The sequence below is a fragment of the Pseudomonas citrullilanati genome (assembly GCF_030580855.1).
Taxonomy (GTDB): Bacteria; Pseudomonadota; Gammaproteobacteria; order Pseudomonadales; family Pseudomonadaceae; genus Aquipseudomonas; species Aquipseudomonas citrulli.
In genome coordinates this window covers 1-41015 of record NZ_JAUQOP010000044.1, presented here as the reverse complement: position 1 = coordinate 41015, position 41015 = coordinate 1, and the positions used below count along the sequence as shown (strand labels likewise).

The window sequence follows — 41015 nt, the reverse complement described above, 5'->3', positions numbered from 1 at the left end:
AAGACTAGAACTCCATACGACGAAAGCGTCTATCTACAAGCCTTGACCTGCCACGACTCGCCTTTGACGAGGGCATCGCAAGCAACAAAGGTATGTTGACGGAAGAGCTCAGGGCGTGAAGCAGCCCTAAAACCAGACAACTCGGTGGACCAGATAGATTGAGTTGACTGTTTGGGGGCTGCTACTCAGCCCAGCGGGGATAAATCCCCTCGCCACAAGGGCTAGTGTTCAGCCTTACAGTTCGATCTTCACCGCCTGCGAAGCCCGGGTCGCCTTGGCGCGGGCGGCTTCGATGGATTCGTCGCGGGCCAGGGCCACGCCCAGGCGGCGCTGGCCGTTGACTTCCGGCTTGCCGAACAGGCGCAGGGCGGTGTCCGGTTCGCTCAGCGCGGCGCCCAGGTTGGCGAAAGCGGTCTGGGTCGACTGGCCTTCCACCAGGATCACCGCCGACGCCGACGGGCCGAACTGGCGGATCAGCGGGATCGGCAGGCCGAGGATGGCCCGGGCGTGCAGGGCGAACTGCGACAGGTCCTGGGAAATCAGCGTCACCAGGCCCGTGTCGTGCGGCCGTGGCGACACTTCGCTGAACCACACCTGGTCACCCTTGATGAACAGCTCGACGCCGAACATCCCGCGGCCACCCAGGGCCTCGGTCACCGCCTTGGCAACGCGCTCGGATTCGGCCAGGGCCGCGGGGCTCATGGCTTGCGGCTGCCAGGATTCCTGGTAGTCGCCTTTCTCCTGGCGATGGCCGACCGGCGCGCAGAAGGTGGTGCCGCCGGCGTGGCGCACGGTCAGCAAGGTGATTTCGTAGTCGAAGTCGATGAAGCCTTCGATGATCACCCGGCCCTTGCCGGCGCGGCCGCCTTCCTGGGCGTAATCCCAGGCCTTCTGCACGTCATCGTTGCCGCGCAGCAGGCTCTGGCCCTTGCCCGAGGAACTCATCACCGGCTTGACCACGCAAGGGAAACCCAGGGTCTCGACGGCCTTGCGGTAGTCTTCCACGGTGTCGGCGAAGAAGTAGGGCGAGGTCGGCAGGCCCAGCTCCTCGGCAGCCAGGCGGCGGATGCCTTCGCGGTTCATGGTCAGTTGCGCGGCGCGGGCGGTGGGGATCACGGTGAAGCCTTCGGCTTCCAGTTCCACCAGGGTGGCGGTGGCGATGGCTTCGATTTCCGGCACGATGTAGTGCGGCTTCTCGGCTTCGATCACCGCCCGCAGGGCAGCGCCGTCGAGCATGTTGATCACGTGGCTGCGGTGGGCCACTTGCATGGCCGGCGCGTTGGCGTAGCGATCCACGGCAATCACCTCGACGCCCAGGCGCTGCAGCTCGATTACCACTTCCTTGCCCAGCTCACCGCTGCCACACAACAAAACGCGGGTCGCGGTGGGCGACAATGGAGTTCCGATACGGGTCATCTGAAAGTCCTCAAACAGGAGCGGATCATCGCGGGTTGCGCGCCGGGCGAGCTTCCCATGGGGAGAAAGCGCGGCATTTTACATGAACCGGGGCATTTGGCTTCAGCCGGCGACGGCCTGTTTGCGCAGGCGCCAGGCCATGATCAGCCAGACCGCCGTGACCCCGGCGAATTTCGAGAGCAGGGCGGTGGTCACCACGGCGGGCGTCAGGGCATCGATCAGGCCGAAGAAGATGAACGTGTCCAGGGGAATGCTCAGGGCCGAACTGATCCACAACCGGTCATGAAGCGGGCGTTTGGTGAGGGTGAATACCAGCCAGTCGATGCACTCGGACACCGCGAACGCCGTGGCGCTGGCCAGGGCGATGGTCGGGTCCGAAGTGACATAGGACAGCACCAGCGCCGCCAGCATCGCCACGAGGGCGCCGTGGCCGAAGCGGGTCTGCACCATGTCCCGCAGGATGAACACCAGCCCACCCCAGGCCGACCAGATGATGTCCAGGTGCGGCGCGGCGGAGAACGCGTAGTTGATCAGCACGACGCTGCTGATGTAGGCGAGCAGGTAAAGCATGGGGTGGGGTACCTGGTGGAGTTGGCGAATATTAAAGAACACCGCTTACCCTGTGGCGAGGGGATTTATCCCCGTTCGGCTGCGCAGCAGTCGCATTCCAAATATGTAAGGGGGCTGGGGGGAGTTTGGGGGGCTGCTGTGCAGCCCGACGGGGATGAATCCCCTCGCCACAGATAAATCCCCTCGCTACAAATCCCCTCGTCACGGATAGTCCGTCGCGACGGATAGGCCGTCGCCGCGGATAGTCCGTCGGCACAGGTTGTGTTGTATCGGTTTCGCTTCACTCTTCCTCGCCGGCATCCACCTTCCAATACCCCACCGCCTTGACGAAGTCCTGGTCCAACCCCTTCTCCTCCAGCAGCACCTTGCGAATCTGCCGCGCCACCTTGGCCTCGGTGGCGACCCACGCGTACAGCTTGCCACCGGGCACTTGCAGTTGCCTTACGGTGGTCAGCAGGCTGTCGTGGCGGCCTTCGCGCAGTACCCAGATCACGTGCACCTGCGCCGGGCTCTGGAGCACTTGCTGTTCGGCGCCGTTTTCCACCTCCACCACCACCAGGGCCCGGCGGTTCGGCGCCAGGCCTTCGAGGCGGCGGGCGATGGCGGGCAGGGCGGTTTCGTCGCCCACCAGCAGGTAGCTGTCGAAGATGTCCGGGACGATCATCGAGCCCCGCGGCCCGGCGATGTCGAGGTATTGCCCTGGCGCGGCCTGGGCCGCCCAGGTCGAGGCCGGGCCGTCGCCGTGAAGGACGAAATCGATGTCCAGCTCCAGGGTGTCCAGGTCATAGCGGCGCGGGGTGTAGTCACGCATCTCGGGCATCGGGCCCTTGTCCGCGCCGGGGCTGAAGTTTTCCAGGGCGGCTTGTTCCTCGGCGTTCTGCGGGAACAGCAATTTCACATGGTCGTCCGTGCCGAGGCTGACGAACCCCGCCAGTTCCGGCCCGCCGACGGTGATGCGGCGCATCCGCGGGGTCAGGTCCACCACCCGCAGCACTTGCAGGCGACGACGCTTGATCTCGTGATTGACGCGATGAATGGTGTTTGGATCGACTTCAGTCATTGCTTGACTCCGAAACAGGTGGACGGGCGGGGCCGTCGATGATGGCGTTGGCAGTCTCGTTGAGCAGGTCGCGTATGCGCAGGATTTCTTCCGGGTTCCAGCGTGCCTGGTGCATTTGCAGCGCGCGACGCAGGTTGACCACCGCCTCGTGGATTTCAGCCGGCCGCCCTTGCTCGCGCAGGACGCGCTTGCTGGCCTCGATGCGTACTCGCATGCTCTCCAGCGCTTCGGCCTGGTCTCGAAGGTATAGACGTCCGGCGTCGCTGGCGCTGTAACGTTTTTTTCCACCTTCGGCATCGCGGATGACCATCTTACCCATTTCCAGCTGGGTCAGGGTCGGGTAGATCACGCCCGGGCTGGGGGTGTAGGCCCCGTCGAACATCGCCTCGATCTGGCGGATCAGCTCGTAGCCATGGCAAGGCTTTTCGGCGATCAAGGCCAGCAACAGCAATTTCAGCTCGCCGGCGGCGAACACCCGTGGCCCGCGTCCGCCGCGTTCACGGCCGGGCGGGCGCGATTCGAAGCCATCGCGCTGACCTTGTTCGCGAGTGAAAGGGAAGTAAGGAACTGTCATCTGTCTGCTCTCTGTTCGCATAAATAGAACCGAGATATATCTTTGATGCTAGATATATCTTCGCCTATAGATATATCTTGTGTCGGCCGATATATCTTAGTTGCGTCCTACATCAAGTGAAATACGACCTTACCTGAATCCCCTAAGTTTGCGAGACGAATCAAAAATGGTTGTGGGGTTTTTCCCCAGTAACTCAAGGGATTGTGGGAAGTCTCTTACATTAAAAGTTACGATTTATTGAAAAGCGCGTCTTTTTCGCTCTTTCGTGTGCGCGCTTTACTACAAGCCCTGGCGAACTTTCCTGCTTATTTTTAATTAAAGAGCGACGATCATGCAGCGGCGTTGAGGGGGCACGCCAAGTTGTATTTGGCCTGCCACTTCAACCCTTCTCTCTTTATTGCTATGAACAGGTGTTAACCCATGCTGATGAAAATCCTTACCGCTGCGTCCCTGACCGCCGCTGCCCTGAGCTCCCCACTGGCAATGGCTGCCGATGATGCACGCTCGTCCATCCACATCACCGCGAACATCCCGACCCAACAGTTCCACGTGCAGCCACGTGACCCGAACTTCGGTAAGGATGAAATCATGTCCTACAACACCGTCAGCGGCACCCTGACTTCGCTGCGCCAGACCTTCGACGTGAAGAACACCGAAGGTTCGGTCAACGCCTACATCGAAGGTGGCCCGGCTTCGCTGTACAACGGTTCCGATGCCATCGCCCTGACGACTGCCTTCAACGGCGTCACCCTGACCGCAACCCCTCAGGAAGTGGTGGACGACGCAACGTCGACCCCGGGTACCCAGGCTGACATGACCATTGTCCCGGCCAAGCCCCTCGCTACCCAGAACGGCCTGTACACCGCCGACCTGACCGTGATCTTCGACGCCGTTCCACGCCCATAAGGCTATTGGATGCCCGTCGAGTCTCACCTCTCTCGAATGGGCATCCACGCGGGCCGACGGGTACTCCCCGACCGGTCGGCCCGCACTGGGAACGCCCTGACAGTTCGCTGAATATGAGAATCCGTTGATGTTTTCGATGACACCCATCGCGGGTGCGCTCGCGCTATTGCTGTGCGCCAGTGCATTGGCCGCGCCGACGGCCCCCGGTACCACACCGACCAGCCTGTTGTCCCAGGCCAAGGGCCTGCCGGCGGAGTTCGAGGCGCATTTCTTCGACGTGCCTCTCGCGGTTCGTATTGAGCTCAATCAACAATACCTGGGGGAAGGCATGGTGGTCTTGACCCGGGACGATCGTATTACCCTGTTGGAGTTGACCGATACCCACGACAGCACGATGAAAGCCATCGACCGCCAGCAGTGGGAACAACTGCTCAAGCAAGGACAGGCGCTGGGTGCCTGCGAAGCTCGCTGCCCCGCCGGGTTGCTGGCGGTGCACTACAGCCTGGAAAACTCATTGGTCTCGATCCTGACCAGGGACGTGGAGCGCGGCACTGAAACCAAGCGCTACCACGACCAGCCGGAAGGCGGCAGCCTCGGCCTGATCTTCAACAACCAACTGAACCTCAACGGTGGCCAGGAACAGGACACCGGCGGGCGCTATGGCCTCAACGCCAGTTCCAGCGTCGGCAACTGGAGCCAGTCGCTGGACCTCCAGCTGTCGCGCCTGGGCGGGCCGGACGACAAGCTCTATCACGCCGTCCATGAGCTCTACACCCAACGGGAACTGGAGGGCAATTTCTTTCGCCTGGGGTACTTCACGCCCAGCTCCGATGGCCTGAACCGGCAGATCCGTGCGTTCGGCGCCAACCCGGACACCGCCCTGGGGGTGATGTACGGCAGTTCCGACAGCCTGGCGATCGACAATCCCAAGCCCAGCGTCTATCCCATCTATGTCACCGCCAGCCGCCAGGCGTCGGTGGAGATCTATCGCAATGGCCTGTTGATCAATACCCAGGCGGTCGCCGCCGGCTTGCAGAGCCTGGACACCCGGCCCCTGCCCGGCGGCATCTACGAAGTGGAAGTACGCCTGATCGAAGACGGGCAGACCACCGCCACCAGCCAGGAACTGGTCTACAAGCCCAACAACTGGAACAGTACCGAGGAGCGCTGGCGCTACAACCTGTTCGCCGGGCGCGAGACCCGCTTGTGGAGCAACTGGGAAGACCAGCCCTCGGGATTCACCACGGCGGGGATCGGCGTCAACTACCTGCTGCATCCGCGGGTGATCCTGGGCGGATCCACCCGCCAGGTGCAGGACAAGCTGCAGGTCGGTACCTCGATCGACTGGACCCTGGCCAGCAACACCAGCCTGTACGCCAACGTCTACCACACCGAACAGTACGGCAACGGCATGGACTTGCAAGGCTTGTACAGCTACGGCCGTGGCAGCGTGGTCGCCAGCCACAACCGCAGTTGGCTGGACACCCGCAACACCTACGAGACCCTGCCCGACGGCACGCGCATTCGCCAACGCAACGTTTTCGTCGGCCATACCAGCAACTCGTCGCTGTCGGTCAACCATCGCTTGAGCAACAAGGCTTCCGTCAACGGACGCCTGTCCTACAGTGAGGGCAACATCCAGGGCGCCGGCCTGGACCTGGGCTGGAGCCAGCGCGCCACGCTGCGTGGCAGCGACGCCAACTGGCGGTTGTCGGTATTCGACCGGCCCGGCACCTCCAGCACCGGCGACCGGCGCAATCGCGGCCTCGACCTGAGCCTCAGCGTTGCCTTGGGCGGCCCGGGCGAATACTGGTCGGGCAGCCTCGGCACCCGCACCTCGCGGGACGGCGCCCGGGACAACAACGCCTCGCTGACCTATCGCCGCGACTTGCAAGACCACGTGCTGCAAAGCGTCTCCGCCACGGCGCTGGTCGACACGTATGGCGTGGGCCTGTCCGGCATCGGCAGTTTCATGACCGATTCGCTGTACGGCGACGGTTTCATCCAGCGTTCGTCCTATAACGACAACCTCACCGGCGGCCTGAACCTGAGCAGCACGGTGGCCGTGGGCGGCCAGAAAGCCGTGTTCACCGGCCTGCCCCAGGGGCGCGGCGCGGGAATGATCGTCGATGTCGACAGCGACCTGGACGATATCGTCCTGCGCGCCGATGACCTGACCGGCGGCAGCACCACCCTGCATCCCGGCCGCAACTTCGTACCGATCACCGCCTACCGCAACAGCATGGTGACCTTCGACTTCGAAGGCGTGCACCCACCGGCGGCGAACATCGAACCGGCTCGCGCCCGCTACCACTTGAACAAGGGCGGCGTGGAATACCGCAAGGTCAGCGTGATGAAAACCGTGACCGTACTCGGCCGCCTGCTGGACGGGGAGGGCGAACCACTGCGCGGCCACCACGTGATCAACCACGCCAGCCGCGGCATCAGCGAGGTGGACGGGTTCTTTTCCATGGAAATGAACGCCGCCTCCCCGACCCTGGAAGTGCGCTACGGCAACGAGCTGTTCTGCCGCTTCCGCCTCGACCCGCAGAACGCCGTCGACGAAGGCGATGTGCTGATGATCGGTGATTTGCGCTGCACGCCGGACACCCTGGCCGATGCGGCCCAGGTCGACGCGGTGAAACGGCGTTCGTGAGGCTCGTGTGCCGGGGAAAGGCTTCCCCGGCTCTTTCAATGCAGTGATTTCGCAGGCTGCCGGAGGTAAGGAATGAAGCAGGTATCAGGAGCGATGGGCGTTGTGGTTTCGGTGATGGCGTTGGCCTGTACGCCGCCGGCCAACGCTGTGAGCCAGGATGTCACCGCCATATTCAGGCCCGACCCGTCGAAGCCCGATGAGAATACTTTTCTCAATACCACGTACGTCACGGGGTATTGCCAACTGTTTCCGGCGGTCTGCAACAGGGAAAAAATCTTCAGCATTCAACTGCCCATCGTCTCCGAGTCTATCAGTCCGATCCAGGCGAATCATGGGAGTGCCCGGCAAGGTGCGATGTTCGACGTGCCTACTCAATGGCGTCTGGCGCAGGTAGTTCATGCCGGTACGGGTGAAACTGAAATCGTCCAGGTGCGCATTGCCGGTATCGGTACGCGCTACCAAATTCCTGGGGGCGTCGTGGACCTGGTCGGTGGCGGTGTGGGGGCCGAGGCTGCACATGGCATGTTATGGGGCGGTTCCAGCTTTCTTTATGCCCCCGCGCCCTGTCGAACCACCGGTTTGGCGAGCTATAGCAACCTGACCTTCAACTTTTTCTGGAAGACGCCGACCGAGGGTGTATGCGCCAAAAGGTCCAGCTACCTCATCCCCAGCATGTCTTATCGACACCTGGACTTCGCTTATGAGCTACGCACCCCTAACCCTTTGAGAATGTCGAGCGGCCTGTACACCGGTTCGTTGACCTATGGTGTCGGCCCAGGGCAGGACTTCGACTTGGGCGATGTCATGGTGCCGAATGAGTCGGTGATCACCCTCAACTTCAAGTTGACGGTCGAGCACACCCTCAAGGTCGAAGTACCCCCCGGCGGGAACCGCGTGGAGCTGGTGCCTCAGGAAGGCTGGCAGTCCTGGCTCAACAACGGGCGCAAACCGACGCGGTTGTTCCGTGACCAAAGGTTCCATATCTCGGCGTCTTCGCGCTTCAAGATGAGGCTCGAATGCCAATACGTCAGCGGCAATACCTGCGCCGTCAGCGAAACCGCCACCGGCCATGCCGTGCCGGTGGACATCGGCGTGACCCTGCCCGAGGGCCTGACGGATGCCGGCGGCCAGCCGATCAACCGTCGCCCGCTGCTGCTCGATGGCAGCGGCACCGAGCTGTTCCAACCAGGCTTCTACGTTGATCGCAGGTCGGGAACCCTGCACTTCGAAGTGGCGCGCGCCAGCGTCGAGCAAATGCTCGACAGCGGCGCCAAGGCCTACAGCGGCAGCGTCACGGTGATTTGGGATTCGGAAGTTTAGACAGGCTGGCTCGGCCTGTTCCGAGCCGATTTGATGTGAGAGAGAAATGAAACGTTTACCCATGTTGGCGCGCACCCTGGTTTCGTTGTTGGCCCTGGCTTGCGTGCCGGCGGCCAATGCCTTGAACCAGGAGATCAGCGCGCTGTTCAGGCCCGATGCCTCCAAGCCCCAGGAGAATACGTTTCTCAACACCACACCGGTCAGTGGCTATTGCGCGCAATACCCGGCGCAATGCGGCACAGCCAAGATGTTCAGCATTCGGATGCCCCTGACCGCCAATGCGACCGGCCCTATCCAGGCGGGCCATGGAGACGCCCGGCAGGGCGCGATGTTTAAAGTCCCCGCCAATTGGCGTACCGCGCAGGTGACTCATGCCACGACAGGCGAAACTGAAACCGTTGAAGTGCGCTGGTCCGGTATCGGTTCGCGATACCAGTTCCCTGGCAGTGTCGTCGACCTGGTCGGTGGCGGCATGGATGTCCTGGCCGCCCACAAGGCGTTATGGAACGGCTCCAGTTGGGTGAATGCCCCCTCGCCATGCCAATACAGTGGCGTTGGGGCTTATAGCAGTAACTGGTACATGTTTTTCTGGAAGACGCCGGTAGAAAGCGCCTGCGCCAAAAGAGCCAATTACCTGGTTCCAAGCATGAGTTACACCTACCTGGACTTTGCCTACGAACTGCGCACCCCCAACCCTTTGAAAATGTCGAGCGGCCGATATACAGGTTCTCTGACATACAGCGTGGGCCCGGGCCAGGACGTGGACCTGGGGGACCTCATGATCCCCAACGACTCGGCCATCACCCTCAACTTCAACCTCGACGTCGAACACACCCTCAAGGTTGAAGTCCCCCCCGGCGGCAACCGCGTCGAACTGGTGCCCCAGGAAGGCTGGCAGTCCTGGCTCAACAGCGGCCGCAAGCCGACGCGGTTGTTCCGCGACCAACGCTTCCATATCTCGGCGTCTTCGCGTTTCAAGATGGCGCTCGAATGCCAGTACAACAGCGGCAACACCTGCGCGATCGCCGAAACCGCCACCGGCCATGCCGTACCGGTGGATGTCAGCGTGAGCCTGCCGGACGGTCTGACCGACGCGTCCGGCCAACCGGTCAACCGCCGTCGACTGCTGCGCGACGGCAGCGGTACCGAGTTGTTCCAGCCAGGCGTGTACGTCAACCGCAGGCCGGGGACCCTGCATTTCGAAGTGGCCCGGGCCAATGTCGAGCAGATGCTCGACAGCGGCGCTACGGCCTACAGCGGCAGCGTCACGGTGATCTGGGATTCGGACCTTTGAGCGGCCGCCGCGCCACCATTCATGTTCAGCAAGTTGCGTTCAATGCACGAGGTAAAGAAACGATGAAGCGTCTATTGGCCGGGATTGGATTTTCTCTGCTTTGCGCCGTGGTCCAGGCCGGGCCGCAGATCGGCGTAGGGGTGGTCTACGACTACCTGGATGGCAATAAAAGCACCTACATGAAACGGATATTCAACGGTGGGACGTCGACGGCCTTCGTCAAGGTCAACATCCTGGAGATTATCTACAACGAAGACGGCACGTATCAGGAAGTACCGCTGAAGAACCAGGCCAGCGCCCAGGCCAAGGATGGCCTGATGGCCAGTCCCGCGCGGCTGATCGTACCGGCCAACGGGATGCAGGGCACGCGCCTGCTATTCATGGGCAATCGCGACAAGGAACGCTACTTCCGCGTGCGCTTCGTGCCGGTGGTGCCGGAAGCCGAAGACGAATTCGCCGTCAGCAAGGAAGAACGCGAGCAGTACAAGAAGGACCGCGTGGCGGCCGGGGTCAAGGTCCTGGCGGGCTACGGCACGGTGTTTTTCGTGCGGCCCAAGGACAGCCGTTTCGAAACGGTGATCGACGACAGCGCCAATCGCTACCAACTGCACAACAAGGGCAACACCGTCGTGATCATCGATGAGTTCAAGGATTGCGCGGCGAAGAAAGACAACGATTGTCGTCCCACCAGCAAGCACCACGTCATGGCCGGTCGCACGTTTTCCCTCGACAAGGAGCCGGGGCGTGAATACCGCTTCACGCTGATCGAAGGCAGCCAGTCCAAAAACGTCGAGATCAAGGGCTGACGGTTGCCGTCGCCCACTGACGCCACAGGTAATCAATATGTTCAAGACACCGGTACGCCTCCTGGCCTCGGCCGCCCTGCTCGTACCCTGGGTTTCGGCCTGGGGGGCCGTGGAGCGGGAGACCTTCGAACTCTACGTGACCATCCCGACCGCAGAGTTCTACGTGCTGCCCCTCGACCCGCAATTGGTCCAGCGCGAACAGCGCTTGCCGTTCAGCACCATCACCACGGAGTTGAGCCCGCTGCGGGCCACCTATGAGGTGAAAAACAGCACCGGCGGCATCGGTGCGCGCCTGGCCGAGGAGGCCTACCTGTCCAATGGCCGCGAGCGCATCGACCTGCGGGTGACCTTCAACAATGTCCCGTTGACCCTGGATTCGACCCAGGTGGTCTCGGCCATCGACGCCCGGCCCGGGCGACAGGTGCCGTTGGTCATCGCCGCCGTCCGCCCGGACGACGACTACAAGCCCGGCGACTACTACGGCACGGTGCACATGGTGTTCGACGCCATCGCGCCCTAGGGCGACGCAAGAACAGGGAGTAACAAGGCCGAAGGAGCGGGCATCTGCACAACGCTTTTGTGGCGAGGGGATTTATCCCCGCTGGGCTGCGCAGCGGCCCCTGATCGGGCGACTCGGTGTGCCAGGGACATTGAATCCGGGGCTTTTGGGGCCGCTGCGCAGCCCAACGGGGATAAATCCCCTCGCCACAGGTGTATCGGTGCACATGGTGTTCGACGCCATCGCGCCCTAGGGCGACGCGAGAACAGGAGTAACAAGGCCGAAGGAGCGGGCATCTGCACAACGCTTTTGTGGCGAGGGGATTTATCCCCGCTGGGCTGCGCAGCAGCCCCTGATCGGGCGACTCGGTGTGCCAGGGACATTGAATCCGGGGCTTTTAGGGCCGCTGCGCAGCCCAACGGGGATAAATCCCCTCGCCACTGGTGTATCAACTATAAAAAGGAGTCAAACATGCTTAGAAAGTTAGTGTCCGTTGCAGCCTTGGGTTTTGTTGCGCTGAGTTCTCCACAGGTATTGGCCGCCGATGATGCACGCACATCGATCCACATCAGCGCGAACATTCCGACCCAGCAGTTCCATGTGCAGCCGCGGGATCCGGAGTTCGGCAGGGACGAGTACATGTATTACGACCCGGTGAAAAATAATCTGAGTACCTTGCGTCAGACCTATGACGTGAAGAATACCGAGGGTTCGATCCATGCCTACCTGCCGGAGGATCAGCCCGACTTGAGCAACGGTGCGCAAGCGTTTCCCTTGCGTGTCAGGTTCAACAATGTGCGCCTGAGCGCGGTGCCCGTGGAAGTCGTGGACGATGCCTCGTCCACGCCAGGTACTCAGGCGGAACTGGTCATCAGCGCCGATGCCGTACCGACTAACCTGCAGGGAGGCTTGTACACTGCCAACTTCACCATCATTTTCGACGCGGTGCCTCGGGTCAGCCCCTGAGTTTTGACTTGACCCACAGGTCGCTGTCGCTCACTGCTGCGCCACCAAGGGCTTGCACTGGGTGTGGCTGCCTGGCTGCAAGTACGGCGAGAGAAACGGCGCCATGCCCTTGAGTACCTGCACCGGCAAGGCCGAGGTGAACTTGAAGTTCTGTGCCGAGGCCCCCGGGACGAAGGCGGTGAGGGTGCCGAAATGGCTGTCGCCGATGTAGAAGACGAAGGTGGCGGTGCGATTGATCGCCTTGGAACTGATCACCCGCCCACCGGCACCGACGGCTTCGATGCGGTTGTCGCCGGTGCCGGTCTTGCCGCCCATGGCCAGCGGCGTACCGTCGGCCAGCTTGAAACTGCCGGCCACCCGTTTCGCGGTGCCGGCATCCACCACCTGGGACAGCGCTCCGCGCAGGGCCCGGGCCACCTCCACCGGCATCACCCGCTTGCCGTTGTCCGGATCACTGACCAGCCGCGTTTCGTACGGTGTGCCCACGGCAAAATCCAGGCTGTCGACGCGCAGCGCCGGTTGGCGGATGCCATCGTTGAGGATGGTCCCCACCAGTTCGGCCAGCGCGGCAGGGCGGTCGCCGGAGCTGCCGATGGCGGTCGCCAGTGACGGCACCAGGTGGTCGAACGGATAGCCGACTTTCTGCCAGCGCTGGTGGATGTCCAGGAACGCTTCGATCTCCAGCATGGTACGAATGCGACTGTCCCGGGCGCTCTTGTGCCGGCTCTTGAACAACCAGCTGTAGACCTCCTGGCGCTCGAATTGGCTGGCCTTGACGATCTGGCTGAACTGGGCGTCGGGGTGGTTGAGCAGGTAGCCCATCAACCACAGGTCCAGCGGGTGGACCTTGGCGATGAAGCCTTGGTCCGGCAGGTCGTAGGCGCCGGGGCCGTAACTCTGGTAGAGCCGTTCCAGGCGTTCGTCGGTGAGCTTTTCGCTGCTCTTGACCGACTTGAGGTGCGAGCGCACGAACAGGTTGAAACTTTCCTGGCTGTCGCCGGGGAAGAAATAGCGGTGCACGGCGGCCAGGCGGATCGCCGTGGGGTGCATGCTGTCGAGGAAGGTTTCGAGGCGCTGGCCGGTGTCCTTCTTCTGGTACTTCTTCCAGAACCTGAGTAGGAACGAGGTGCCTTCGCGGTCGGCGAACTGGGCCAGGTATTCCTGGCGACGCGGGTCGCTGTCGTCCTTGAGCAGCTCGGCGCTGTTGCTGGGCCCGGCGTAGGTGGCGTAGCGCACCAGGTCGCGCATCAGGCGAATGAACGGCAAGTTGATGGACTCGCGCAGGGCATCGCGCAGGGTAGGGTTGCGGCCGTTGTCCTCGTTGCGAAAGTTGTGGAAGGTGTGCAGGCCCCCGCCGGTGAAGAACGCCTCGCCGGGGCTGGCGGAATAAGTGCGATCCAGGGCCGCTTCGAGCATCTTCGGCAGGCTGCGGTCGCTGTTCTGGATCAGGTAGTCGACGGCCCAGCGCGACAGGCGGTCCTGCTCGGCGACCTCGGTCTTCTTCAACTGCGCCGGGGTTTGTTGGGCATAGCGGTCATGCAGCTCGGCGATGATCTGCAAATAGGTGGTGAGCACCCGCAGCTTCGCCGTGGAGCCCAGCTCCAGCTTGCTGCCTTCGTTGATGTCGAAGGGCTGGTCGGTGCTGTCGGTTTGCACCCGCACCCGGGAGCCGTCGGGGGTGAGTTCCAGCAGCGTGAAGCTGTAGCGCACCTGGGTGGTGCTGGTGGGGGTCAGCAGGCGTTCGCCCATCAGGCCGATCTCGGCGGCGAAGGCCGGGTCGGCCAAGCGCTTGAGGTACTCAGTGGCTTGGGCCTGCAAGTCGCTTTGCAAGGTGCTGGTGGCGGACAGGTCGAGGCGATCGAGGTCGTACAGCGGACGGTTGAGCAGGTTGGCGAGACGGCTGCGGGCGGCGCTAATGCCCTTGTTGGTTTCGTTGGGCTGGATCGTCGGTTCCTGCACCCAGTCGCGGTAGCTGACCTTGCTGGCCAAGGCGGCAGCGGACAAGGCCGCGTCGATCACGCCGTTCTGCGCCAGCAGGCGAATGTGGCTGTCGGTCAGGCGCGCCAGTTCATCGTGGCCTTTGGTCAGGTAATGGGAAGGGCGGCGCTGGGCGATCATCAGCGACAGCATTTCCCGCAGCGCCAGGCCTTTTTCCGCTATCGCCTGGGGATCGGTGGCGTTGCTGAACAGGCGTTCATTGGCCTTGTTGAAATCGACGCCGTACCAGACGCGCAAGCCTTCGGCCATGCCGTGGACCTCGCCATGGCCAGGCACGGCAGAAAGCGGCACGCTGTTGAGGTAGTCACGGATCACCCGCTGCCGCGCTTCGAGGGTCTGCGGGCCCCCCTGGTAGGCGCGCACGCTGGCGGAAATCATCTGGCGGATTTTCTCCGCGCCCGACACGGTGAGGCCTTCGGGGGAGTGGCGGTATTTCTCCAGTTGCGTCGCCAGGGTACTGCCCCCGGCGGATTGCCCCGGCAGGCTCAACAGCTTGGCCACCTGCGACCACGCCGCCATGGCGAAGCGCGGCCAGTCCACCGCCGGGTTGGCCAAGGGCTGCTGCGGGTCGAGCAGGAAGCGGTTCTCGATGAACAACAGGCTCTGCACCACCACCGGCGGAATCGCCTCGAAGCTGCCGTACAACTGCTGCGGGTACTTGAACTGATAGACCGGCGCGGCGCGGCAATCGGTGATGGTCAACCCGGCCTGGATCTTTTCCGTGTAGGGCACGAACAGGCCTTTTTCGACATAGTTCATCAAGGCCGGCGAAAAACGTGCCTGGGCCTGGATCACGTAGTCGCGCTTGAGCAGGCGCGGCAGGAACTCCCCCAGCGAGCTGTAGCCCAGGCGCCGATCGAATGGGCCGGCACCCGGGTAGACGATGGCATCGCTGGGCCCGGGTTGGACCGAATAAGCGAGGGACGCGGCGTACTGGCTGATTTCCCGGGCCTGGAACCGCGACGTGCGCATCTCCTTGGCCACCGCCAGGCCGGCCACCACCACGATGATCAGCAACAACAACCAGAACGCCCGCCAGCCATGCCGCACACGAGGTTTTTTCCGGGGTGAAGGCGCTTCTTCCATACGTTCAGTCGGGACCACAGGTTTGTTCGAATCGGTTTGCCACAAAGCGCCCATAGTCGACTGATCCAATTAAGCAGATTGATCGGACTTGCTTGAAGCTTAGACGGTGGTTGGCGTGGGGGGAGGGGAAATTACGGGTAGGCCACGACGCCTGCGATGAAGTGTGGCGAGGGGATGGCTTCAAAGCCATGTGGCATCCCAAAGCGGGTAATCGCCGATGCGTTCCACCAGCCCGGCGCGAAGAGGGTTGGCAATGATGTAGCGAGCAAACGGCAAGAGGTCTTCATTATCGCGGATGGCTCGGTCGTGGAAGCCACTTTGCCAGAGTGGGCCAAACGCTCCGGTCTTACGGTTTATGTTCTGCGCGCACCGAGCTTTGGCGGCACCGATGACTCGGCCCAGTGGGGCGTCGTTGAGTTGCAGCAACCAATGGAAATGATCCGGCATTACCACCCAAGCCAAGGAGTTCACCTGGTTCGAATCATGGGCGTGCTTGAATTCGGCGACCAAGAGTCGTCCAACTGTCCAGTCAGCGAAAATTGGACGACGTCGATGGATAACTGCGGTCACCAGATAGGCTCGTCCCTGCTCCGAATAGCGGCCGAGACGTAAGCGATGAGAGTTGGGACAGTGATGCATTTTATGCTTCCAATGAAGGGCTTCAATGGAGCGTAGTCACGCGGCGCTTGCCCCGATGCTGCAAAGGTCGAGCGAAATTTCCGGGGCCTGTGTAGTCCGGTGGCGAGGGGATTTATCCCCGTCGGGCTGCACAGCAGCCCCCCTCAGAACATCCCCACACTCCAGCCTTGCGCAGACCTGGATTACGACTGCTGCGCAGCCGAACGGGGATAAATCCCCTCGCCACGGGTTTCGTGGTGTTCGGGCGTCTCGGTCAAAGCCCATGACCGTCGTAGAGCCCATCGATTCACACCCCAACCTCCTGAACTCCCCATTCCCTGTGGCGAGGGGATTTATCCCCGTCGGGCTGCACAGCAGCCCCCCTCAGAGCATCCCCACACTCCAGCCTTGCGCAGACCTGGATTACGACTGCTGCGCAGCCGAACGGGGATAAATCCCCTCGCCACGGTTTCGTGGTGTTTGGGCGTCTCGGGTCAAAACCCATGACCGTCGTGGGGGCCCATCGATCCACACCCAACCCTCCTGAACTCCCCATTCCCTGTGGCGAGGGGATTTATCCCCGTCGGGCTGCACAGCAGCCCCCCTAGAGCATCCCCACACTCCAGCCTTGCGCAGACCTGGATTACGACTGCTGCGCAGCCGAACGGGGATAAATCCCCTCGCCACGGTTTCGTGGTGTTTGGGCGTCTCGGGTCAAAGCCCATGACCGTCGTGGGGCCCATCGATCCACACTCCAACCTCCTGAACTCCCCATTCCCTGTGGCGAGGGGATTCATCCCCGTCGGGCTGCACAGCAGCCCCCCTCAGAACATCCGCACACTCCAGACTCGCTTACGACTGCTGCGCAGCCGAACGGGGATAAATCCCCTCGCCACAGGTTTCGTGGTGTTTGGGCGTCTCGGGTCAAAGCCCATGACCGTCGTGGGGCCCATCGATCCACACCCCAACCTCCTGAGCTCCCCATTCCCTGTGGCGAGGGGATTCATCCCCGTCGGGCTGCACAGCAGCCCCCTAGAGCATCCCCACACTCCAGCCTTGCGCAGACTTGGATTACGACTGCTGCGCAGCCGGACGGGGATAAATCCCCTCGCCACGGGTTTCGTGGTGTTTGGGCGTCTCGGGTCAAAGCCCAGGACCGTCGTGGAGCCCATCGATCCACACCCAACCTCCTGAACTCCCCATTCCCTGTGGCGAGGGGATTCATCCCCGTCGGGCTGCACAGCAGCCCCCCTAGAGCATCCCCACACTTCAGCCTTGCGCAGACCTGGATTACGACTGCTGCGCAGCCGAACGGGGATAAATCCCCTCGCCACGGGTTTCGTGGTGTGTGGGCGTCTCGGGTCAAAGCCCAGAACCGTCGTGGGGCCCATCGATCCACACCCCAACCTCCTGAACTCCCCATTCCCTGTGGCGAGGGGATTCATCCCCGTCGGGGCTGCGCAGCAGCCCCCCTAGAGCATCCCCACCACTCCAACCTTGCGCAAACCTGGATTACGACTGCTGCGCAGCCGGACAGGGATAAATCCCCTCGCCACAGGGCAAGTGTGCCCACAAGGGTTGTGCCAGAGCCCTGGAACGGTCAACGTCCACCATGACGCAGTCCCTGCGTCGTGCAATACTCCGCCACGCTTCCCCCGCTGAAATTCCTGAAATCCCAGTCAATGCGTCTCCAAAAGAGGGGCCTTTGTTGCGGCTTTCCCCTGAATTCATCGGGTTTTACAGTGAATCTCTCTATCCCTGGCTTTTTATACTGCATGGCCCGCTGATCCTGAGGTTGTGGTTCCACAGGACGGCCTGCCCATAAGGCAGGCCCGGTTTCGGCAAGGCGACAGGCTTATCGGCCTGCGCCCTGGAGACTCGGTGGTCAATCCAATAACAAGACGAGGTTGTATCCCTATGCCAGTCGGCAATCCTCTGCCCCATGGCGAGACCGCTTCGGGTGGTCCGCTCAAACGTGAACTCGGCGAGCGGCATATCCGCCTGATGGCGCTTGGCGCCTGTATCGGTGTCGGGTTGTTTCTCGGTTCGGCCAAGGCCATTGAAATGGCCGGCCCGGCGATCATGCTGTCGTACATCATCGGTGGCCTGGCGATCCTGGTGATCATGCGCGCCCTCGGTGAGATGGCCGTGCATAACCCGGTGGCCGGTTCGTTCAGCCGCTACGCCCAGGACTACCTCGGCCCGCTGGCGGGTTTTCTCACCGGCTGGAACTACTGGTTCCTGTGGCTGGTGACCTGCGTGGCGGAGATCACCGCCGTGGCGGTGTACATGGGCATCTGGTTCCCCGACGTGCCCCGCTGGATCTGGGCCCTGGCCGCGCTGGTCAGCATGGGTTCGATCAACTTGATCGCGGTCAAGGCTTTCGGTGAGTTCGAGTTCTGGTTCGCCCTGATCAAGATCGTCACCATCATCGCCATGGTCATCGGCGGCGTCGGCATCATCGCCTTCGGTTTCGGCAACGACGGCGTGGCCCTGGGCATTTCCAACCTCTGGACCCACGGCGGGTTCATGCCCAACGGCATGCAGGGCGTGTTGATGTCCCTGCAAATGGTCATGTTCGCCTACCTGGGCGTGGAAATGATCGGCCTGACCGCCGGTGAGGCGAAGAACCCGCAGAAGACCATCCCCAACGCCATCGGCTCGGTGTTCTGGCGGATCCTGTTGTTCTACGTCGGCGCCTTGTTCGTGATCCTGTCGATCTATCCGTGGAACGAGATCGGCACCCAGGGCAGCCCCTTCGTGATGACCTTCGAGCGCCTGGGCATCAAGACCGCCGCCGGCATCATCAACTTCGTGGTGATCACCGCCGCGCTGTCGTCCTGCAACGGTGGCATCTTCAGCACCGGGCGCATGCTCTACAGCCTCGCGCAGAACGGCCAGGCCCCGGCCGGCTTCGCCAAGACCTCGACCAACGGCGTACCCCGCCGCGCACTGCTGCTGTCCATCGCCGCGCTGTTGCTGGGCGTGCTGCTCAACTACCTGGTGCCGGAAAAAGTCTTCGTCTGGGTGACCTCCATCGCCACCTTCGGCGCGATCTGGACCTGGGTGATGATCCTGCTGGCCCAGCTCAGGTTCCGCAAAGGCCTGAACGCGTCGGAGCGTGCCGCCTTGAAGTACCGCATGTGGCTGTACCCGGTCAGTTCGTACCTGGCGCTGGCGTTCCTGGTGTTGGTGGTGGGGTTGATGGCGTACTTCCCGGATACGCGCGTGGCGCTGTACGTAGGCCCGGCGTTCTTGGTGTTGCTGACGGTGTTGTTCTTTACCTTCAAGTTGCAGCCGACCGCTGATGGACAGGAGGCGGTGCGTTCAGCGCCATAAGTAACGGCGATGTTCAATAAAGCCCCGGTCTGATGATCGGGGCTTTCTTTTGGGGGTAGGGCTGACCGTCCGTCGAAATCAGTGCTTGACCTGTAAGTTCTGACAGTAGATCGGCTCGGTGCCATGGCATAGCTTTAAAAGCCCGCCACTCGGAATAGCAAGGCACCACGATGAAGGATTTGAATGGCGTAATGGGCGCCTTTAGTTATGTTATCGGCTGGATCGGCGATGCCCGGAACGCTCCTGGATGGACGACCCTGGCTTCATATTCATTGCTGAGTAGGGCGAACGGGTACGGCTTTTTCCGATTTAAATGGCTTCGTGGCCATCATCGTATATGAGCACCTCTCGACAAGCCTTGCAGCCCACCGTTGAAAGCCGTGAGTCTTTGATTCCCTTCGTTGTCGATCTGGACGGAACGCTCCTCAAATCCGATGTGCTTTTTGAATGCGTGATGGCTTTCGTGCGCAGCCAACCATGGAGATGCTTCAGCCTTCTGGGTTGGCTCGCTCGAGGCAAGGCCTACCTGAAGAAACAACTGGCTCAGTCAACGTATATCGATGTCAGCCTGCTGCCTTACAACCCCGATGTGTTGGCCATGATTGAGGAACAGCGCGGCCTGGGGCGCAAGATCGTGCTGGCCACAGCCAGTTATCACTCATTGGCGCGACGCATCGGCGAGCATTTGCAAATGTTCGACGACATACTCGCGACTCGGCTGGAGTGCAATCTATCAGGTCATCACAAGCGTGATTTGTTGATCGAATTGTTCGGCGAGCGAGGATTCGATTACGTCGGCAACTCACTGGATGATCTGAAAATCTGGCGTTCCGCCAGATATGCCTATGTTGTCAATGCCTCAGCTTCTGTTCTGCTCGGGATCAAAAGTCTGGACAACATTGTGCAACCGACCCGTTGCGGTGTGACGGAGTTCGGCGCTTGGCTCAGGGCGCTGCGCATTCATCAATGGATAAAGAATGCGCTGATTTTCGTGCCGTTGCTGGCTGCGCATCAGATCGCTAATCCACTGTTGCTATGGCATGGCCTGCTGGCATTTCTATGCTTCGGGTTATGTGCCTCCGGCGTCTATGTACTTAACGACTTGCTGGATCTGGAAGACGATCGCGGGCATCCAACCAAAGGCAACAGGCCCTTTGCCAGCGGACAGCTTTCAATCAAATCCGGCCTGATGGTTTGTCCTCTGCTGTTGATCGTATCCCTGGGGGGCGCCTGGTGGTGGCTACCTCCGCAATTTGTCGTGGTGTTGGCGTTCTACTATGTTTTGACCTTGGCCTATTCGCTTAAGTTAAAACGGGTCATGACGCTGGATGTGGTCACGTTGGCGTTGCTCTACACGCTGCGGATCATTGCTGGTGGCGCGGTATTCCAATTGGAACTGACGGCTTGGATGCTCGCGTTTTCCATGTTTATTTTCCTGAGCCTCGCACTGGTCAAACGCTACACCGAATTGCTTGTTGTCTCACGCAGCAGCCGTACCGAGAAAACCAGCGGTCGGGATTACTACCCTGCCGATATGGCCATGCTGTCATCGTTGGGCGCGGCCTCGGGTTATCTCGCGGTGATGGTGCTGGCGCTGTACATCCGTGACAGCGCGACTGTCGTGCTATATGACCATCCCCAGATCATCTGGCTGGCCTGCCCCTTGTTGCTGTTCTGGATCACCCGGGTCTGGCTCCTCACTCATCGTGGATTGATGAGAGACGATCCGGTGGTGTTTGCGCTCAAGGATCCCTTGAGCCTGGTTGTCGGGGCACTGTTTTTCTTGGTTTTCTGGAGTGCCACATGAGCAACTTCCGTGACGCCGGAACTTGCTTCATCAAAATGTCGGCGTGGTGGTAACGATGAGCATTCCCCTGACCTCATGGGGAAACTATCCCGCTGAGCTGCAGGCGGCCCATCCTTGTGCCTGGCGCAATGATCTCGATGATCAAATGCTGCGCGTGACCGATGAACATGGCTCGACATTACCGTTTGGCAATGGTCGCAGCTATGGTGACAGTTGCCTGGCTGAAAGCGACCACGTGTTGCACCTGCGTCCCTTGAATCGTTTCATCGAGGTCAATTGGCAAACGGGAGAAATTTGTGCCGAGGCTGGCGTAACGCTGGGGGAGGTGCTCGAGCTGTCGGTTCCTCGCGGATGGTTCCTGCAAGTCACTCCTGGAACCCGTCATGTGACACTGGGCGGGGCGGTAGCCAATGATGTCCATGGCAAGAATCACCACTGCCGTGGCACGTTTGCCCATTCGGTTCTGCGCTTTGGCCTACATCGGTCAGGGCAATCTCCAATGGTGTGTTCGCCGACGGAAAATCCCCAATGGTTTGCCGCCACCCTCGGCGGATTGGGCCTGACGGGTGTTATCAGTTGGGTCAGCATTCGCCTGCGCAGGATTCAATCCAGCCGGATCGATACGAACCGGGTGCGATTTGGTCGATTGAGCGAGTTCTTTGCCCTATCGACGGAACTCGATGCTTCTCATGAATACAGTGTGGCCTGGATCGATTGTCTGGCTGTGGGGGCTTCATTGGGGCGCGGTGTCATTACCGTTGGTGATCACAGCGAACACGGACTGCTCGAAACCCCGCTCGGCCGCGTCATGAATATACCTGTCCGGCCCCCGGTATCCCTGGTCAGCCGATTCATGGTGGGCAACTTCAACCGCTGTTATTGGCATCTGCAACCGGCGGGCCGCAAAAAACAGACGGTGGCCTACAGTCCGTTCTTTTATCCGTTGGACAGCATCGAACATTGGAACCGAATCTACGGCCGCAAGGGATTCCAACAGTTTCAGTGCGTAATACCGCAATCGGTAGCCGAGGATGCGCTGGCGCAGTTGCTCAACGTCATTGCCCGCAGCGCAATGGGCTCTTTTCTGGCGGTGCTCAAGCGTTGTGGCGATATCGCTTCTCCGGGTTTGCTGTCCTTTCCGATGCCTGGAACGTCGCTGGCGTTGGATTTTCCTCAGAACCGCGCCTTGAGTGACACATTGTTGCCGCGGCTGGACGCCATCGTTCATGAGGCCGGTGGTCGGTTATACCCAGCCAAGGATGCGCACATGAGCGCCAGGGATTTTCAGTGCGCCTACCCCGCCTGGGAGCAATTGGAGGCGATGCGTGACCCGGTGCTGATGTCTCATTTCTGGCAGCGAGTCACGCGATGAAAAAAATACTGATCGTCGGCGCTACTTCAATCATTGCCAATGCTTGCGCCCGCCTCTGGGCAAGTGATAGGAGCGAATTTTTCCTTGTCGCCAGAGGTGAGCAAAAACTGCAACAAACCTGTGCGGATCTGCGCGCACGGGGCGCCCGTGTTGCAGTGCCCTACATCATGGACGCCAGCGACACCGCCCTGTACCCAGACATGTTGAAGCAATGCCTGGAAACGCTGCACACCGTGGATATTTGCCTGATGGCCTATGGAACGTTGCCGGATCAATCCGCGTGCGAGCAGGATGTCGAGCTGACAATGGCCGAGTTCGCCAATAACGGCAGCACGGTTATCGCATTATTGACGTTGGTGGCAAACCAGATGGCTGCTCAGCGCAGCGGCACCCTGGCCGTCATCTCCTCGGTCGCGGGTGATCGAGGACGTCCCTCCAACTATGTGTACGGCTCGGCCAAGGCGGCGGTTTCCAGTTTTTGCGAAGGCTTGCGCGCGCGGTTGTTCAAGTTGGGCGTGCATGTGGTCACCATCAAGCCCGGCTTTGTCGACACGCCGATGACCCAAGGGTTGGCACTGCCGGCATTTCTGGTTGCGCAACCGGAGGCCGTCGCCCGGCGAATAGTCGCGGGCATCGAACGCAAGGTGGCGGTGCTTTATGTGCCCAGGTTCTGGTCCTGGATCATGTTTCTCATCCGTGCACTGCCCCAACCTCTGTTCAAGCGATTGAACCTATGAACCAGGCCCTGCTGTTGTCCGGTTGGCGCTATCGGCTGCTGATCGGCTCGGTGGTCTGTTCGACCTTGGCTTATCTGGGGGCCTCCCTGTGGAGCGGCTGGTCGGCTGTGGGGGATGCGATCAGTCGGGTGGGGTGGTTCGGTGTCATGCAGGTGGTCGGGTTGGTCCTGCTGGGTTACGGCTTGCGCTTCTTGCGCTGGCAGGTGTACCTGCACGCATTGCAGCATCGGCTGCCCTGGTGGCCGAGCCTGAAAATGTATCTGGCGGGATTTGCCCTGACCACTACGCCGGGCAAGGCCGGCGAAGCGCTACGCGGTGTGCTGCTCAAGCGTTGGGGGGTTCCTTACGCTGACAGTTTCGCCGCTTTGTTCAGTGAACGGCTTTCGGATCTGGTCGCCATGGTGATGCTGGCCTTGATTGGATTGAGTGGGCATCGCGAGTGGCTGGCACCTATTGTCATCTGCTTGTTGGTGCTGATCGGCAGTGTGGTGTTGATGGTTCATGAGCCATTCGTTGTCGCCATTGCGCAGCGCATCGACGCGCGGCAAGGATGGTTTTTCCGGGTGCTTCGCAGTGCTGTCGATGTGTTGCGTCAAGCTCGACGCTGCCATGCGCCGTATCGCTTGCTCGGTGCGTCGGCCTTGGGCATCGCCGCGTGGAGTCTCGAAGCGTTGGCGTTCTACTGGATCGTGCAGGTCATGGGACTTGATGTCGCGCTGGCATCCGCGGCGTTCATCTACGCCGTTTCAATGCTGGCCGGCGCCGTGAGCTTCATGCCGGGTGGGCTGGGCAGCGCGGAAGCGGTGATGGTGGCGTTTCTGGTTTCCAGCGGTGCGGCGCTGGGGAGCGCAGTTGCCGCGACGGTTTTGCTGCGTTTGGTGACGTTGTGGTTTGCAGTGGGGTTGGGAACGGTCACGCTGACTTCTATCCGGCAAAGGGAAGAACTCAATGAGCATTGATCCAGGCCGGGGACGTACTACCATTTTTTTATCGTTGATGGCAGCGATGCTCTTGGGTGCTTACTTGAGATTGCGAAATATAGCCGAGGATTCGTTGTGGCTCGATGAACTGTTCAGTGTGGCGGTGAGTCAGCCGGAAAACAGCTTTTTTAACGTCTTTGAACAGACGATGAATGATGTGCATCCACCTTTTTTCCAATGGGTGTTGTGGGTTTTTTATAAGGTTTTCGGTTTTGGGGAGATGATCGGAAGGTACCTTTCTGCCGCGTTCGGAATTATGCTGATCCCGGTGATGTACCTATTCGGGCGACAAATGTTCGATGTTCGTGTCGGTCTGTATGCAGCCTGGCTTGCGGCGATTAATTTTTACCTGATTACCTATTCTCAGGAGACACGCTCTTATGAATTGCTCGTCTTGTTGACAGTCGTTTCGTTTGTGACGTTCATCCGGGCGATGCAAACGCTGGAGGGTGTTCATGTTCTTGTTTATTCTGTGATGGCGGCAATGCTCGTCAGCACTCACTATTTTGGGTTTTTGGTTGTTTTCGCTCAAGCGCTACTGGTGTTGATTGGTATGCTTGAGTTGCCTTCGGGAAAAAGACGACTGTATCGCTTCGGTCTTGCCGGTTTCTTTATATTGCTTTGCGTGGTGCCGCAAGCTTCATATATGCGCGAAAGTGTGGGGCGAGGGGATTTTTGGGTTCCAGCACCCAATGATCGTTTTTTTGTCGATCTATTTATTTTGTATTTTGGAAGTTTACCTCTGTCCGCTTTGGTGGCGGTGTTGTTGATGGTGGCATTTGCCAGATGTTCAGGGGTGGTAAAAGATTTTCGTTGCTGTATTTTTTTGGTCTGGACTGTTGTCTGTATTGCTGTTCCTTACGTGTATTCTTTGTATGTTCGGCCTGTCCTGACTATGCGGAATTTGATCATTGTTCTTCCCGCCATACTGGTGTTTCTCGCATTTGCCTTGGGTCTTTTAAAGGAACGGTGGGTGCGAACAGGGTTGGGTGCCTTGATCTTATGTTTTTCGATGACGCCGATATTTACCAGCTTTAAACCTGTGCATACTTTCGAGAACCAATTGAAGCCGGTCAGTCAGATGCGTGATGTGGTCGTGGGGCTGATACAAAAACCCGTGCGGTGGCCGATGTACGCCAAGCAATACGTGGAGTTTGGTATGTATTTTAAGCTGTTGGGCTCGACATCGAATGTCAGGGAATATACTCAATTAATGCATGACTTGTTGTCGGGTGAACTGCCGGAGCATTTTTATTATCTCGCCACCCAAGGTATCGCTTTGCCAGATGAGAAGTTCATGAAGCGATATGGTGCTGTGCTGGTCGGAATGAAAAAAACTGGGAACACGGTGGTCCTCGAATACCGATCCCTCAACTCGTCCAGCCCTTCATCGTCGTCAACGGTGTTGGCACCGAATACCTGCTCAGCGAAACCCTGGCTCCGTCAAATGCCATGGTCAGCCAGCTGGCCTTCGAACTGGAGGCTCGGTTTTCTGCTTTACCAACTGATGGCGCTCCCCGAGCGGGCGACATGAAAGGCTTTCGCCCCTGTCCGGGCAAACCTTCAAACTGGCTTGTTGACCGCTTGGCCTTGATAGCCCTGGTGTTTCTTGCGCTGGTCGTACGTTTTCACGGAATCACTGTACCCGCTATCTGGTATGACGAGGCTTTCAGTGTGCTGCTTGCCCAGTATGATCTGGGACAGATCTGTTCCATTACGGCGCGAGATCTACATCCTCCTTTTTATTACGTCGTACTCCATTACTGGATAATTTTATTTGGCGACAGCGCCTTGGCCGTGAGGTCGCTCAGTGTGATGGCGGACGTTGGCGCGGTCTTGCTGGGTATAAAGCTGATGAGCCTGGTCGCCACGCGAAGAGCAACTTGGATAGCTGCGTTGCTACTGGCGCTGTTACCGATTTCGGTCCGCTACAGCCAGGAAGCGCGCATGTATACCCTGCTCGGATTCTGGCTGATGGGTGCAACCGTGGCATTAGTGTGCTGGGTTAAAGAACCGAGAAAGAAACGGTTCCCAGTCATTTATGTGCTGTTGATGAGCGCCGCCTTCTATACCCACTATTTCGCGTCGTTGGGTGTACTCGTTCATTGGTTTTATTGGTGGTGGGGACGTTCGGGGAACTATCAGGCCCTACTCCCTGCACGTCGCTGGATATTGGCCAACGGTGCGATCATGATGTTGTTCGTGCCGTGGCTCCCCCACTTTGTCGACCATGTGTCACAAGGACCGGTTTGGAAACCACCTGTTACAGCCCAAGGAGCGGTAAGTCTTGTTTGGCAGTTTGTTGTCATGAACGCATGGGGCGCACAATCTTTGTTGTTGCGTGCGATCCCGCTGGTGTTGGTGGTTGCATGCGCAGTGGCCTTGCTCCGGAAGGACAACGGTCCCTATCGCTTCAACGGTTTATTGATTGGTTATTTTTTTGTTCCAGCGGTCGTGCTGGCGAGTGCTGCGCTAATCGTTCCTGCCTTTGCGCCTCGCTATTTGATATTCGCGGCAGCCGGATTGCCTCTTATCGTCGCGGCTGCTCTTGATAGATTGCTGCTACGAATGGATGCGTTGGTGCTAGCCTTGGCGGTTGCATTAACGGCGGAAGTTCAGGGCCTGCAATCGGTCTATCAACAAACGGATGGCATCAATGGAACCGATGCACGTAATGACTACCGGGTTGACAGGCTGGTGGCTAAGATCAAGCAGGCGAGACGGCCAAATGAGGAAATCGTGCTTGAGTCATTGATCTGGTATTTGCCATTCATCTATTACAACGAGTCTCGCGATCGAATCAGGCTTTATGTGCGTACGCCCCTTGATGATTTCTGGAGTGGCGCTGACCGTGGCGGTTATGGCCTGATTCCTGAGAGCGATAAATGGATCTTTTTTCACGATATGCAAGAGCTTAAAAGGAAGGGAAGCGATGTCTGGTGGGTAATGCCCACCTCCGTCACTGATCTCAGGCCGCTTTTTGAAAAGGATTGGGAGCGTTCCATGACGCTCGCTGACGCAGAAATGGTTGCTTCCCGCTATACCCTCAAAGCGATAGCTGCCTCAACCGAGGCAGGCGATCAAACCACTCTTACGCCGCCGCTATTTCCTGCGCCTCAAAACTATCCGCCCGCGCCATCTGCCACATCCGCGAATAGAACTGGCCGTTGACCTCACCCGTCAGCAATTCCCCCGGCTTCAAGAACACATGCAGTTGCGAGAACAACTTGACCTCGGTGGCCGACATCCGCCGTACCAGGTGCTTGGGTTGCAGTTGCGAGGGATGGTCGAGGCCGGCGGCGGCGAGCATTTCGGCCAGGGCCTTGAGGGTGTTGCGGTGGAAGTTGTAGACCCGCTGGGCCTTGTCCGGCACGACCAGGGCGCGCTGGCGCAGGGCGTCCTGGGTGGCGACGCCGGTGGGGCATTTGTTGGTGTGGCAGCTTTGCGACTGGATGCAGCCGATGGCGAACATGAAGCCCCGGGCGGCGTTGGCCCAGTCGGCGCCGATGGCCAGCACGCTGGCGATGTCGAAGGCGCTGACGATCTTGCCGCTGGCGCCGAGTTTGATCTTGTCTCGCAGGTTCAGGCCCACCAGGGTGTTGTGCACGAACAGCAGGCCTTCGCGCAGCGGTACGCCGATGTGGTCGGTGAACTCCACTGGCGCCGCACCCGTGCCGCCTTCCTTGCCGTCCACCACGATGAAGTCGGGCAGGATGCCGGTTTCCAGCATGGCCTTGGCGATGCCCATGAACTCCCACGGGTGGCCCAGGCAGAACTTGAAGCCCACCGGTTTGCCGCCGGACAGTTCGCGCAGCCGCTGGACGAACTGCATCAACTCGATCGGCGTGGAGAACGCGCTGTGCCGTGACGGCGACACGCAGTCCTGGTCCATGAGGATGCCGCGGGTCTCGGCGATTTCCCGGGTGACCTTGTGCTTGGGCAGGATGCCGCCGTGGCCGGGCTTGGCGCCCTGGCTCATCTTGATTTCGATCATCCGCACCTGTGGGTCCTGTGCCTGGACGGCGAAGCGCTCCGGGTCGAAGCGGCCGTCGGAAGTGCGACAGCCGAAATAGCCGCTGCCCAGTTCCCAGGTCAGGTCGCCGCCGTGTTCGCGGTGGTAGGGGCTGATGCTGCCTTCGCCGGTGTCGTGGGCGAAGTTGCCGAGCTTGGCTCCCTGGTTCAGTGCCCGGATGGCGTTGGCGCTCAGGGAACCGAAGCTCATCGCCGAGATGTTGAACACCGATGCCGAATAGGGCTGGGTGCATTGCGGGCCGCCGACCGTCACGCGAAAACCGCTGGGGTCGCTCAGCGGCGCCGGGCGCATGGAGTGGCCGATGAATTCGAAGCCGGTCTGGTAGACGTCGATCAAGGTGCCGAACGGTTTGTCGGCGCTTTCGTTCTTGGCGCGCGAATACACCAGCGAGCGCTGGGCCCTCGAGAAGGGCAGGGCGTCGCTGTCGGATTCGAGCAGGTATTGGCGGATCTCCGGACGGATGCCTTCGACCAGGTAGCGGATATTGCCCAGGATCGGATAGTTGCGCCGCACCGCGTGGCGGCTTTGCAGCAGGTCGAACACCCCGAGCAGGCTCAACAGCCCCGTCAGCAGCGCGATCGGCCAGAGCCAGTCGTGGTGCAGGAAGGGCAGGCTGGCAAGGGTGAAGATCACGCAGCCGGCAAAGAAGGCGTAACGGCTCAGCAGGGACAGGCTCATGGGGGTTCCTTGGGGGTGAGCGTTGAATCAGGGCGCAGGCATTCTGCGGTGCCAGTTAAGCTGCGAGCAACCTGTGGCGAGGGGGCATCCCCGCTCGGGGGCGCAGCAGCCGCTTCCAGGGCCGCTGCGCGACCCAGCGGGGATAAATCCCCTCGCCACAAAAGCTTGTTCGGTGTCGTTGGGCGGTGCGGACCTTCACCCCGCCTGTTTCATTTGCCGCACTGGCAATTCCACGCGGAAGGTGGTGCCGACGCCCACTTCGCTGCGTACGGTGATCTCTCCGTTGTGTTTTTTCACGATGCCGTAGGACAACGACAGGCCGAGCCCGGTGCCTTGGCCGATGGGCTTGGTGGTGAAGAACGGGTCGAAGATTTTTTGCAGGGTCTGTGGCGCGATCCCCGAGCCATTGTCGGCGACTTCGATCCAGACGGTATCGCCGTCGACGCCGTTGCGCAGGGTGATGGTGCCGCGTTCCGGGCCGATGGCCTGGGCGGCGTTGACGATCAGGTTCATGATCACCTGGTTGATCTGCGACGGCAGGCACTCGACTTCCGGCAGCGGCGTGTACTCCTTGACCACGTCGGCCTTGTACTTGATTTCATTGGCGACGATGTTCAGCGTCGAATCCATGCCCTGCTGCAAATTCGCCATCTGCCATTCCTGGTTGGAGTCGACGCGGGAGAAATCCTTCAGGTCCTTGACGATCTGCCCGACGCGGCTGATGCCGTCCTTGGATTCCTTGATCAGCAGCGGGATGTCCTCCACCAGGAAGTCCAGCTCGACCTGCTCGCGCAATGTCCTCAGGTGCACCAATTGTTCCGGCGAGGCGATGGCGGCCTCGGCGTTGCCATAGGCCGAGAGCATTTCCTGGAGCTTGCTGAAATACCCGTCCAGGGCCCCCAGGTTGGAAGAAATGAAGCCGATGGGGTTGTTGATTTCATGGGCCACCCCGGCCGCCAACTGGCCCAGGGACGCGAGCTTTTCCGATTGCACCAGCTGGGTTTCGAGCAGCTTGCGCTCGTCGATTTCCATCTGCAGCAACTCGCTGGCCTGCTTGAACGCCTGGGTCCGCTGCTCCACCAGGTCTTCGAGCTTGCTCATTTTCAACTCGGCGCGGGCGGTCATCGCCCATTTGGTGGTCAGGGTGTTGGCCATCTGTTGGACTTCGATGTTGTCGAAGGGCTTCTTCAGGATCAGCAGCCGGTCGTGGCCGTTGAGGCGCTCCAGCAGTTCGTCCCAGGAGTAATCCGAATAGGCGGTGCAGACCACCACCTGCAACAGCGGGTCGCGCTTCCAGAGTTCTTCGATGGTCTTGGCGCCGTCCCAGCCCTCGGGCATGCGCATGTCGACGAAGGCCAGGGCGTAGGGGCGTTCCCGGGCCTGGGCATCGAGCAGTTTGTTCAAGCCTTCCTGGCCGCCGTAGGCCGAGTCGAGTTCGAAGACGGGGGCGACCGGTTTCGGTGCCTCGCCGAACAGGGCGCTTTCCATGTCCAGCAGGTCGGCGTTAGTGTCGTCCTCGGGGGTGAGGATCTTGCGGAAATCCTCATGGATGGCCGGCGTGTCGTCGATCAACAGGATACGGCGATTGCTCAGGGTGTTCATGGCTCACCCTCCGCGAGTTTCAACGGTACCTGCAATTGGAACGTGGCCCCTTTGCCTGGGCCATCGCTGTGGGCGGTCAGGCGGCCGTTCATTTCGATGGCCGCCAGTGCGCAACTGTGCAGGCCAAAGCCGTGGCCTTCCTTACGCGTGGTGAAGCCGTGGGCGAAGATGCGTGTCATGTTTTCCTCCGGGATGCCTTCGCCTTCATCCTTGACGCTGATTTGCAGGGTCTCGCCGTCCACCACCGCGGCCTTGAGCGTCATGTTTCGCGCATGGTTGGAAACCCCCGCCATGGCGTACTTGGCGTTGCTGATGAGATTGATCAGGATCAGCAGCAAGCGGTGCTTGTCGCCCATGATCCGCGGTACGTCGCCGTACTCCTTGATGACCGTGACGTGGTGGCGGGTCAGGGCGCCGGAGTTCATGCGCAGGGCGTCTTCGAGCAGTTCGCTGATCACCAGGGGTTCCAGCAGGCTGTTGGCCCCGGCGTAGGATTGCTGGGTCGAGACGATGTCCTTGATGTGGTCCACGCTCTTGCTCAACTGCGCCAGCTCGTCGGTCAGGCCCTGTTGCTCGGTCGCGATGGCCTCGACCAACTGGTTCAGATAGCCAGGCAGCAGCTTGCCTTTCTCGTCCTCGGTGAGGAAATGCCCGAGGTCGTGGGGGTGTTCGTTGATCAGCTGCATCGCCTTGCCCAACCCCAATGCCTTGCTGTTGCGCAGTTTGCGGCTGACCAGGTCGGCGGAGATGTTCACGCTGTTGAGGACGTTGCCAACGTTGTGCAACACGTTGGTGGCGATTTCCGCCATGCCGGCCTGGCGGGCGGTGTCCATCAGTTCGCTCTGGGTGTCCTTGAGCTGGCGGGTGCGTTCCTCCACCCGTTGCTCCAGTTCGTCGTTGGCGGTTTGCAGGGCGTTGTTGACCCGTTTGATCTCGGCGAAGCTGCGCACCAGCCGGATCGCCAGCCAGATCAGGATCAACACCAGGAACATCGCGAACACCATCAGGTAGATATGGTTGCGCTGATGGAGGGCGGCGGCGGTTTCCTGGTCCTTGTCCAGCAGGCTGGTGATGGTGTCCAGCCGGTCGGACACCGGCACGGCTTCGATGCCCTCCAGCAATTCGTTGACCTGGGGTTGTTCGCGCAGGACCAGCGCGATGTGCCGGCTCATGGTGGTCACGGCCTTCTGGAAGCCCTCGGGCAGGCGCTCCTTGTTGACGTCCAGGCGATTCAGGCCGAGCAGCACCTCGGCGGCGGTGTCCGGGGTGGTGAGCTGGGCGAACTCCATGCTGCTGAGCAGCAGGTCGTAGGTGTCGATGGCCACGTTTTGCAACTGCAATCTTTGCTCATCGCTCAGCCGGGCGAACTGGCCCTGGATATCGTCCTCGGCCATCGGCAGGAAAGCCAGGGAGTTGCGCAGGATCGCGTGGTGCGACTTGAATTTTTCCACCAGGCGGGTCTTTTCCTTCACCGCCTTGAGGTACTCGTCGCGCTGGGTTTCCCACAGCGTCGGGGCGTGGCGGCCCGAGGCCGACTCAATGGCATCCAGGCGCTGCCAGAGCCGCGTGATTTCGTGCAGCGGCGAGACCAGGGGGTCGTAGTTGTGGGTCAGGGCGATCCGGGTCTTGAGCACTTCGTTGTCCCAGATGGCGTCCTGCTGTTTCAACTGCCGCACCAGGTCCCGGGACTCGATGTACGAAGCGGCCTGTTGCGCACCCGACTGGATATACATGAACAACAGCACCGAAACGAGCAGCAGGCCGATGAAGGCCAGCCCCAGTCGACGGAGGGCTTTCATAGGGGCTTGCCCTCCCATTCGCCGGTCAGGGTCTTGAGGAACTCGACGATCAACTCGGTATCCTTGCCGGTGGGCTCACGGCCCAGCTGGTACTTGAACATCACTTCCACCGCCTGCTCCAGCGTCTGTGCCGAGCCCTTGTGGAAATACGGTGCGGTGATGGCGACGTTGCGCAGGCTGGGCACCTTGAACACCTGGCGGTCACCTTCATCGCCGGTGACGTTGAAGCGTCCTTCATCGGCCTGGGTGATGTTGCCTCGATCCGCGATGTAGTCACCCATGACGCCGAATTTCTGGAACATGTTGCCGCCGATGTTCACGCCCTGGTGGCAGGCGATGCAGCCATATTCCTTGAACCGCTCGTAGCCGAATTTTTCCCGGGGCGTGAGGATGTCGGTGTTGCCCAGCAGGTACTGGTCGAAGCGTGAGTTGGGGGGCAGCAGGGTGCGTTCGAAATCGGCCAGGGCCCCCTGGATATTCGGCTTGGTCACGCCGTCGGGGTAGGCCGCGGCGAAATCCCTGGCGTAGCCCGGGTCGTCGGCGATGCGCTTGACCACGGTTTCCCAGGTGCTGCCCATTTCCGTGGGGCTGGTCACCACGATGTGCACCTGTTCTTCCAGGGTGTCGGCGCGGCCGTCCCAGAACTGGTGGAAATTCAGGCTGGCGTTGAACACCGTGGGCGTGTTGACTTCCACCGGCTTGCCGTCGAAGCCCAGGGACAGCGCCTTGTCGTCGGCGCCGCCCTTGTCCAGGCGATGGCAACTGGCACAGGACAAGGCGTTGTTCACCGACAGCCGTGGGTCGTGGAACAGCCGCTGGCCCAGTTGGACCCGCTTGGGGTCCAGCGTGGGCACGGGGGGCAGTGGCTTGAGGGGTTCGTCCAGGGGTTCGGCGTGGGCGGCCACGCTGAGCCCCATGAACAGGCCGAGAGCCAACAAGAGTCCGGGTGACGCCATCGAAGACTTCCTTGAACGTGGGTTGATGGAGCAGGCTGTTTCAGGAAAACGGGTTAGGGCGCTGTTCCCATTCGGCCATCCATTGGACGAAGGCTTGCGGTTCCACGGGCTTGCTGAAGAAGTAACCCTGGGCTTCTTCGCACTGGTGGGCCCTGAGGAAATCCAGCTGCTCCAGGGTTTCCACGCCTTCGGCAATGATGTGCAGGTTCAGGCCCTTGCCCAGGCTGATGATGGTGCTCACCAGCTTGGCGTCATTGCTGTCGATGCTCAGGTCGCCCACGAACGACTGGTCGATCTTCAACACGTCCACTGGAAACTTCTGCAGGTAGCTCAGGCTCGAGTACCCGGTGCCGAAATCATCGATGGCCAGCCGGACGCCCAGTTGCTTGATGCTCCTGAGGGTCGCGACGGTGGTGTCGATGTTCTGCATCAGCACGCTTTCGGTGATCTCCAGTTCCAACTGTGTCGGGTCCAGGCCGGTTTCCTTGAGGGTGCGGGCGATGCCGTCGACGAAACCGCGTTGGCGAAAGTCGATGGCCGAGACGTTCACCGACAGGTACAGCGGCCGCATGCCCTGGTCTTGCCAGGTGCGCGCCTGCTGGCAGGCCTCCTGGAGCACCCATTGGCTCAGGGGCACGATCAGGCCGCTGTCCTCGGCCACCGGGATGAAGTCCGAGGGGTAGACGAGGCCATGGTCCGGGCGATTCCAGCGCACCAGCGCCTCGACGCCGACCACCTTGCCGCTCGTCAGATCGAGCTTGGGCTGGTAGTGCAGCACGAATTCCTTGCGTTGCAGGGCCAGCCGCAGGCCGGACTCGATGGTCTGCTGCTGGCGGGCCCGGCGATTCATGTCCTCGGTGAAGAACCGGTAGTCGTTGGGGCCGGCTTCCTTGACGTTGCGCATCGCCGTCTCGGCTTTCTTGATCAGCGCCACCGCGTCGAAACCGTCGGTCGGGTACACGCTCACGCCCAGGCTCGCGGTGACGGTCAAGTCATGGCCGTCGATCGGCTGGGGGGTGCTGACCGCCGCCAGCAGTTTTTCCGCCACACCCTTGGTCTGCTGCGAGTCGCTGATGTCCCCCAGCACGACCACGAATTCATCGGAGCCGTAGCGAAACACCGAGTCGGACTCGCGCACCACGGTGGACAGCGCCCGGGCCACGCGCTTGAGCATTTCATCGCCCACCGGATGCCCCAGGGCGTTGTTGACGCGCTTGAACCGGTCCAGGCCGAGGAACATCACCGCCAGTTGCCGGTCATGCCGGCGGCACTGGGCCATGGCCTGGGTCAGGCGGTCGCCGAGCAACATGCTGTTGGGCAGTTCGGTGAGCACGTCGTATTGCAGCAGGTGGGAGACCTTGAGCAACTCCTGGACCCGTTCCTCGATCGTGCGTTCCAGGCTGCGCATCTTGCGCGCCGCATCCTGGGCCAGTTGCCATTTCCAGGTCATGGCGCTGGCCATCTGGCGAATTTCCAGGGTGTCGAAGGGTTTCTTCAGGATCAACAACTGATCGTCGAACTCGATCCGCTCGGCCATGCTTTCCCAGGAATAATCCGAGAACGCCGTGCACAGGGCGATCTGCAGCCGCGGGTCGGCTTCCCACAGCCGCTCGATGGTCTGCAGGCCGTCCCAGCCCGGCGGCATGCGCATGTCGGCGAACACCAGGGCATAGGGCTGGCCTTCGGCCTGGGCGCGCTTGACCAGTTCCAGCGCTTCTTCGCCCTGGTACGCGGAATCGATCTGGAACTGCGGACGGGTGACCTGGGGCGTGCCGAACAGCAGGCTCTCGGTGTCGTCCAGCGAGTCATCACCGCTGCTGCCGGCGCTGAGGATCTTGCGGAAGTCCTGGTGGATGGCCGGTGTGTCGTCCACCACCAGGATTCGCCTGTTCGCCGGTACCGACAAAGGGTTCATGGGGTGCTCTCCGATAGCTGGCTCGGGGGGCGGGTCCAGTGGTCGGTCGCCGGGACGATGCTGCCGGCCTTGAGCAGCTCGGCGGCCTGGTGGCTGTCCACGACCGTGCTGAAGTAGTGCCCCTGGGCTTGCATCGTCCCACCGCTGGACATCAGCGTGGTGCGTTGCTCCTGGGTCTCGACGCCTTCGGCGATGATCCCGATGCCCACGTCCCGGGCGAAGTTGAGGATGGCCCGCAGGGTCGTGGCGTTGCCGGGGTCGGCATGGGCGCTGTCGAGGAACCGTTGGGCGAGCTTGAGGTGGTTGACCCGGTAGGTCTTGAGGTAGTCGAACGAGGAATACTCGGTGCCGAATTCATCGATCGCGATCTGCACGCCCAGTTCGCACAGGCGCGGCAGCACATCGTTGTGGGTCCACTTGGTCTGGGCCAGGGTGGCTTCGGTGACGTCGAAGCGCAGGTCCCAGGGGGCCAGTTCCCAGCGGGCGGTGGTGCGCAGCACGTCGTAGATCAGTTCCGGGCCGGTCTTGAGCTGGGTCAGGGACAGGTCGAGGGCGATCACCGGCGGCGCCATGTTCTGGTCGCGCCACTGGCGCATCTGCTGGCAGGCCTGGTCCAGCACCCAGTGGCCCAGGCCGATGATGATCCCGGTCTTTTCGGCGGCCGGCATGAACGCCGCCGGCTCCAGCCAGCCGCGTTCGGGGTGGTTCCAGCGGACCTGCACGCCCATGCCGAGGATCCGCCCGGTGCCGAGGTCGACTTCCGGCAGGTAATGCAGGTGCAGCTCGTTGTTTTCGATGGCCTGGCGCAGGTCATTGGCCAGGGCGACCCGGTCGGTGACCTCCTGGTTGATCTCCTCGTTATGGAAGTGGTACTGGTTGCGACCCTTTTCCTTGGAGCGGTACAGGGCCATGTCGGACTGCGCCATGAGGCTGTCGGCACTCTGGCTTTGCGGCGTGTACAGGGCGATGCCGATGCTCACCGAGATCCGCACGTCGTTACCGTCCAGGGCGTAGGGCACCACCAGGGCGTCGCGGATCTTCGCCGCCAGCGCGGCGCAGTGGGTGGCCTCGTGGACGTCCAGTTGCAGGATGGCGAACTCGTCGCCGCCCAGGCGCGCCACCACGTCGTTTTCCCGGGTGCAGGCCTTGATGCGGGCGGCGACTTCCTGCAGGAGCAGGTCGCCGATGGGGTGGCCCAGGGTGTCGTTGATCCGCTTGAAGTGGTCCAGGTCCAGGTAGAACATCGCGAACGCCGGCGCCCCCCGGCGCGCAGCGGCGAAGGCCTGGTGCAGCCGTTCGATCATGGTGGCGCGGTTGGCCAGCCCGGTCAGGCCGTCGGTGCGGGCGAGCAGGGCGATCTTCTCCTCGGCCAGCTTGCGTTCGGTGATGTCGAGGATGATGCCTTCCACCTCCAGCAACAGGCCTTGCTCGTTGCGCACCGGGATGTAGCGGTTCTCCACCCAGCGGTAGCCACCGTCGCCGGTGCGCATGCGAAATTCGATGGAGGCGCCAGCAGTGTCCCGGTCCAGGACGCGGACCATGGCGTCGCCGATCTTGGACTGGTCATCGGGATGGATGAGCATTTGCGCCCAGTCCGGCGAGCCGACCAGTTGCGCCGCGACATGGCCGAACTTGGTGATGTTGTGGGAGATGTACATCAACGGGAACGGTGGCTCGCCGCGCAGGCGATAGAGGATGGTCGGGCTGTTCTGCACGATGATGTTGGCGTCGGCCAGTTCCCGGGTGCGCGCCTCGACCGCCTGTTCGAGCATGTCCATCTTCAGCGCGGCGTCTTCGGTCATCTGCCATTTGACCGTCAGCGTGCTGGCCATCTGGCGGATCTCGATGGCGTCGAAGGGTTTCTTCAGGATCAGCAGGCGATCGCCCAGCTCCAGGCGCTCGGCGATGTCTTCCCAGGAATAATCCGAATAGGCGGTGCACAGCGCCACTTGCAGCTTGGGGTCGGCGCGCCACAACCGCTCGATGGTTTCCAGGCCGTCCCAGCCAGGCGGCATGCGCATGTCGATGAAGGCCATGGCATACGGCTGCCCCTGGGCCAGTGCGGCTTCGACCTTGTTCAGGGCTTCCATGCCCTGGAAAGCCGAGTCGAGCACGAAGCTCTGGCTGGCGATCGCCACCGGCGCGCCGAACAGGGCTTCTTCGGCACTGCTCAGGTTGTCGTCGGATGCGGCATGGGGGCTGAGGATCTTGCGAAAATCCTCGTGGATCGTCGGCGTGTCATCGACGATCAGGATCCGCCGGTTGGCTCTTTCCGACGGCAGGTTCATGGCCGTGCACCGTGGAGAGGCTGACGATAGAACCGTGGACCCATCTGATATCCCTTTCGCTGGCATGAGTATTCTGGCCTGTACATGGCCCTTCATGGGGTACAGCATAGTCGGCCGATCGGGATGCGTGCGGCCAGTGATGGCAAATCGTGCCTAAATGTTCGCAATCTACTAGCCTGTCTTTTGGGGGTACGGTAGAACGGTTGTCGTGAATCAGGAGGGGGTAGCAATGGAAGATCAATCGCCGGACGTTCCGGTAAAGAAGCCGACGGTGCTGTTGGTCGATGATGAAGAGTCGATACTCAACAGCCTGCGCCGGTTGTTGCGCAGCCAGCCCTACGAGATCCTGCTGGCCGACAGCGGTGCCAAGGCCTTGGAAATCCTCAAGGAGCGGCCGGTCGACCTGGTGATGACCGACGCGCGCATGCCCAACATGGATGGCGCCACGCTGTTGGCGCAGATCCGCCAGTTGTACCCGTCGACCTTGCGCATCCTGCTCACCGGCTACGCCGACGTGGACATGATGACCAAGGCCATCAACGAGGGCGGCTTGTACCGCTACCTCAGCAAGCCGTGGAACGACGAGGAAGTGGTGCAGGCCCTGCGCCAGGCCCTGGCCCACCAGCATTCCGAAAACGAGCGCCAGCGCCTCGAAGCGCTGACTCGCGAGCAGAACCAGCAACTCAAGACACTCAACGCCACCCTGGAAAAACGCGTGGCGTCGCGCACCTCCGAGTTGCAGCAGACCGCCGACATGCTCGACCTGGCCTACGACGAGCTCAAGCGCAGCTATGTGACCAGCACCGAAGTGTTTTCGCTGATCGCCAACCTGCGCCTGCCCAAGGCCAAGCAGACCAACCGGCAGATCATCGAGTTGATCAGGGTCTACAGCCGCCTGCATTTCCTCGACGAGTCCACCGATCGCGACCTGACCATGGCCGCGGCGCTCTACAACATCGGCAAGCTGAGCTGGACCGACAACATGATGGTCACGCCGGCCGACATGCTGCACCACACGGAACTGGAGCTGTACCGCGCCTACCCGAAGCAGAGCGAATCGCTGCTGATGACCCTGGACCCGATGAAGGACGCGGCGCGGATCATCCGCCATCACCAGGAGCGCTGGGACGGCAGCGGTTTCCCCGAACACCTCAAGGGCGAGGCGATTCCGTTCGGTTCGCGGCTGTTGAAACTGGCGGTGGACTTCATCGAACTGCAGCGCGGCTTGATCCTCGAACGGCAGATGAACAGCGACGAGGCCCTGGTCTACATCCGCAAGTACGCCGGCAAGCTGTATGACCCGGACATGATCGAGGACTTCATCAAGGCCTGCGGCGAATACCTGGACGACGTGACCTTGTCGGACCCTTCGGTGAAGGTCATGACCACCCGGGAGCTGGGCGCCGGGATGGTCCTGGCGCGCAACCTCAACGCCGACAACGGCATGCTGCTGCTCAACGCCGGCAAGGTCTTGAGCGGCCCGCTGGTGGAAAAGCTCATCGCCTTCGAAGCCATGGAAGGCGCCCGCTACAGCGTGTTCGTGAAGGTGCCCGAAGAAGATCCGTCGGCACCGAGGCCGATATTGGGCTGACAAAATCCTGGTAGACGACACAGTTCCCTGTGGGAGCGGGCTTGCTCGCGAAGGCGGTGAATCAGTCACAACCGATGTTGCTGGCCACACCGCCTTCGCGAGCAAGCCCGCTCCCACAGGAACCGTGCGTGTCCTGAAGCTGCTGCCATGCTTTGCTCCCGTTGCTACGCGCTGTAATCTCCCCGCCATTTTCCCCGCCAAGGCGTTATCACTCATGACCACCTCCCTCATCCGCATCGCCGCCGCCCTGTTGATCGGGCCTGACGGTCGAACCCTGCTGGTGCGCAAGCGCGGCACCCGGGCCTTCATGCAGCCGGGGGGCAAGATCGAGCCCCATGAGCAACCGGTCCAGGCCCTGGCCCGGGAGCTGCAGGAAGAACTGGGCCTGGTGATCGATCCCGCCCAGGCCCGTCACCTGGGCATGTTCAGCGCACCGGCCGCCAACGAACCGGGTTTTACCGTCCAGGCCGAGGTGTTCCTGCTGGGCATCGATGCCGCCGTTTCACCAGCGGCCGAAATCGAAGAAGTGCGCTGGATCGATCCGGCCGGCGAGGGCGACCTGCCGCTGGCGCCGTTGACAGGCGAGGTCATCCTGCCGTTTTATCGAGCCTCGCGAACCGTGGCTTGCTGATCCAGGACTGTTGAAAAGTCTTGAGACGAAGGTCAGGCAAGGCGAAAACAGCCGAGGAAACGGAGTTCACGGGTTGTAAATGAGCATTCCGAGGCTGTTTCAACGCAGCATCACCGAGTATCAAGGTTTCTCATACAGAGCCTAGGAACAACGCCCATGATCCCACTGCCAGACCTGCTGATTTTCGCCGCCGCCGCCCTGCTGATGGTGCTCACCCCCGGCCCGAACATGATCTACCTGATTTCCCGCTCGATCTGCCAGGGTCGCAAGGCCGGCGTCACGTCCTTGCTGGGCGTGGTGGCGGGTTTCTTCGTGCACATGTTCGCGGCGGCCGCAGGGCTGACGGCGGTGTTCCTGGCGGTGCCCATGGCCTATGAAGTCCTGAAGTGGGCCGGTGCGCTGTACCTGCTGTGGCTGGCCTGGCAGGCCGTGAAGCCGGGCGCCCGCTCACCGTTCGAGGCCCGGCAGTTGCCGGCGGACTCGACGCGCAGATTGATCACCATGGGTTTTCTCACCAGCGCCCTGAACCCGAAGATCGCGGTGTTCTACCTGTCGGTGTTCCCGCAGTTCATCAGCCCGGAGCATGGCTCGCTGTTCACCCAGAGCCTCATCCTCGGACTGACCCAGATCAGCGTCAGTTTCAGCGTCAACCTGCTGATCGCGCTGTTCGCTGCCGGGATAGCCGGCTGGTTCGCCCACAACCCGACCTGGCTGGCCGTGCAGCGTTATTTCATGGGCTTCGTGCTCGGCACGTTGGCGCTGCGCCTGATGATCGAGCAACGGCGTGCGGCATGAGCATCAGGCGGCTGCGGGCCGGCGATGCCCCGGCGTATCGCGAACTGATGCTCCAGGCCTATGCGTTGCACCCGCAGGCGTTCACGTCCAGCGCCGGTGAGCGCGCGGCGCTGCCGATCAATTGGTGGGAATCACGGCTGACCAGTCGATTGGACGTGGTGCTGGGGGCGTTCAACGAGGGCCAACTGGCCGGGATCGTCGGCCTGGCCCTGGAGCCCCGGGCCAAGGCCCGGCACAAGGCGACCCTGTTCGGCATGTACGTCAGCGCCGCCCATTGCCGCCAGGGGCTGGGCCATCAACTGCTGCAAGCCGCCCTCGACGAAGCCCGCCGCCACCCCTTCCTGCGCCTGGTGCAACTGACCGTCACCGCCGGCAACGACCCGGCGATCAAGCTCTACCAGCGTTGCGGCTTCGTGCTGTATGGCCTGGAACCCATGGCGATCCAGGTAGACGACGAATACTTCGACAAGATCCACATGTGGCTCGAACTGTAGAACACCGCGGTCGATGCAAGCTGACACACCGCCATCGCGAGCAGGCTCGCTCCCACCGGGATCGGGGTTGTGAACATTAATCGATGTCGCCCAACGAATCCTTGTGGGAGCCAACTGTCTTTCACCCCCACCCGACCCGCGGTCGTCTTTTGGGTGCTATTGCGGGCTCAAATGGCCCCCTCCGGGGCCTCAAGCGGTTTGATCCCGCCACGGCGTGCCGTCGCGCACC

The 41015-nt window shown here is 61.3% G+C and carries 30 protein-coding genes; 18 read left to right on the top strand and 12 right to left on the bottom strand.

Annotation, left to right across the window (positions count from 1 at the left end):
• Window positions 1-234 precede the first annotated feature (234 nt).
• The 4 genes from purT to Q6A48_RS22110 all read right to left on the bottom strand — a co-directional run bounded on the left by purT (window position 235) and on the right by Q6A48_RS22110 (window position 3620).
• On the bottom strand, window positions 235-1416 hold the full coding sequence (purT, locus tag Q6A48_RS22125) for a formate-dependent phosphoribosylglycinamide formyltransferase (protein WP_304556356.1): 1182 nt from the start codon (window positions 1414-1416) through the stop codon (window positions 235-237).
• A 102-nt stretch (window positions 1417-1518) separates the two neighbouring features.
• On the bottom strand, window positions 1519-1986 hold the full coding sequence (locus Q6A48_RS22120; protein ID WP_304556355.1) for a VUT family protein: 468 nt from the start codon (window positions 1984-1986) through the stop codon (window positions 1519-1521).
• 280 nt (window positions 1987-2266) lie between these two features.
• On the bottom strand, window positions 2267-3046 hold the full coding sequence (locus Q6A48_RS22115) for a siderophore-interacting protein (protein WP_304556354.1): 780 nt from the start codon (window positions 3044-3046) through the stop codon (window positions 2267-2269).
• On the bottom strand, window positions 3039-3620 hold the full coding sequence (locus Q6A48_RS22110; protein WP_304556353.1) for a PadR family transcriptional regulator: 582 nt from the start codon (window positions 3618-3620) through the stop codon (window positions 3039-3041). Before Q6A48_RS22110 ends, Q6A48_RS22115 begins: the two co-directional genes overlap by 8 nt.
• Before the next feature lie 420 nt (window positions 3621-4040).
• On the opposite strand from Q6A48_RS22110, the gene Q6A48_RS22105 reads away from it, so the two are divergent.
• The 7 genes from Q6A48_RS22105 (at window position 4041) to Q6A48_RS22075 (ending at window position 12067) form a co-directional block, all read left to right on the top strand.
• Window positions 4041-4526: a CS1 type fimbrial major subunit gene (locus Q6A48_RS22105; protein ID WP_304556352.1), complete on the top strand. Its 486-nt coding sequence runs from the start codon at window positions 4041-4043 to the stop codon at window positions 4524-4526.
• Window positions 4527-4653: 127 nt separating this feature from the next.
• Window positions 4654-7182, top strand: coding sequence for a TcfC E-set like domain-containing protein (locus Q6A48_RS22100; protein ID WP_304556351.1), 2529 nt, complete (start codon window positions 4654-4656; stop codon window positions 7180-7182).
• A gap of 72 nt (window positions 7183-7254) precedes the next feature.
• Entirely contained in the window at window positions 7255-8502 is a 1248-nt protein-coding gene (locus tag Q6A48_RS22095; protein ID WP_304556350.1) for a hypothetical protein, read from the top strand.
• A gap of 46 nt (window positions 8503-8548) precedes the next feature.
• Window positions 8549-9796 (top strand): hypothetical protein, encoded by a 1248-nt coding sequence (locus Q6A48_RS22090; RefSeq protein WP_304556349.1) that lies wholly within the window; start codon window positions 8549-8551, stop codon window positions 9794-9796.
• A 62-nt stretch (window positions 9797-9858) separates the two neighbouring features.
• A complete protein-coding gene (locus Q6A48_RS22085) occupies window positions 9859-10602 on the top strand; it encodes a molecular chaperone (RefSeq protein ID WP_304556348.1) in 744 nt (247 codons plus the stop codon).
• 37 nt (window positions 10603-10639) lie between these two features.
• A complete protein-coding gene (locus Q6A48_RS22080) occupies window positions 10640-11122 on the top strand; it encodes a CS1 type fimbrial major subunit (RefSeq protein WP_304556347.1) in 483 nt (160 codons plus the stop codon).
• Between the two features lie 450 nt (window positions 11123-11572).
• Window positions 11573-12067: a CS1 type fimbrial major subunit gene (locus Q6A48_RS22075; protein WP_304556346.1), complete on the top strand. Its 495-nt coding sequence runs from the start codon at window positions 11573-11575 to the stop codon at window positions 12065-12067.
• 30 nt (window positions 12068-12097) lie between these two features.
• Here Q6A48_RS22075 and Q6A48_RS22070 read toward each other — a convergent pair whose 3' ends face one another.
• Together Q6A48_RS22070 and Q6A48_RS22065 are read right to left on the bottom strand one after the other, a co-directional pair.
• Window positions 12098-15205 carry a transglycosylase domain-containing protein gene (locus tag Q6A48_RS22070; RefSeq protein WP_304556345.1) on the bottom strand — a complete coding sequence of 1036 codons (3108 nt, stop codon included), beginning with the start codon at window positions 15203-15205 and terminating at the stop codon, window positions 12098-12100.
• Window positions 15206-15331: 126 nt separating this feature from the next.
• A complete protein-coding gene (locus Q6A48_RS22065) occupies window positions 15332-15790 on the bottom strand; it encodes an REP-associated tyrosine transposase (protein ID WP_304556344.1) in 459 nt (152 codons plus the stop codon).
• Window positions 15791-17686: 1896 nt separating this feature from the next.
• On the opposite strand from Q6A48_RS22065, the gene Q6A48_RS22060 reads away from it, so the two are divergent.
• From Q6A48_RS22060 to Q6A48_RS22030, 7 genes are all read left to right on the top strand, one after another.
• Window positions 17687-19108, top strand: coding sequence for an amino acid permease (locus tag Q6A48_RS22060; RefSeq protein ID WP_304556343.1), 1422 nt, complete (start codon window positions 17687-17689; stop codon window positions 19106-19108).
• A 337-nt stretch (window positions 19109-19445) separates the two neighbouring features.
• On the top strand, window positions 19446-20915 hold the full coding sequence (locus Q6A48_RS22055) for a UbiA family prenyltransferase (protein WP_304556342.1): 1470 nt from the start codon (window positions 19446-19448) through the stop codon (window positions 20913-20915).
• A 55-nt stretch (window positions 20916-20970) separates the two neighbouring features.
• Window positions 20971-22287 (top strand): FAD-binding oxidoreductase, encoded by a 1317-nt coding sequence (locus tag Q6A48_RS22050; RefSeq protein ID WP_304556341.1) that lies wholly within the window; start codon window positions 20971-20973, stop codon window positions 22285-22287.
• Window positions 22284-23024: an SDR family oxidoreductase gene (locus Q6A48_RS22045; protein WP_304556340.1), complete on the top strand. Its 741-nt coding sequence runs from the start codon at window positions 22284-22286 to the stop codon at window positions 23022-23024. The genes Q6A48_RS22050 and Q6A48_RS22045 overlap by 4 nt, the downstream gene beginning before the upstream one ends.
• Entirely contained in the window at window positions 23021-23983 is a 963-nt protein-coding gene (locus Q6A48_RS22040) for a lysylphosphatidylglycerol synthase transmembrane domain-containing protein (protein ID WP_304556339.1), read from the top strand. The genes Q6A48_RS22045 and Q6A48_RS22040 overlap by 4 nt, the downstream gene beginning before the upstream one ends.
• Window positions 23973-25538 (top strand): glycosyltransferase family 39 protein, encoded by a 1566-nt coding sequence (locus Q6A48_RS22035; protein ID WP_304556338.1) that lies wholly within the window; start codon window positions 23973-23975, stop codon window positions 25536-25538. Before Q6A48_RS22040 ends, Q6A48_RS22035 begins: the two co-directional genes overlap by 11 nt.
• Window positions 25535-27175 carry a glycosyltransferase family 39 protein gene (locus Q6A48_RS22030; RefSeq protein ID WP_304556337.1) on the top strand — a complete coding sequence of 547 codons (1641 nt, stop codon included), beginning with the start codon at window positions 25535-25537 and terminating at the stop codon, window positions 27173-27175. Before Q6A48_RS22035 ends, Q6A48_RS22030 begins: the two co-directional genes overlap by 4 nt.
• On the opposite strand, the gene Q6A48_RS22025 is transcribed toward Q6A48_RS22030, so the two are convergent.
• The 6 genes from Q6A48_RS22025 to Q6A48_RS22000 form a co-directional block, all read right to left on the bottom strand.
• Window positions 27096-28715: an FMN-binding glutamate synthase family protein gene (locus tag Q6A48_RS22025; RefSeq protein ID WP_304556336.1), complete on the bottom strand. Its 1620-nt coding sequence runs from the start codon at window positions 28713-28715 to the stop codon at window positions 27096-27098. The genes Q6A48_RS22030 and Q6A48_RS22025 overlap by 80 nt on opposite strands.
• Before the next feature lie 195 nt (window positions 28716-28910).
• The gene (locus Q6A48_RS22020) at window positions 28911-30317 is read right to left on the bottom strand and encodes an ATP-binding protein (RefSeq protein ID WP_304556335.1); all 1407 of its coding nucleotides are present in this window, start codon (window positions 30315-30317) and stop codon (window positions 28911-28913) included.
• On the bottom strand, window positions 30314-32116 hold the full coding sequence (locus Q6A48_RS22015; protein ID WP_304556334.1) for a DAHL domain-containing sensor histidine kinase: 1803 nt from the start codon (window positions 32114-32116) through the stop codon (window positions 30314-30316). Before Q6A48_RS22015 ends, Q6A48_RS22020 begins: the two co-directional genes overlap by 4 nt.
• Window positions 32113-33072, bottom strand: coding sequence for a cytochrome-c peroxidase (locus Q6A48_RS22010; RefSeq protein WP_304556333.1), 960 nt, complete (start codon window positions 33070-33072; stop codon window positions 32113-32115). Before Q6A48_RS22010 ends, Q6A48_RS22015 begins: the two co-directional genes overlap by 4 nt.
• Before the next feature lie 40 nt (window positions 33073-33112).
• Window positions 33113-34987 carry a putative bifunctional diguanylate cyclase/phosphodiesterase gene (locus Q6A48_RS22005; protein WP_304556332.1) on the bottom strand — a complete coding sequence of 625 codons (1875 nt, stop codon included), beginning with the start codon at window positions 34985-34987 and terminating at the stop codon, window positions 33113-33115.
• Complete coding sequence (locus Q6A48_RS22000) at window positions 34984-37275, bottom strand: GGDEF/EAL domain-containing response regulator (RefSeq protein ID WP_304556331.1); 2292 nt, start codon at window positions 37273-37275, stop codon at window positions 34984-34986. Before Q6A48_RS22000 ends, Q6A48_RS22005 begins: the two co-directional genes overlap by 4 nt.
• A gap of 229 nt (window positions 37276-37504) precedes the next feature.
• On the opposite strand from Q6A48_RS22000, the gene nosR reads away from it, so the two are divergent.
• The 4 genes from nosR to Q6A48_RS21980 all read left to right on the top strand — a co-directional run bounded on the left by nosR (window position 37505) and on the right by Q6A48_RS21980 (window position 40786).
• Window positions 37505-38866, top strand: a complete 1362-nt coding sequence (gene nosR / locus Q6A48_RS21995) for a response regulator c-di-GMP phosphodiesterase, NosR family (RefSeq protein WP_304556330.1) — start codon at window positions 37505-37507, stop codon at window positions 38864-38866.
• 214 nt (window positions 38867-39080) lie between these two features.
• The gene (locus Q6A48_RS21990; RefSeq protein ID WP_304556329.1) at window positions 39081-39497 is read left to right on the top strand and encodes an NUDIX hydrolase; all 417 of its coding nucleotides are present in this window, start codon (window positions 39081-39083) and stop codon (window positions 39495-39497) included.
• Between the two features lie 156 nt (window positions 39498-39653).
• Complete coding sequence (locus Q6A48_RS21985; protein ID WP_304556327.1) at window positions 39654-40292, top strand: LysE family translocator; 639 nt, start codon at window positions 39654-39656, stop codon at window positions 40290-40292.
• Window positions 40289-40786 carry a GNAT family N-acetyltransferase gene (locus Q6A48_RS21980; protein WP_304556326.1) on the top strand — a complete coding sequence of 166 codons (498 nt, stop codon included), beginning with the start codon at window positions 40289-40291 and terminating at the stop codon, window positions 40784-40786. Before Q6A48_RS21985 ends, Q6A48_RS21980 begins: the two co-directional genes overlap by 4 nt.
• The last annotated feature ends 229 nt before the right edge of the window (window positions 40787-41015 follow it).

Excerpts from the sequence above, each read along its gene's own strand:
- purT (WP_304556356.1), bottom strand. The coding sequence starts at position 1,416 with ATGACCCGTATCGGAACTCCATTGTCGCCCACCGCGACCCGCGTTTTG.
- Q6A48_RS22120 (WP_304556355.1), bottom strand. The coding sequence starts at position 1,986 with ATGCTTTACCTGCTCGCCTACATCAGCAGCGTCGTGCTGATCAACTAC.
- Q6A48_RS22115 (WP_304556354.1), bottom strand. The coding sequence starts at position 3,046 with ATGACTGAAGTCGATCCAAACACCATTCATCGCGTCAATCACGAGATC.
- Q6A48_RS22110 (WP_304556353.1), bottom strand. The coding sequence starts at position 3,620 with ATGACAGTTCCTTACTTCCCTTTCACTCGCGAACAAGGTCAGCGCGAT.
- Q6A48_RS22105 (WP_304556352.1), top strand. The coding sequence starts at position 4,041 with ATGCTGATGAAAATCCTTACCGCTGCGTCCCTGACCGCCGCTGCCCTG.
- Q6A48_RS22100 (WP_304556351.1), top strand. The coding sequence starts at position 4,654 with ATGTTTTCGATGACACCCATCGCGGGTGCGCTCGCGCTATTGCTGTGC.
- Q6A48_RS22095 (WP_304556350.1), top strand. The coding sequence starts at position 7,255 with ATGAAGCAGGTATCAGGAGCGATGGGCGTTGTGGTTTCGGTGATGGCG.
- Q6A48_RS22090 (WP_304556349.1), top strand. The coding sequence starts at position 8,549 with ATGAAACGTTTACCCATGTTGGCGCGCACCCTGGTTTCGTTGTTGGCC.
- Q6A48_RS22085 (WP_304556348.1), top strand. The coding sequence starts at position 9,859 with ATGAAGCGTCTATTGGCCGGGATTGGATTTTCTCTGCTTTGCGCCGTG.
- Q6A48_RS22080 (WP_304556347.1), top strand. The coding sequence starts at position 10,640 with ATGTTCAAGACACCGGTACGCCTCCTGGCCTCGGCCGCCCTGCTCGTA.
- Q6A48_RS22075 (WP_304556346.1), top strand. The coding sequence starts at position 11,573 with ATGCTTAGAAAGTTAGTGTCCGTTGCAGCCTTGGGTTTTGTTGCGCTG.
- Q6A48_RS22070 (WP_304556345.1), bottom strand. The coding sequence starts at position 15,205 with ATGGGCGCTTTGTGGCAAACCGATTCGAACAAACCTGTGGTCCCGACT.
- Q6A48_RS22065 (WP_304556344.1), bottom strand. The coding sequence starts at position 15,790 with ATGCATCACTGTCCCAACTCTCATCGCTTACGTCTCGGCCGCTATTCG.
- Q6A48_RS22060 (WP_304556343.1), top strand. The coding sequence starts at position 17,687 with ATGCCAGTCGGCAATCCTCTGCCCCATGGCGAGACCGCTTCGGGTGGT.
- Q6A48_RS22055 (WP_304556342.1), top strand. The coding sequence starts at position 19,446 with ATGAGCACCTCTCGACAAGCCTTGCAGCCCACCGTTGAAAGCCGTGAG.
- Q6A48_RS22050 (WP_304556341.1), top strand. The coding sequence starts at position 20,971 with ATGAGCATTCCCCTGACCTCATGGGGAAACTATCCCGCTGAGCTGCAG.
- Q6A48_RS22045 (WP_304556340.1), top strand. The coding sequence starts at position 22,284 with ATGAAAAAAATACTGATCGTCGGCGCTACTTCAATCATTGCCAATGCT.
- Q6A48_RS22040 (WP_304556339.1), top strand. The coding sequence starts at position 23,021 with ATGAACCAGGCCCTGCTGTTGTCCGGTTGGCGCTATCGGCTGCTGATC.
- Q6A48_RS22035 (WP_304556338.1), top strand. The coding sequence starts at position 23,973 with ATGAGCATTGATCCAGGCCGGGGACGTACTACCATTTTTTTATCGTTG.
- Q6A48_RS22030 (WP_304556337.1), top strand. The coding sequence starts at position 25,535 with ATGAAAGGCTTTCGCCCCTGTCCGGGCAAACCTTCAAACTGGCTTGTT.
- Q6A48_RS22025 (WP_304556336.1), bottom strand. The coding sequence starts at position 28,715 with ATGAGCCTGTCCCTGCTGAGCCGTTACGCCTTCTTTGCCGGCTGCGTG.
- Q6A48_RS22020 (WP_304556335.1), bottom strand. The coding sequence starts at position 30,317 with ATGAACACCCTGAGCAATCGCCGTATCCTGTTGATCGACGACACGCCG.
- Q6A48_RS22015 (WP_304556334.1), bottom strand. The coding sequence starts at position 32,116 with ATGAAAGCCCTCCGTCGACTGGGGCTGGCCTTCATCGGCCTGCTGCTC.
- Q6A48_RS22010 (WP_304556333.1), bottom strand. The coding sequence starts at position 33,072 with ATGGCGTCACCCGGACTCTTGTTGGCTCTCGGCCTGTTCATGGGGCTC.
- Q6A48_RS22005 (WP_304556332.1), bottom strand. The coding sequence starts at position 34,987 with ATGAACCCTTTGTCGGTACCGGCGAACAGGCGAATCCTGGTGGTGGAC.
- Q6A48_RS22000 (WP_304556331.1), bottom strand. The coding sequence starts at position 37,275 with ATGAACCTGCCGTCGGAAAGAGCCAACCGGCGGATCCTGATCGTCGAT.
- nosR (WP_304556330.1), top strand. The coding sequence starts at position 37,505 with ATGGAAGATCAATCGCCGGACGTTCCGGTAAAGAAGCCGACGGTGCTG.
- Q6A48_RS21990 (WP_304556329.1), top strand. The coding sequence starts at position 39,081 with ATGACCACCTCCCTCATCCGCATCGCCGCCGCCCTGTTGATCGGGCCT.
- Q6A48_RS21985 (WP_304556327.1), top strand. The coding sequence starts at position 39,654 with ATGATCCCACTGCCAGACCTGCTGATTTTCGCCGCCGCCGCCCTGCTG.
- Q6A48_RS21980 (WP_304556326.1), top strand. The coding sequence starts at position 40,289 with ATGAGCATCAGGCGGCTGCGGGCCGGCGATGCCCCGGCGTATCGCGAA.